This window comes from Xanthomonas sp. 4461 (genome assembly GCF_024806475.1).
Classification (GTDB): domain Bacteria; phylum Pseudomonadota; class Gammaproteobacteria; order Xanthomonadales; family Xanthomonadaceae; genus Xanthomonas; species Xanthomonas arboricola_F.
In genome coordinates this window covers 425,873-483,543 of record NZ_JANTYV010000004.1, presented here as the reverse complement: position 1 = coordinate 483,543, position 57,671 = coordinate 425,873, and the positions used below count along the sequence as shown (strand labels likewise).

44 protein-coding genes and 1 pseudogene (2 of these 45 running past the window's edge) are annotated in these 57,671 nt (G+C 64.9%); 27 read left to right on the top strand and 18 right to left on the bottom strand.

All coding sequences use genetic code 11. From position 1 onward, the window contains the following. The 4 genes in view from FHY19_RS16810 to FHY19_RS16795 are tightly spaced (at most 7 nt apart) and all read left to right on the top strand, a layout consistent with a single transcriptional unit that may run on beyond the window. Positions 1–622: the 3' portion of an STM4014 family protein gene (locus FHY19_RS16810; RefSeq protein ID WP_259167373.1), read on the top strand. The gene continues 509 nt to the left of window position 1, outside the view; the window shows 622 of its 1,131 coding nt (coding positions 510–1,131); its start codon lies beyond the left edge, outside the window; its stop codon occupies positions 620–622. After that, positions 615–1,433, top strand: coding sequence for an STM4013/SEN3800 family hydrolase (locus FHY19_RS16805; RefSeq protein WP_259159997.1), 819 nt, complete (start codon positions 615–617; stop codon positions 1,431–1,433). The genes FHY19_RS16810 and FHY19_RS16805 overlap by 8 nt, the downstream gene beginning before the upstream one ends. After that, positions 1,430–2,791 (top strand): STM4012 family radical SAM protein, encoded by a 1,362-nt coding sequence (locus tag FHY19_RS16800; RefSeq protein ID WP_259167326.1) that lies wholly within the window; start codon positions 1,430–1,432, stop codon positions 2,789–2,791. The genes FHY19_RS16805 and FHY19_RS16800 overlap by 4 nt, the downstream gene beginning before the upstream one ends. A gap of 7 nt (positions 2,792–2,798) precedes the next feature. Beyond that, a complete protein-coding gene (locus FHY19_RS16795) occupies positions 2,799–3,650 on the top strand; it encodes an STM4011 family radical SAM protein (protein ID WP_259167325.1) in 852 nt (283 codons plus the stop codon). 159 nt (positions 3,651–3,809) lie between these two features. On the opposite strand, the gene FHY19_RS16790 is transcribed toward FHY19_RS16795, so the two are convergent. After that, positions 3,810–4,466 carry a YceH family protein gene (locus tag FHY19_RS16790; RefSeq protein ID WP_259159992.1) on the bottom strand — a complete coding sequence of 219 codons (657 nt, stop codon included), beginning with the start codon at positions 4,464–4,466 and terminating at the stop codon, positions 3,810–3,812. Between the two features lie 307 nt (positions 4,467–4,773). Here FHY19_RS16790 and FHY19_RS16785 point away from each other — a divergent pair, with 307 nt between their 5' ends. Both FHY19_RS16785 and pyrF read left to right on the top strand, forming a co-directional pair. Continuing rightward, entirely contained in the window at positions 4,774–5,721 is a 948-nt protein-coding gene (locus tag FHY19_RS16785; RefSeq protein WP_259167372.1) for a 5'-nucleotidase, lipoprotein e(P4) family, read from the top strand. Beyond that, on the top strand, positions 5,718–6,449 hold the full coding sequence (gene pyrF, locus FHY19_RS16780; protein ID WP_259167321.1) for an orotidine-5'-phosphate decarboxylase: 732 nt from the start codon (positions 5,718–5,720) through the stop codon (positions 6,447–6,449). The genes FHY19_RS16785 and pyrF overlap by 4 nt, the downstream gene beginning before the upstream one ends. 245 nt (positions 6,450–6,694) lie before the next feature. Here the strand turns inward: pyrF and FHY19_RS16775 are convergent, their stop codons facing one another. The 4 genes from FHY19_RS16775 to FHY19_RS16760 form a co-directional block, all read right to left on the bottom strand. Then, the gene (locus FHY19_RS16775; protein WP_259167319.1) at positions 6,695–8,293 is read right to left on the bottom strand and encodes a tryptophan halogenase family protein; all 1,599 of its coding nucleotides are present in this window, start codon (positions 8,291–8,293) and stop codon (positions 6,695–6,697) included. Between the two features lie 27 nt (positions 8,294–8,320). Next, the gene (locus FHY19_RS16770; RefSeq protein ID WP_259167318.1) at positions 8,321–11,356 is read right to left on the bottom strand and encodes a TonB-dependent receptor; all 3,036 of its coding nucleotides are present in this window, start codon (positions 11,354–11,356) and stop codon (positions 8,321–8,323) included. 304 nt (positions 11,357–11,660) lie between these two features. After that, complete coding sequence (locus FHY19_RS16765) at positions 11,661–14,693, bottom strand: TonB-dependent receptor (protein ID WP_259159979.1); 3,033 nt, start codon at positions 14,691–14,693, stop codon at positions 11,661–11,663. 166 nt (positions 14,694–14,859) lie between these two features. Continuing rightward, complete coding sequence (locus FHY19_RS16760) at positions 14,860–15,912, bottom strand: LacI family DNA-binding transcriptional regulator (protein ID WP_259167317.1); 1,053 nt, start codon at positions 15,910–15,912, stop codon at positions 14,860–14,862. A gap of 405 nt (positions 15,913–16,317) precedes the next feature. Here FHY19_RS16760 and FHY19_RS16755 point away from each other — a divergent pair, with 405 nt between their 5' ends. The 3 genes from FHY19_RS16755 (at position 16,318) to FHY19_RS16745 (ending at position 21,384) form a co-directional block, all read left to right on the top strand. Next, positions 16,318–17,292 carry a hypothetical protein gene (locus FHY19_RS16755; protein WP_259159977.1) on the top strand — a complete coding sequence of 325 codons (975 nt, stop codon included), beginning with the start codon at positions 16,318–16,320 and terminating at the stop codon, positions 17,290–17,292. Then, the gene (plsB, locus tag FHY19_RS16750) at positions 17,292–19,961 is read left to right on the top strand and encodes a glycerol-3-phosphate 1-O-acyltransferase PlsB (RefSeq protein WP_259167316.1); all 2,670 of its coding nucleotides are present in this window, start codon (positions 17,292–17,294) and stop codon (positions 19,959–19,961) included. The genes FHY19_RS16755 and plsB overlap by 1 nt, the downstream gene beginning before the upstream one ends. Before the next feature lie 442 nt (positions 19,962–20,403). Continuing rightward, positions 20,404–21,384: a zinc-binding dehydrogenase gene (locus tag FHY19_RS16745; RefSeq protein ID WP_259167315.1), complete on the top strand. Its 981-nt coding sequence runs from the start codon at positions 20,404–20,406 to the stop codon at positions 21,382–21,384. 397 nt (positions 21,385–21,781) lie between these two features. On the opposite strand, the gene FHY19_RS16740 is transcribed toward FHY19_RS16745, so the two are convergent. Beyond that, positions 21,782–21,985, bottom strand: a complete 204-nt coding sequence (locus FHY19_RS16740) for a YdcH family protein (protein WP_167393935.1) — start codon at positions 21,983–21,985, stop codon at positions 21,782–21,784. Positions 21,986–22,139: 154 nt separating this feature from the next. Here FHY19_RS16740 and FHY19_RS16735 point away from each other — a divergent pair, with 154 nt between their 5' ends. The 5 genes from FHY19_RS16735 (at position 22,140) to FHY19_RS16715 (ending at position 26,136) form a co-directional block, all read left to right on the top strand. Next, positions 22,140–22,712: a hypothetical protein gene (locus FHY19_RS16735; protein ID WP_259167314.1), complete on the top strand. Its 573-nt coding sequence runs from the start codon at positions 22,140–22,142 to the stop codon at positions 22,710–22,712. Between the two features lie 205 nt (positions 22,713–22,917). After that, entirely contained in the window at positions 22,918–23,283 is a 366-nt protein-coding gene (locus tag FHY19_RS16730) for a hypothetical protein (RefSeq protein WP_259167313.1), read from the top strand. Between the two features lie 383 nt (positions 23,284–23,666). After that, positions 23,667–24,050: a YbjQ family protein gene (locus tag FHY19_RS16725; protein WP_259167312.1), complete on the top strand. Its 384-nt coding sequence runs from the start codon at positions 23,667–23,669 to the stop codon at positions 24,048–24,050. 28 nt (positions 24,051–24,078) lie between these two features. Next, a complete protein-coding gene (locus FHY19_RS16720; RefSeq protein WP_259167311.1) occupies positions 24,079–25,443 on the top strand; it encodes a hypothetical protein in 1,365 nt (454 codons plus the stop codon). A gap of 339 nt (positions 25,444–25,782) precedes the next feature. After that, entirely contained in the window at positions 25,783–26,136 is a 354-nt protein-coding gene (locus FHY19_RS16715) for a ribonuclease E inhibitor RraB (protein ID WP_259167310.1), read from the top strand. 64 nt (positions 26,137–26,200) lie between these two features. On the opposite strand, the gene FHY19_RS16710 is transcribed toward FHY19_RS16715, so the two are convergent. Further along, complete coding sequence (locus FHY19_RS16710; protein ID WP_259167309.1) at positions 26,201–26,734, bottom strand: lipocalin family protein; 534 nt, start codon at positions 26,732–26,734, stop codon at positions 26,201–26,203. Between the two features lie 280 nt (positions 26,735–27,014). Here FHY19_RS16710 and FHY19_RS16705 point away from each other — a divergent pair. Beyond that, positions 27,015–27,131 (top strand): annotated as a pseudogene (locus tag FHY19_RS16705) (glycoside hydrolase family 5 protein); the annotation flags it as partial. Between the two features lie 197 nt (positions 27,132–27,328). Here the strand turns inward: FHY19_RS16705 and FHY19_RS16700 are convergent. From FHY19_RS16700 to FHY19_RS16690, 3 genes are all read right to left on the bottom strand, one after another. Then, the gene (locus FHY19_RS16700) at positions 27,329–28,363 is read right to left on the bottom strand and encodes a glycoside hydrolase family 43 protein (RefSeq protein ID WP_259167308.1); all 1,035 of its coding nucleotides are present in this window, start codon (positions 28,361–28,363) and stop codon (positions 27,329–27,331) included. Between the two features lie 33 nt (positions 28,364–28,396). Continuing rightward, the gene (locus FHY19_RS16695) at positions 28,397–29,884 is read right to left on the bottom strand and encodes an MFS transporter (protein ID WP_259167307.1); all 1,488 of its coding nucleotides are present in this window, start codon (positions 29,882–29,884) and stop codon (positions 28,397–28,399) included. Between the two features lie 241 nt (positions 29,885–30,125). Then, entirely contained in the window at positions 30,126–33,059 is a 2,934-nt protein-coding gene (locus FHY19_RS16690) for a TonB-dependent receptor (RefSeq protein WP_259167306.1), read from the bottom strand. 441 nt (positions 33,060–33,500) lie between these two features. On the opposite strand from FHY19_RS16690, the gene FHY19_RS16685 reads away from it, so the two are divergent. From FHY19_RS16685 to FHY19_RS16655, 7 genes are all read left to right on the top strand, one after another. Then, positions 33,501–34,817 carry an MFS transporter gene (locus FHY19_RS16685; protein ID WP_259167305.1) on the top strand — a complete coding sequence of 439 codons (1,317 nt, stop codon included), beginning with the start codon at positions 33,501–33,503 and terminating at the stop codon, positions 34,815–34,817. A gap of 9 nt (positions 34,818–34,826) precedes the next feature. Next, complete coding sequence (locus tag FHY19_RS16680) at positions 34,827–35,819, top strand: endo-1,4-beta-xylanase (protein ID WP_259159954.1); 993 nt, start codon at positions 34,827–34,829, stop codon at positions 35,817–35,819. A gap of 47 nt (positions 35,820–35,866) precedes the next feature. Beyond that, on the top strand, positions 35,867–37,288 hold the full coding sequence (gene uxaC / locus FHY19_RS16675) for a glucuronate isomerase (RefSeq protein ID WP_259167304.1): 1,422 nt from the start codon (positions 35,867–35,869) through the stop codon (positions 37,286–37,288). 154 nt (positions 37,289–37,442) lie between these two features. Beyond that, positions 37,443–40,139, top strand: a complete 2,697-nt coding sequence (galB, locus tag FHY19_RS16670) for a beta-galactosidase GalB (RefSeq protein ID WP_259167371.1) — start codon at positions 37,443–37,445, stop codon at positions 40,137–40,139. A gap of 456 nt (positions 40,140–40,595) precedes the next feature. Then, entirely contained in the window at positions 40,596–41,642 is a 1,047-nt protein-coding gene (locus FHY19_RS16665; protein WP_259167303.1) for a hypothetical protein, read from the top strand. Between the two features lie 641 nt (positions 41,643–42,283). Then, a complete protein-coding gene (locus FHY19_RS16660) occupies positions 42,284–43,429 on the top strand; it encodes an endo-1,4-beta-xylanase (protein ID WP_326521147.1) in 1,146 nt (381 codons plus the stop codon). Between the two features lie 76 nt (positions 43,430–43,505). Continuing rightward, complete coding sequence (locus FHY19_RS16655; protein ID WP_259167301.1) at positions 43,506–44,543, top strand: SMP-30/gluconolactonase/LRE family protein; 1,038 nt, start codon at positions 43,506–43,508, stop codon at positions 44,541–44,543. A gap of 145 nt (positions 44,544–44,688) precedes the next feature. On the opposite strand, the gene FHY19_RS16650 is transcribed toward FHY19_RS16655, so the two are convergent. After that, positions 44,689–45,732, bottom strand: a complete 1,044-nt coding sequence (locus FHY19_RS16650; RefSeq protein ID WP_259167300.1) for a kelch repeat-containing protein — start codon at positions 45,730–45,732, stop codon at positions 44,689–44,691. 220 nt (positions 45,733–45,952) lie between these two features. Between FHY19_RS16650 and FHY19_RS16645 the strand changes: the two genes are divergently transcribed. From FHY19_RS16645 to FHY19_RS16630, 4 genes are all read left to right on the top strand, one after another. Next, positions 45,953–46,822, top strand: coding sequence for a DNA-binding protein (locus tag FHY19_RS16645; protein WP_259167299.1), 870 nt, complete (start codon positions 45,953–45,955; stop codon positions 46,820–46,822). A gap of 475 nt (positions 46,823–47,297) precedes the next feature. Then, entirely contained in the window at positions 47,298–47,720 is a 423-nt protein-coding gene (locus FHY19_RS16640) for a hypothetical protein (RefSeq protein WP_259167370.1), read from the top strand. Between the two features lie 88 nt (positions 47,721–47,808). Continuing rightward, positions 47,809–48,129 carry a hypothetical protein gene (locus FHY19_RS16635; protein WP_259159939.1) on the top strand — a complete coding sequence of 107 codons (321 nt, stop codon included), beginning with the start codon at positions 47,809–47,811 and terminating at the stop codon, positions 48,127–48,129. Positions 48,130–48,195: 66 nt separating this feature from the next. Then, complete coding sequence (locus FHY19_RS16630; protein WP_259159938.1) at positions 48,196–48,585, top strand: VOC family protein; 390 nt, start codon at positions 48,196–48,198, stop codon at positions 48,583–48,585. Between the two features lie 66 nt (positions 48,586–48,651). Here FHY19_RS16630 and FHY19_RS16625 read toward each other — a convergent pair whose 3' ends face one another. From FHY19_RS16625 to FHY19_RS16610, 4 genes are all read right to left on the bottom strand, one after another. After that, entirely contained in the window at positions 48,652–50,274 is a 1,623-nt protein-coding gene (locus FHY19_RS16625; RefSeq protein WP_259167298.1) for a lactate permease LctP family transporter, read from the bottom strand. A 37-nt stretch (positions 50,275–50,311) separates the two neighbouring features. Beyond that, positions 50,312–51,316, bottom strand: coding sequence for a 2-hydroxyacid dehydrogenase (locus tag FHY19_RS16620; protein WP_259167295.1), 1,005 nt, complete (start codon positions 51,314–51,316; stop codon positions 50,312–50,314). A 229-nt stretch (positions 51,317–51,545) separates the two neighbouring features. Continuing rightward, positions 51,546–51,704: a DUF2256 domain-containing protein gene (locus FHY19_RS16615; RefSeq protein ID WP_259167294.1), complete on the bottom strand. Its 159-nt coding sequence runs from the start codon at positions 51,702–51,704 to the stop codon at positions 51,546–51,548. Positions 51,705–52,029: 325 nt separating this feature from the next. Then, positions 52,030–52,320: a SymE family type I addiction module toxin gene (locus tag FHY19_RS16610; RefSeq protein ID WP_259167293.1), complete on the bottom strand. Its 291-nt coding sequence runs from the start codon at positions 52,318–52,320 to the stop codon at positions 52,030–52,032. Positions 52,321–52,793: 473 nt separating this feature from the next. Here FHY19_RS16610 and FHY19_RS16605 point away from each other — a divergent pair, with 473 nt between their 5' ends. Beyond that, the gene (locus FHY19_RS16605) at positions 52,794–53,180 is read left to right on the top strand and encodes a VOC family protein (RefSeq protein WP_259167292.1); all 387 of its coding nucleotides are present in this window, start codon (positions 52,794–52,796) and stop codon (positions 53,178–53,180) included. Positions 53,181–53,272: 92 nt separating this feature from the next. On the opposite strand, the gene FHY19_RS16600 is transcribed toward FHY19_RS16605, so the two are convergent. The 3 genes from FHY19_RS16600 to FHY19_RS16590 all read right to left on the bottom strand — a co-directional run. Further along, a complete protein-coding gene (locus FHY19_RS16600; protein ID WP_259167291.1) occupies positions 53,273–54,376 on the bottom strand; it encodes a type I restriction endonuclease in 1,104 nt (367 codons plus the stop codon). A 201-nt stretch (positions 54,377–54,577) separates the two neighbouring features. Continuing rightward, positions 54,578–56,041, bottom strand: coding sequence for a mannitol dehydrogenase family protein (locus FHY19_RS16595; RefSeq protein WP_259167290.1), 1,464 nt, complete (start codon positions 56,039–56,041; stop codon positions 54,578–54,580). 225 nt (positions 56,042–56,266) lie between these two features. Next, positions 56,267–57,671 carry the 3' portion of a glycoside hydrolase family 3 protein gene (locus tag FHY19_RS16590; protein WP_259167289.1) on the bottom strand. Its footprint extends 1,286 nt past the window's final position, so 1,405 of the gene's 2,691 nt are visible here — the last part of the coding sequence; its start codon lies off the right edge, out of view — the gene reads right to left on this strand; its stop codon occupies positions 56,267–56,269.

Here is a 57,671-nt window from a genome sequence, read left to right as displayed (position 1 = left end):
CGGATCTTCCGGCGCGGGGGTGCTGGCGTATCGCTGGCACCGCGATGGGCGCCAGATCGCCAGCGGCTCGGCCGAGCTGGTGGTGCAGGACGGCCAGGTGCGGGTGTTCAACGCATTGCGCCAGCGCAGCTACACCCGCACCGAGGAGATCGCGCCACTGGTGGATGCGATCGCCGCGCAGGGCGCTTACCTGGAGCGGTGGATTCCCAAGCCGCGCGCGCCCGGCCTGCCCGGCTATCACTACGACCTGCGCGTGGTCGCGTTCGACGGTGCGGCGCGGCAGCGTGTGGCACGTGCCAGCCGCGGTGCGCTGACCAATCTGCACCTGGGCAACCGGCGCCTGCCGGCGCAGGCCTGGCAGAGCGACGAGGTGGATGCGGCGGTGGCCAGCACCGTGGCGCAGGCGGCCAGCGCGTTCGCCGACTGTCGCATGATCGGTTTCGACCTGATCCAGCGCGCCGGGCGCTGCCATGTGCTGGAAGCCAACGGCTTTGGCGACCTGCTGCCGCAGCTGCGCTGGCAGGGGCGCACCACTTACGAGGATCAGGCAGCACTTGGCACCGTCCTCGCCACTGCTGGCATGACCGCCGACGCGCGCTGCGAGAACCGCCTGCATGGTTGAGATGCTGCCGGACATGCGCGCCATCGTCGGTGCGCACGACATCGTGCTGATCACCTTGGATACGCTGCGCTACGACGCTGCGCAGCGCTGTTTTGCGCAGGGCGAGCTGCCGGTGCTGGCGCCGTACCTGCCGGCCGATGGCTGGGAGCGGCGGCACACGCCGGGCAGCTTTACCTACGCGGCGCATATGGCGTTCTTCGCCGGGTTCTTACCGACCCCGGCGCGCCAGGGCCCGCATCCGCGCCTGTTCGCGCTGGCCTTCGACGGCAGCGAGACCATCGTCGCGCAGACCCAGGTGTTCGCCGACAGCGGCGATATCGTCGATGGCCTGGCGCGCTGCGGATACCACACGCTATGCATCGGCGGCACCGGTTTTTTCAACAAGGCCAACGCGCTCGGCGCGCAGCTGCCCGGCCTGTTCGGCGAGAGTCACTGGTCGCCGGAGTTTGGCGTCACCGCCGCCGATTCGACCGAGCGCCAGGTCGCACTGGCCTGCGCACGCCTGGGCGACCCCGCCCTGCGCGATACCCGCTGTTTTCTCTTCATCAACGTCTCGGCCCTGCATCAGCCCAATTGCCATTACGTCCCCGGCGCGGTACGCGACGACTTCGACAGCCACTGCGCCGCGCTGCGCTATGTGGATGCGGCGCTGGCGCCGTTGTTTGCCGCATTGCGCGCGCGCGGTGGTGCGTTTGCGATCGTCTGTTCCGATCACGGCACCGCCTACGGCGAGGATGGCTACCATGGCCATCGCCTGGCCCACGAAGTGGTGATGACCGTGCCTTATGCCCATTTCCTGGTGACCCCATGAGCCTGCCTTCGTTGGCCGAGTTGCTGCGCCAGCCGCCGTACCAGGCCTATTCGTACTCGTACCCGCACAAGACCAGTTACCGGCCGCTGCAGCCGGCCGTGCCGCTGTCGCAGGTCTGGGCCGACGAACCCCGGCAGGCGCTGTTCCTGTACCTGCATATCCCGTTCTGCTCGTACCGCTGCGGGTTCTGCAACCTGTTCGCGCTGGCGCGCCCGGCAGCGGCGCAGGTGGAGGCCTATTTGCTGCAGATGGAACAGCAACTGCGCGCCACCGTGCAGGCCTTGGGCACGCACCGCTTCGTGCGTTTTGCGATGGGCGGCGGTACGCCGAGCTATCTGGATCCGGCGCAATTGCAGCGCGTGTTCGACATGGTGGCGCGGCACGCGACGATTGCGCTGGACACCATTCCGGCCGGCATCGAAGTTTCCCCGGAAACGGTGGATGCCGAGCGGCTGCGGGTCTGCCGGCAGGCCGGCATCGATCGCGTCAGCATGGGCATCCAGAGTTTCAGCGCCGCCGAAGTGAGCGCACTGGTGCGGCCGCAGCAGCGCGACACGGTGGAGCGGGCGATCGCCATCATTCGCGCCCAGGACATCCCGACGCTGAACCTGGACCTGATCTACGGCATCGCCGGGCAGACCGTGGAGAGCTTCCTGGCCTCCATCGACAGCGCACTGCGGCATGCGCCCGAGGAGCTGTACCTGTATCCGCTGTACGTGCGGCCGATGACCGGCCTGGGCCGGATCGAGGCCAAGAGCGGCGGGCGACGCAGCTTCGTGCTGCAACCCGAGCCGCTGGACGAGCGCCTGGTGCTGTACCGGGCCGGACGCGATCATCTGCTGGCGGCCGGCTACACCCAGGTCTCGATGCGCATGTTCCGCGCCCCGCATGCGAGCGATAGCGACGCGCCGGTATACTGCTGCCAGAGCGATGGCATGGTGGGGATCGGCTGCGGCGCGCGCTCGTATACCGCCGGCCTGCATTACTCCAGCGAATACGGGGTCAGCCGGCGCTCGGTGGCGGAAATTCTCGATCACTACCTGGCGCGCGATCCGGCCAGCTTCGCCTGCGCCGACTACGGCATCGCGCTGGATGCCGACGATGCCATGCGGCGGCATGCGATCCAGTCGTTGCTGGTGTTCCCGGGGCTGGACCGCGACGACTTTGGTCGGCGCTTCGGCCTCGATTGCCTGGAGGCCTTGCCGCAGCTGCAGGAGTTGCTGGCGCTGGGGCTGGCGCAGCAGCACGGAACGCTGCTGGCGCTCACCGCCGCAGGCATGGAGCGGGCCGACACCATCGGCCCCTGGCTGACCTCTGCGCCGATTGTCGAGCGCATGCAGCAGTACCAGGTCGGGTAAGCGACCGATGCATCTGTCATTGCTCTATCGGGGACGGCTGAGCAGCTGCAATTACGCCTGCGATTACTGCCCGTTCGCCAAGACCTACGACAGCCCCGCCGCGCTGCGCCGCGATGCGCAGGATCTGGCGCGGTTCGTCGGCTGGGCACAGGCGCAGACGCGGCCGTTGTCGATCCTTTTCACGCCCTGGGGCGAGGGCCTGGTGCGGCGGCATTACCGTGATGCGATGGTGCAGCTGAGCCAGCTGCCGCAGCTGCGCCGGGTGGCGATCCAGACCAACCTGTGCACGGGCATGCGCTGGCTGGATGCGGCCAATCTCGACCGCCTGGCGCTGTGGTGCACCTACCATCCCAGCCAGGTGACGCGCGCAGCCTTCCTGCGGCGCTGCCAGGCGTTGCGCGAACGCGGCGTGCGCCACAGCGTGGGCATGGTGGCCTCGCACGCGCACATGGACGAGATCGAGGCGCTACGCGCTGCGCTGCCTGCCGCCACGCCGATGTGGCTCAACGCCTTCGATCCGCGCCCGCCGGACTACTACACGCCCGAGCAGGTGCAGCGCTTGAGCCGGATCGATCCGCATTTCGGCTACAACCTCGCCCCGCCGCCCAGCTTCGGCGCGCCCTGCCTGACCGGCGAGTCGGTGCTGTCGGTGGATGGCGACGGCACCGTGCGGCGCTGCCACTTCGTCGCTACGCCGCTGGGCAATCTCTACGACGGCAGTTTCGCCGCGCAGCTGCGTGCCCGCAGCTGCCCCAATACGCGGTGCGATTGCTTCATCGGCTACGTGCACCGGCCGGACCTGCCGTTCCAGGCCGACTATGCGGGCGGCGTGCTGGAACGGGTGCCGGCGACGGTGTGATCCGCCAAGGCCGACCGGTGACTTGCCCGGGGCGGCTCGCAGCGTGGCGGGCAGTTATCGGGGATGGCGCGCAGTCACCGCAGTGCGCGCGCGGTCCGTGCCCCACCAGACATCGCCGGCGTGCGCCTGGCGGCGGCGCGAGCGCTTCGCTTCCTGCGTTTACTCGCCCAGGCGGGTGCGCAGCGCGGTCACCTGCTCGCGCAATTCCTGCAGCTGCTCTTCCAGGCTCTGCACGCGCGCTTCCAGCGCAGCGCTGTCGGCGCCGCGCGGCGTGCTCTCGCGCGTGGCAGCTGCGGCCTGCAGCGCGTCCAGATCCAGCTCGCCGCCGAGCAGATGCATGTAGCGGTCCTCGCGCTGGCCGCTGGCGCGCGGCAGTTGCACCGCCAGGCTGCGCTGGATCAGCCGGTCCAGGTGATGGCGCACGTCGTCGGCATCGTTGAAGCGCGCCAGCCGCTCGCTGCGCGCGAACAACTCGCCCAGGGTTTGCGGGCCGCGCAACAGCAGCAGGCCGATCAGGGCCACCTGCTGGCGCGTCAGATCCAGCACGCTGCCCAGCCGGTGTTCGTAACGCTCGGCACGCGAGGAGAACTGCTGGCGCACCAGGCCCAGCGTTTCCAGCTGGCGTAGCGCGTGATGCACCACGCCGGTCTGCAGGTTCAGCACCGGCTCGCGCGCGGTCTTCTGATTGGCGGCCACCTGTGCGGCGTTGACGGTGAGCGGGTAGGCGTCCGGGGTGGTGGCCTCTTTTTCGATCAGGCAGCCAAGCACGCGGGCCTGGGCGGTATCGAGAACGGGCGGTGGCGAGGTCTCTGTCATCGGTGACTCCGGGGCAATCAGCGCACAAGGATATGCCGATCCTGTGTCGGTGTTCTTCGAGGCGCCTGCGATCAGCCTGTGCGTGCCGCCAAGCTGCTGCGGGCGGCAGCGCGTGCGCCGTCGCAGCCCATGCGCCATGGCAGTCGTCGGCCGCTACGCGGTTTCCAGCCACCACTGCCACGCAGGGCCATCGCTGCAGTCACCTCCCATGGGTGCGTGTCGCGTCCACGGGCCTTGCTGTCGCCAACAGCGGGCGGCCAGGCGCGAACCCGCTAAAATCGCGGGCTTAATGACCGCTCCTGTTCTGGTGGATGCCATGCGCCCCTCGCTTTACGCACCGTTGTCCCTGCTCGCCTGCACCGTGCTGGCCTTGAGCGCCTGCAAGCCCGCCGACAAGTCGCCGGCGCAGCCTGCGGCCGCCTCCGCCGATGCTGCCGGCACGGCGTCTGCCACGCCCGCCACACATGCCAGCACGCTCCCGGCCGGCGACGACAACCTCAATGCGGTGCTGTGGATGCAGCGCTCGGAGGAATACCGCGCCGTGGCCGAGCAGACCTACCGCGCTGCGGCCGACAAGCTCGATGCCGCGCTCAAGCAGCCCAACTGGGACGCGCTGGTCCCCGAAGAACGCGGCAATGCCGCCAGCGGGCTAAAGCCGGCGGTGGTGCTGGACGTGGACGAGACCGTGCTGGACAACTCGCCCTATCAGGCGCGCCTGTTGCGCGACGGCAAGGAATACGACGAGTTGAGCTGGGACCAGTGGGTGGCCGAGAAGAAGGCCAAGCCGATTCCGGGCGTGGTGGATTTCGCCAAGGCCGCCAACGCCCGCGGCATCACCCTGATCTACATCTCCAACCGCGCCGTGCACCTCAAGGACGCCACTCTGGCCAACCTGCGCAGCGCCGGGCTGCCGGTGGCCGACGACAGCGTGTTTCTGGGCCTAGGCACGGTGGTCAAGGGCTGCGAGCAGAACGGCAGCGAGAAGAACTGCCGGCGCCAGCTGGCCGGGCAGACCTACCGCGTGCTGATGCAGTTCGGCGACCAGCTGGGCGACTTCGTGCAGGTCACCGCCAACACCGGCCAGGCGCGCGGCGCATTGCTGCAGCAGTACCACGACTGGTTCGGCGAGCGCTGGTGGATGCTGCCCAATCCCAGCTATGGCGGCTGGGAGCCGGCGCAGTTTAACAACGATTATTCGCAACCCTGGCAGACCCGCCACGACGCCAAGCGCGCCGCGCTGGAGGTGGCCCGATGAGCCGCGCACCGTTGCCGCTGGCCGCGCACGAGCGGCTGATCTTCGCGCTGGACGTGCCCGGCCATGACGAGGCGATCGCCTGGGTGGACCGGTTGGGCGAGTCGGTGTCCTTCTACAAGATCGGCATGGAACTGCTGGCCTCGGGCGAGTACTTCCATGTGCTCGATGCGCTGGCCAAGCGCAACAAGCGCGTGTTCGTCGACCTGAAGTTCTTCGACATCCCTGCCACCGTGGCCGGCACCATCCGCCGCCTGTCGCAGTGGCCGGTGAGTTATTGCACCGTGCACGGCTGGCATGCCGGCATGCTGCAGGCCGCCGCCGAAGCCAACCAGGGCGACATGCGCCTGCTGGCGGTGACCGTGCTGACCTCGATGGGCCGCCCGGACCTGGCCGCGATGGGCATCGACCGCGAACCGGTGGACGTAGTGGTGGAGCGCGCGCTGGCCGCCCAGGCCGCCGGCATCGACGGGGTGATCGCCTCCGGCCAGGAAGCCGGCCCGATCCGCCGCGCCACCGGCCCGGGGTTTTCGATCGTCTGCCCCGGCATCCGCCCCGGCGGCCCGGTCGGCGACGACCAGCAACGCACCGTGGGCGTGGCGCAGGCGTTCACCGATGGCGCCAACGCGATTGTGGTCGGCCGGCCGATCCGCCTGGCTGCCGACCCGGCCGCCGCTGCCGCCGCCATCCAGGACGAGATCCGCGCGGCGGTGGCACAGCACCGAGACTGATGGGCCCTGGGCAACACATCGCTGCATCCGATTTGTGTTAAATCAATGAGTTAAACCAAAAGAATTAAAGTGTTGCTTTAACGTTAAAGTCTGGTTAGCATGCCGCGTCCGATGTCAGTCGGAAGCTGTGCCACTCATTGTCCACCGGGCTGGTCCCGGTTTTCGAAGGGATCGGGCCTTGTGCCCGATCCTTTTTTTTGCCCGCCGATCAGTGCATGTGGCGATTGCGCCGGACGTGCCGTCGCTCAGCGCGGCGCAGCCGCCTTGCAGTAGCGATCGATGAACTGCTGATGGGTCGGCATGACATCCACGCAGTGGCCGATGGTCTGTGCCACGCTGGCCAGAAAGCCTTCGGCATCGCGGTCGGGTACCTGATCCACCAAGGGGTGGTAACCCTGCGGCAGGATGCCCTGGCCCACCATCACCTGTACCCAGCTGATCTCGGCGAACATCTCTTCGGCATTGCGGTAGAAGCGCCCGCTGTCGCGGAACAGGTCCAGCGTTGCCTGCAGTTCGGGGGTGATCGGCATGGTGCGGCAGTGCCGCCAGAACGCGCTGTCGTCGCGCTCGGTGGCGTGGTAGTGCAGCAGCAGGAAATCGCGGATGCGGTCGAACTCGAACGCCAGCCGGTCGTTGTAGCGCTGCACCAGCACCGGGCTGATGCCTTCGCGCGGGAACAGCTCCAGCAACTTGGAAATGCCGGACTGGATCAGATGGATGCTGGTCGATTCCAGCGGCTCCAGAAAGCCGCTGGCGAGCCCCAGCGCAACCACGTTGCGGTTCCAGAACTGCTTGTGCCGGCCGGTGGTGAAGCGCAGCGGGCGGGGGTCGCCCAAGGGCTTGCCATCCAGGTTGGCGAGCAGGCTGGCGGCGGCTTCGTCGTCGCTGATGTGCGCGCTGGAATACACATAGCCATTGCCGGTGCGGTGCTGCAGCGGGATGCGCCACTGCCAGCCGGCCGCGCACGCAGTGGAGCGCGTGTACGGCGTGGGCGGGCCGACGTTTTCGCTAGGCACCGCCAGGGCGCGGTCGCACGGCAGCCAGTGGGTGAAGTCGTGGTAGCCGGTGTGCAGCGCGTCTTCGATCAACAGGCCGCGAAAGCCCGAGCAATCGATAAACAGATCGCCAGCGATGAGCTGGCCGGACGCCAGCTGCAGCGACACCACATGGCCCGACTCGGGATGCAGGTGCACACGGTCCACCATGCCTTCGATGCGGCGCACGCCGCGCGCTTCGGCAAAGCCGCGCAAGAAGCGCGCGTACAGCGAGGCATCGAAGTGATACGCGTAGGCGATGTTGGCCAACGGTGAATTGGCCGGCACATCGCCGGCCGAGGTCATGAACTTGCCGCGCACCGCGGCTACGGTGTTGAGCGTATAGGCGCCCAACTGCTGCGCCTTGCCGCGCAAGTGTTGCTTGATCCAGTACTGATGGAACGGCAGCAGCCCGAGCGGGTGCCCGATCTGGGTGCCGAAGCCATGGATGTAGGAGGTGCCGGGGCGCTGCCAGTCGACGAACGCGATACCGAGCTTGAAGCTGCCCTGGGTCTGGCGCACGAACTCGGCTTCGTCGATGCCGAGCAGATTATTGAAGGCCTTGATGTGCGGCACGGTGGCTTCGCCCACACCGACGGTGCCCAGCTGTTCGGACTCGATCAGCTGCACATTGAAGGTGGGGCCAAGCACGCGCGCAAAGGCGGCGGCCGCCATCCAGCCAGCGGTACCGCCGCCGACGATGACGATGTTGCGAAGTGGAGCGGGGATCATGCCTGCACGTTCCTGATCAAGGGAAGACGGACAAACGAACGGGGCCAGCTGGCCCCGTTCGAACCACCAAACGCCCATGTCGGCGCGCGTGGCGATGGAGGCCAACTAGAACTTGGCGCCGATTTCCAGCACGACGCTGCGCGGCACGTAGTTGATCTCGCCGCTGGTGTTGATGGCGATGTCCGGATCGAACTGCCCGTTGCTGCCGAAGCCGTTATAGGCGTACGCGCTGTAGTTCTTGAAGTTGAACGCGTTGAGCAGGTTCACGCGCGCGTTGAGCTTGAAGTCCCCGACCACGGTGAACTCCTTGGTGGCCTGGAAGTCCACCGTGCGATAGCCCCAGATGTCGCCTCCGACCAGGAACTTGCCGCTGCCCGGCGGGGTAACGCCGACCTGCTGGCAGGTCGCACCATCGGGATCGGTGAAGCCGAAGCAGGCGATCGTGTTGATCGGCTCGGGCGTTGCCAGCACCAGCTTGGCACCGAAGGTCACGCCCCACGGGCCGTCGATCGAACCGGATGCGACAAAGCGATGTGCGGCCACGGCGTCGGATTTGACGAACGGATAGCCGCGGATGGTGGCTTTGTCGAAGCCGTAAGGCTCGTCGATGTTGCGGTTCTGGCGCGCGCTGGTATGGGTGTAGGACAAGGTCAGGCCCCACCCGGATTCCTTGGTGTACGGCTTGTCGGCCGACAGCAGCACCTGGCTGTTGCGCTGTTCCAGGCCGTTGCTGCCCAGGATGGTGTTCTGGTAGCCCGGCACCGGCTCGCCCCACGGCACGTTGCCGTTCTGGAAGTAGGAACCATCCGGGTAACGGTTGATCAGGCCCATTGCAAACCCGTCGTAGCTCAGGATGCGCTGGAAGGTCACATCGGTCAGCCAGTCGCCCACCTGATTGGTGATGCCGATGCTGTACTGATCGCTGTAAGGCGTCTTGAGCTTGTTGTTGAACATGAAAAGCTCGGCGCTGCCGGCCACACCGGGAATGGTGTTGAGCTGATCGATGCCGTTGAGATAACGCGGGTCGAACGCCACGCACGTACGGTCAGCGCGATAGCACTGTTGGGTTGCCGGATTTTCGAAATACACCGCCACTGGCGACAACGCCGCCTTGCTGGTTTCCAGAGCCAGCTGCTCGAACAGGTTGCGGTCGTACGAACGCGCCGCACCGCCATGCACGATGGCAGCTTCGTCGCCGAAGATGTCATACGAGAAGCCGAAGCGCGGCGCCCAGGCATCCTTGAAGTTCTTGCGGTTGTTGCCGGTGCTGATGTAGTTCGCCACGTTGATGCCGCTCGGCAGCAGGCGGTTGGCCCACGGTTGGCCGGGGTTTTCCGCGTCGTTGGCGTACAGCGCGTCGACGAAGGCTTGCGAGGTCACGAAGTCGGTGTAGGCCGGTGTGTCTTCGTAATCCCAGCGCACGCCGATGTTGATCATCAGCTTGTCGGTGGCGGCCCAGTCGTCCTGCAGGTAGATGCCGTACTGCTTGGACGGCGAGACCACCGTGGCGCGCTGGCCGGGCGTGGTGTACGGCGCAATGAAGTCCACGCGATATGGCGTGGATTCGACGCTGCCGCCGTTGACGCGGTAGCTGAACTGCGGATTCAACGCCGCCGAATCCTGCGAGGTGAGTTCGATGTCCTTGTAGTTCACACCCATCTTGATGGTGTGTTCGCCATGCCACTGAAAGCTGGTGAAGGTCAGATCGTTCTGGAGGAACCAGCCCTTCTGGCTCTTGCGCTGCGCATTCGCGCCACCGGCCGAGCCGGTGGTCAAAAATGTGCGCTCATCGATATCGGTGGAGCCGGGGCGCGGCTGGAAATAGGTGTAGATGATGCCGTTTCCCAGCGTGCGCGGAGTCGGGTTGTTCTCCGAGTTTTCCGTGCCAACGATAACCTCGTTGAACCAGTTGTCTGCACTGTGCTGCCAGCGCAGGTTGGTGCGCTTGTCCTTGTTGATCTTGTCGGTGGCCTGCGCCAGCGTATTGGTGCCGCCGACGTTGGCGGTTTGCGTTTCGTCGCGGTAGATCGTGCTCAGCTCGATACGATCGCGATCGGTGGGTTCGAAATCGATCTTGCCGAAGAACAGGTCTTCCTCGAACGGCATGTTGGCCGGGCCGTACTGGCTGGCCAGATCCGCAGGCAGTTGGTTGACGAACGCGGCGGCCTCTGCGCTGGGTTGCACGCTCTTGGGCGCGACGTTCTCCTTGCCCTCGTAGGCAACGAAGAAATGCATGCGGTCCTGGATGATCGGCCCCCCCAAGGCAAAGCCATATTCCTTGGTCTGTGAATCGATCTTGCCGTTTTCTTCCTCGTCCGGCCGCTTGTCGCGCAGGTCCTGATCGGTATAACGGTAGAACGCTTCGCCGTGGAACTCGTTGGTGCCGGACTTGGTGGCCGCCGTGATCGCCGCGCCACTGATCTGGCCGTACTCGGCCTTGTAGTTGGAGGTGATCACCTTGTACTCGCCGATGGCGAGTTGCGGGAACGGATTGCCTTGCGTGTCGCTCTGGCCGGCGACCCCGCCGCTGCGCACGTAGCTCTTCTGGCCCACGCCATCGATGTACAGATTGCCGGCGCTGGCGTTGGATGCACCGCCGCGCAGCTTGGTGTTGCCGTTGCCGTCCACCTGAAACACCATGCCAGGCACGGTGTCTGCAAACTCCAGGAAGTTACGCGTGGCCTGCGGCAACTGCTGGATCTGCCGCGCGGAAATGGTGTTGCCCACCTCCGACGTCTTGACGTCGCGAATCATCGGCGCGCTGACCGTCACCGTGTCCAGCGTGGTCGCATCGCCGGCGGGCGCGGCCGCCGTCTCCGTGCCGAGATCGACGGTGGCGCTGGAGGCCACCGACAAGGTAACCGTGCGGCTGACGCCGTTGGATTCGACCTTGTAGGTGCCCGGCTGCAGACCGACGATGGTGTAGTTGCCGTTCGCATTGACCGGCGCGCGACGCACCGAGCCGGTGGCCAGATTGGTGACGACGACTTCGCTGCCGCTCTGTGCGGAGGCGACCTGGCCGCGCAACGTGGCGTTGCTGGACTGGGCCATGGCCGGAGTGGTGGCGAACAACGAGGCGGCCAGGGCGCAGCACAACAGGCTGCGCGCCGGCAGGGTGGAGACGGTACGGTGGGTCTTCATGACTTTCCCCCTCCCAGGGGTAAAGCGCGAACCAGTGGAGTGACTGGCGCGTCGAGGTTGGTACTTTGATGTGAGTGATACGGGGACAGCAGGCAACGCAACAAACGACAGCAACTGCAAACAAGAACCACAAACCAGCAAGCGTTGCAGCACGCGCAGCGCGTCATTGCTCGCGCTGCACGGCATGCACCGCAACGGACCAGTAAGCGTTACCAGTCCAGAGCGGCGCGATCTTCGTGCGGGGGAAGAAGGAAGTGTGCGAAACCTGCGGTCTGCAACAGTCGTTGCAGACCGCAGTGCCGGCTTACCAGATGATGCGGGCGCTCAAAAACAGGGTGCGCGGCGGGGTGGAGATCGCGCCGTACTGGTTGATGCTCACGCGCGGGTTGTACACGCCGGCATCGCCCCAGTCGATGGAGTACTGATCGTAGTTGCGGAAGTTCAGCGCATTGATCAGATCGCCGCGCACCTGCACGGTGAGTGCGTCGGTGACATGCATGTCCTTGGACAAGGACAGATCCAGCTGGCGCGTGCCGAAGATGTCGCCACCGGCGATGAACTTGCCGCCCGGCGCATCCACCGAGACGATGCGGATGTTGTCCGATGGCGGGCCGCCATAGAGATCGTACGACACCGCCTCGTTGCGCGGCGCCACCGTGGCCAGGGTCAGCTTGGCCGAGGCGCTGATGCCCCAGAACAGGTCGTAGATCCCGGTCAGCACCAGCCGGTGGCGCGGCACCGAGTTCAGATCCAGGAACGGGTAATTGGCGATGGTCGCGGCATCGAAGCCGTACTGATCGTCGTTGCCGCGATTGCCGCGTGCGCGCGAGAACGTGTACGCCGCGGTCAGGCCCCAGCCGCTTTCCTTGGTGTAGGCCTTGTCGGTGGACAACAGCAACTGCGCGGTCTTGGTTTCGACACCGTTGTTGCCGATGATCAGGTTGCCGAAACCCGCCGGTGACTGGGTCCACGGCTGCGCACCGGCCTGGAAGAAATCGCCGTTGGGATAGCGATTACCCAGCGTGAGGATCAAACCATCCTTGCTGTGGATGTAGGACACCGTGGCCGAATTGCTCCACTCGCCCACACGGGTACGCAGGCCAAGCGAATACTGGTCCGAATACGGCGTCTTCAGATCGTTGTTGAGCAGGTCGATCTCGCCGTTGCGCACACGTGCATCGACCAGGCCGCCCAGGCTGTCCGGATTGCTGACAAAGGACGGGTTGAAGTTGGTGCAGGTGCCGGCCGCCGGGGTGCAACCGGAGGATTCGACAAAGCGGATGGTGTACTGCGACAGCGCAGACTTGACCTGCTCCAGGCCCATGATGTCGAACAGGTTGCGGTCGTAGCTGCGCCCGGCGCCACCGAACAGCACCAGCGATTCGTCGCCACGGAAGTCGTAGGAGAAGCCCAGGCGCGGCGCGAAGTTGTTGTTGTCCTGTTTGCGATTACGGCCGTTGCTGATGTAGTCGTTGACGTTCACTCCACCCTTGGCCAGTTGCTCGGCATAGGTGGCGCTGACCGCCGGGTCGGTACCGGGGCCGTTCAGTGCGGCGACCACTTCCGGCGGGGTCACGTTGTCCAGGTAGGATGGAATCTTCTCGCCATCCCAGCGTACGCCGATGTTCAACTGCAGCTTGTCGTTGACGTCCCAATCGTCCTGGATGTACAGGCCAAGCTGCTTGCTGGTGGTGGTGACCGACGGGGCGGCGCCGGCAAACGGCAGGTTGAAGCGCACCTGGTAGGGGATGGGCGCGGTACCTGCGCCATCGCCCACCGCGTAGTAGAACGACGGGTTGGCCGCCGAATTCTCGCTCTGGGTCAGCTCCACTTCCTTGTACTTCACGCCCATCTTGATGACGTGGCTGCCATGCCACTCGATGTTGTTGAAGGTCAGATCGTTCTGGAAGCTCGGGCCTTTCTGCCCCTTGCGCTGGATCGCCAGGCCACTGGTGGCGTCGTCGTTGATCAGCACATCGTCTTCGGCAATGCCGCGCGTGTACACGGTCTGGCTGCCGATGGTGTAGGCGGTGGGGTTGAACAGCACGTCTTCGTACGACACGCGCGCTTCGTTGACGTAGTTCTCGCCGAAATGCTGCCAGCGCAGGTCGTAGCGCTCTTCGGTGTTGAGGTTGATCTTGGCGGCGATGGCGGTATTGCGATCGCCCACGCTGTCGCGGCTTTCTTCGTCGCGGTACTTGGCGGTGAGCTCCAGGCGGTCGTTGTCGCCGATGTCCCAATCGATCTTGCCGAAGTACAGGTCTTCGTTGAAGGGCCGGGTGACCGAGCCCAGGCGGCTTTGCACGCCGGCCGGCAAATCGTCGCGCAGGCTGCTGAAGTTATCGGGCACCGACACCGGATTGGCCGACACCTCGAACCCCTTGCCTTCGTAGCTGAGGAAGAAGTGCGCCTTGTCCTTGACGATCGGCCCGCTGAAGGCCATGCCGTACTCGTCCTGGTGGGTCTGGCGCTTATTGCCGTCGGCGTTGGGCGCACCGGCGCGCTCGTCGGCCTGGCGCGCACGGAAATCGGTATTGGTGGTGCGCCCGAAGATCTCGCCGTGGAATTCGTTGCCGCCGGACTTGGTGGACGCCACGATCGCCGCCGATCCCACCTGGTCGAACTCGGCCTTGTAGTTGGAGGTGATGACCTTGTACTCGCCGATCGCCAGCTGCGGGAACGGGTTGCCCGCGCTCTGCTGCTGGCCGGACACGCCACCGAACAGGTAGCTCTTCTGGCCCACACCATCGATATAGACGTTGACCGCCGAGCTGGCCTGCGCACCGCCACGGATGCGGCTATTGCCATTGGCATCGGTCTCGAACTGCATGCCCGGGACGGTGTCGGCAAACTCCAGGAAGTTGCGCGTCAGCTGCGGCACCGTGTTGATCTGCTTCAACGAAATATTGGTGCCCACCTCGGAGGTCTTGACCTCCTGCAGCGTGGTGGCGGTGACCTGCACCGCATCCAGCGTGGTGGCGTCGCCTGCCGGAGCCGTCGCCTCGCCGCCGCCGCCCAGATCCAGGCTGACCGACGAGGCCACCGACAGGGTCACGGTCTTCTCGGTGCCCGGGCCGGCTTCCACCTTGTAGGTGCCCGGCGGCAGGCCCACCAGCGCATAGGTACCGTCCGCACCGGTGGTCACCCGTCGCACTGCGCCGCTGGCGACGTTGGTCGCGGTCACGGTGGTGCCTGCCTGGGATGTGGCGACCTGTCCGCGCAAGGTGGCATTGCTGGACTGGGCCATCGCCGGGGCGGCGGACAACAACGAAGCGGCGAGGGCGCAGCACAACAGGCTGCGTGCCGGCAGGGTGGACACGGTGCGGTAGGTCTTCATGACTTTCCCCCTCCCAGGGGTCAGGCGCGTACCGGCAAAGTGGTCGGCGTGGCGCGGGTAGTGCGTTGTTTCAAGGACTGCAGGACGGCAACAGGCAAACGGCAGGCGTTATAAAAAACATAAGAAACCGCAAAGAATTCGTGAAGATGCGACGTGGCGCATATGTCTAGCCTCCCGCCGGGCCACGCGGGGCACTGGACGCACGCACGATCAGCTCGGGCACCATTTCCGAAAACGCTGGCGGTGCGGCATCGGCGGGTGGCGCGGGTGCGTCCACCAGCTGCTGGCCCAGCAGCAGGCGCAGCGCACGCGCGCCCAGCCCGGCGATGTCCACGCGCATGGTGGTCAGCGCTGGCAGCACGTAACGCGCCATCGGCACATCGTCGAAGCCGGCCAGCGCGATGTCGTGCGGCACCTTCAGCCCGGCATGGCCGAGCGCGAACAGGCAGCCCAGCGCCATCATGTCGTTGGCGGCGAACACCGCGTCCGGGCGCGCATCCTGCGCCAGCACCTGGCCGGCGCGGTAGCCGGATTCCTCGTCGAAGTTGCCAGGCAGCACCCACGGCTGCGCGTCGGCATCCAGCGCCAGCTCGTCGCGATAGCCGCGCAGGCGCTCGTGCGCGTCGAAGTTGTCGTCCGGGCCGGCGATGAAGGCGATGCGGCGGTGGCCGCTGTCGCGCAGATGGCGCGTCATCACCCGCGCCCCGCCGTAGTTGTCGACATTGAGCACCGGGCGCTGGCTGGCGCTGCCGGCGCAGTTGAGCAGCACCGCCGGCAGGCCGCCGGGCAATGCGTCTTCATGCACGCCCGAATCGCCCAGCGACGGCGACATCACCACCACGCCATCCACGCGCCCGGGCAGGCGTTCGAGTGCGCGGCGCTGCGCCTGCGGGTCGCCGTGCGAACTGGACACCAGCAAGTGGTAGCCCTGGTCGCGCGCCACCTGGTCGATGCCGCGGATCAATTCGGAAAAGAACTCGCCATGCAGGTCCGGCAACACCACGCCGATGGTGTGGGTGCGACGGCTGCTCAGGCTGCGCGCAGCGTGATGGGGGATGTAGTTCAGCGCCCGTGCCACCTGCAGCACGCGTTCGCGCACCGATTCGGCCACGTGCTGATGCCCGTTCATGGTGCGCGACACCGTGGCCACCGAGACCTGCGCCTCGCGCGCGACATCCTTGATGGTGACGCTGCCGCCTTCCGAACGTGGCCGACTCATGGCGCTTTCTCCAAGGCAAGGCGGTGGCGACCGCACGCCAGTACAGGGCGCACGGTCTGCTGGCGCAGAACGTTCGTGTCGCACAGGCTCATGAATGTCATCGGCCCCATCCGATGGCGACCTCGAAGCGAGATGGCGCGCACGCTAGCAGGAACTGCAAGCGCTTACATGATGCGCCGCACCATTGCGTCAAACAGAGCTGGGACAAGGGTTGCGACCTGATTGGTGGACAAAGTTGTCCGAATGAGACAACAGCAGCCAATGTCGGACACCGGCTGACATCGCGCGGGAACTACGAAAAAGTAACATCTTTGCACCATACCGTGACGCACGGTGGCACCACGCCTTGCCGCCGGTGCATTCAGACAGCAAGATGCGCCGATCGATCAGGGGAACATCGTGCGCATGTCGCCATTTACCGTCCGCGCAGGCCGGTGTCAGTCCATCGCATGGGTGTTGCTTGCTGCGCTGTGCGTCGGCGGCTGCCAGCGCAACGACGCTGCCGCTCCCTTGCCCGGTGCCGACGCCGAACCGGCCGCCGCGATGCAGTCGATGACCCTGCCGCTGCGGCGCAACGACCTGGTCGCCTATGCGCGGATCCGGGTGACGCCGGCGCAATACACCCAGTTGGAAGCGGCCTGGCGCAGCGGTGCCAGCCGCTGGCCGCTGACCGAGCTGCCGCTGCCCAACGAGGTCGGTGCGCTGCTGGGGTCGTTGTCGGCGCCCGATGCCGAGCGTCGTCTGCAGCAGGCCTTCGACGCGCAGCTGGCCGGGCAATCGCGCGGCATCGCCCAGGCGGCGCAGTCGCTGGGTCAGTTCGGCGTGCAGTACCTGCGCAGCCGCAACGATTACCAGCCCGAGCAGCGCGCCCATTACGTGCAGTTGGTCGACGCGCTGAGCGCCTGGGCGGCCACCGCGCCGTTGGCCGATCGCGCGCGCGCCAAGGCCAGCATCGCCGACCTGGTGGCTGCTGCCCGCGCCACCGGCATCACCTCCGACGCCGACCTGCAACGGCTGGGCATGGAAGACAGCCTGCGCCGGCTCGGGCCGTTCTGGGCGGCGTGCAAAAAGGTACTGGAGCGCTACGACCTGTCGATCGACACCAGCCTGGACGCGCTGCGCACCGGGTTGATCAAGCAGGACGGCGATAGCGCCCAGGTGCGGCTGCGCTATCCGCTGGCCGCACACGCCATCGACCTGACCGTGGCGCTGATCAAGCGCGATGGGCACTGGTACCAGCAGCAGACCCAGAACGAGATACAGGCGCTGCTCGACGCCATGCCGGCCCCGCCCCTACCCGGTGCCGCGGCAGCTCCTGATACGGCACTGGCACCGCCTGCACCGGCCACGGACGCCGGGCAGCGCCCGGCTGGGCGATAATGACCGCGATGCCAGAACAGAATCCCCTGCCGTTCCCGGACGGCCAGCCCGCCCCGCCCAGCGCTGCCGCCGCCGATCTCGGCGCCACGGCCGCCGCCTTGCCGACCGCCACACCGGTTCCGCCGGAGATTGCGCCGTCGATCGCGCCTGCCGTCGCTGCCGCCCGCAACGCCAAGCGCCCGTGGTGGGCGCGCCTGCTCGGCCGGCTGGCCGACCCCTGGCTGAGCCTGACCATCGAACCGGACCAACCGAGCCGCTACGACGACGGCACGCCGGTGGTCTATGTGCTGGAGGACTACGGCCTGTCCAGCGCGCTGATCCTGGACAAGGCCTGCCGTGAAGCGGGGCTGCCCTCGCCGCTGGTGCCACTGCCGGGCGACCCGCTGCAGCGCAAACGCGCCTACCTGGCGCTGTCGCGGCGCAGCAGCAGCAATTCGCTGATCCCCGAGCAGCGCGGCGGCAAGACCCATTCGGATTCGCTGGCCAAGTTGCTGCAGGCGCACCGCGTGCGCGCCGACCTGGACGTGCACCTGGTGCCGGTGTCGATCTTCGTAGGCCGCGCGCCGGACAAGCAGAGCGGCTGGTTCGCGGTGCTGTTCTCGGAAAACTGGGCGCTGGTCGGCCGCTTCCGTCGCCTGCTGGCGGTGCTGCTCAATGGCCGCACCACCATCGTGCGTTTCGCGCCGCCGATCTCGCTGCGCCAGACCATGGCCGAAGGCCTGCCGCCCGAGCGCACCCTGCGCAAGCTGCAGCGCGTGCTGCGCACGCATTTCCGCCGTATCCGCGAGGCGGTGATCGGGCCGGACCTGTCCACCCGCCGCTTGCTGGTGGACCAAGTGCTGGCTGCCGATTCGGTACGCGAAGCCATCGCCACCCAGGCCAAGCGCGACAACTCCAAGCCCGTCGATGCCTGGCGCAAGGCGCATGCCTATGCGTGGGAAATCGCCGCCGACTATTCCAGCCCGGTGGTGCGCTCGGCCAGCTTCCTGCTCACCCACGTCTGGAACCGCATCTACGCCGGCGTGCTGGTGCATCACCTGGACAAGCTCAAGCAGGCCGCACCCGGGCACGAAGTGGTGTACGTGCCCAGCCACCGCAGCCACATGGACTATCTGCTGCTGAGCTACCTGCTGTACGAACGCGGCATCGTGCCGCCGCACATCGTGGCCGGTATCAACCTCAATCTGCCGGTAGTTGGCACGCTGCTGCGCAAGGGCGGGGCGTTTTTCATCCGCCGCTCGATCAAGGGCAATGCGCTGTATTCGGCGGTGCTGAGCGAATATGTCGCCCAGCTGGTGGCCGGCGGCTATTCGATCGAATACTTCGTCGAAGGCGGGCGCTCGCGCACCGGGCGCCTGCTGCAGCCCAAGGGCGGCATGATCGCGATGACGCTGCGTGCCTACCTGCGCCAGCCGCGCAAGCCGGTGCTGTTCCAGCCGGTCTACATCGGCTACGAGAAGCTGATGGAAGGCAACAGCTACCTGGACGAGCTCACCGGCCGGCCGAAGGAGAAGGAATCCATCTGGGGCCTGCTGTGGTCGATCCCCAAGGTGCTCAAGCAGAACTACGGCCAGGTGGTGGTGAACTTCGGCGAGCCGATCGCGCTCAACGATGTGCTGGCCAAGCACGCCCCGGATTGGGATGGCGAGCCGCTGCCGGAAGACGCCAAGCCCAGCTGGCTGGCACCGGCGGTGGACACCTTGTCCACACAGATCCAGACCCGCATCAACTGCGCTGCCGACGTCAATCCGATCAACCTGCTGGCGCTGGCGCTGCTGTCCACGCCCAAGCACGCGATGGGCGAGGCCGATCTGATCGCGCAGATCGAGTTGTGCAAGAAGCTGCTGGCGGAAATGCCGTACTCGGATCGCGTCACGGTGACTCCGCATACCCCGGCACGCATCATCACCCACGCCGAAGAGATCAACGTGCTCACGCGCGTGTCGCACCCGCTGGGCGATGTGCTGAGCGTCAGCGGCGACACCGCGGTGTTGCTGAGCTACTTCCGCAACAACGTGCTGCACTTGTTCACCGCCTCCTCGTGGGTGGCGTGCTGTTTCCAGAACAACCGCCGCATGAGCCGTGCCGGTCTGATCCGGCTGGGTCGCACGGTGTATCCGTTCCTGCAGGCCGAGCTGTTCCTGCCATGGAGCGAAGACCGTTTTGCCGAGCGCATCGAACAGACCATCGATATGTTCGTGCGCGAAGGCCTGCTGCTCAATGTCACCGACGACGACGGCGGCATCCTGACCCGCAATACCGGGCAGACCGATGAGGTGTTCCGTCTGCGCGCCATCGGCCACTCGCTGCAGCAGGCATTCGAGCGCTATTACATCGCCATCTCGGTGCTGGTGAAGAACGGCCCCGGCGTGCTCGGTGCCGGCGAACTGGAAAGCCTGTGCCAGCAGGCGGCGCAACGCCTGAGCCTGTTGTACGCCCCGGCCGCCCCCGAGTTCTTCGACAAGACCCTGTTCCGCAGCTTCATCCAGAAACTGCGCGAGCTGCGCCTGGTGTGGCCGGACGAGAACAGCAAGCTGCTGTTCGACGAACGCCTGGACGCCTGGGCCAAGGACGCCAAGTTCATCCTCGGCCGCGAACTGCGCCACACCATCGAGCGGGTCAGCCCCGAAGCGGTCAAGCCGGGTGTTGTACTGCCACCGGCCGAGTAAGGCGGCGGTGCGATAGCGGAGCCGTAGCAGGGCAGAGCAGTGCCCCTGTGCGGACGACGCTCCCTTCCTCCCTCCGGGAGAAGACGCCCGAAGGGCGGATGAGGGCCGGCCAGCAAGCAATGTGATGCTGCCACCGGCTGAATAAAGTGGCGATGCAATGTGGAGAGAGCAGGGCAAAGCGGCGCTCCCCTATGCCGACGACGACGTTTCCTTCTCCCTCCGGGAGAAGGTGCCCGAAGGGCGGATGAGGGCCGGCCAGCACGCAGTCACCGGGCGTTGCACAAAACCAACTCACCCCTGGCGTCGTCCATTGACCCCAACGACTTCACATAACAGTTCCGTCCGTTTCATCCGCCTCTTGCAGCCCTGCCGATAGCATCGCGTCACCTTTCATCACGATCGGGGGCGTTGTACGACAGGCGTGCCCGGCAGGAGATTTCTCATGCGCGCAGCCATCCACACCCAATTCGGCGATCCCGCCAAGGTGCTCGAACTCGGCCAACGGCCCGTGCCGCAACCCGGCAAGGGACAGGTGCGCATCGCGATGCGCCGCTCGCCCATCCACAACCACGACCTGTGGACGGTGCGCGGCAACTACGGCTACAAGCCCGAGCTACCGGCGATCGGCGGCAGCGAAGCGGCTGGCGTGATCGACGCACTCGGCGAAGGCGTTGAAGGCCTGCAGACAGGCCAACGCGTAGTCGCCGCCGGCGTGCACGAAAGCTGGGCGGAGTTCTTCCTGGCCGATGCGTCCGGCGTGGTGCCGCTGCCCGACGCGCTTGATGACGACCGTGGTTGCCAGCTGATCGCCATGCCGCTGAGCGCCCTGATGCTGATCGAATTCCTGCGCGTGAAAAGGGGCGACTGGATCGTGCAGAACACCGCCAACGGCGCGGTCGGCAAGACCGTGGCCATGCTCGCTGCCGCACGCGGCATCAACGTGATCAACCTGGTGCGCCGCGATGCCGGCGTGGACGAGTTGCAGGCGCTGGGTATTGGCAACGCAGTCTCCACCGCGCAGGACGGCTGGCAGGACACCGCGCGCGCGCTGGCCGGCGACGCACCCATCGTGCGCGCGATCGATTCGGTCGCCGGCAGCGCGGCCGGCGACCTGATGGGGCTGCTGGCCGAAGGCGGCGAGCTGGTTTCGTTCGGCTCGATGACTGGCGAGCCGCTGCAGATTTCCAGCGGCGATGTGATCTTCAAGCAGGCCAGCGTGCGCGGCTTTTGGGGCAGCAAGGTCATGGCCGCCACCAAGCCAGAAGACAAGCGCCGCATGATCGGCGAACTGCTCAAGGCTGCCGTCGATGGCAGCCTGGCCTTGCCGGTGGAGGCGGTGTTCGACCTGGAAGACGCCGCCAAGGCTGCTGCCGCGAGCGACGAACCCGGGCGCCGCGGCAAGATACTGCTGCGCGCAGGCTGAGCGCTGCACGCAGGAATCTGATTGTCTCGCCTTGGCGCTTCCTTCTCCCGCTTGCGGGGGGGAGGTGCCCGAAGGGCGCATGCGGGCAACGCAGCGACAGTTGGTCAACGTCTGCGGACTGGCGGTTACGTGCGCGCAACGCCACGTCAAGGCCAAGCTTGCTCACCAGCCATGACACGCCGCGTCCCCCATCGCGAATCACATGTCGCGCATTCGCACCCCGTCAGCCGATCTGCTACAGGCACCGTAGGAGCGCGCCTGAGCGCGACGGGCCTTCTGGGGTAGCGCCTCATCGCGCCCAGGTGCGCTCCTACACAGGGGAATTGGCCTCAAGAGCGGGCAGACGCAGCGATCAGCGCGCGGGTGTCGACAGGCGAACCCAACTGCAGGCATGGCCTCACGCCGGCTCGTCAGGCACCAGCTCCATCTCCAGCCGCGTGATGCAGTCCTTGAGATGCAACTTGCGCTTCTTCAAGCGCTTCATCTGCAGTTCGTCCTCCACGTTTGCGGGCACGCGCTGGATCTCCTCGTCCAACGCGCGATGGGCGCGTCGCAACTCGGCGATCTGCTCGGCGATCTCGGCGGGTGAGAGGGTTTCCACGCCCCGAGCATACACAACCCCGGGCAACACGCGTCACCTGCGCTTGCCAAGTGGCCGCCGGCTGCGACAATGTCCGGGCGCCGACGGGGACACGGCGGCGCACCCGATCCCATCATTGCCGCGCGGCTCCGGCCGTCGAGACAGGAGTCTTACGATGCGTCTGCGTTCTTCCCTGCTGGCCCTGAGCCTGCTCACCTCCGTCAACCTGGCCTCAGCCGCCGATGTGGCCAAGTACGACGGCTTTCTGTGCTGCAACCTGCGCACCGACGGCAGCTGGATCAGCGACAGCAACTACGCCGAAGACGGCAAGCGCGTGCTCCCGGTGGGCACCCCGGTCAGCGTCACCGGCTTCGGCCGCAACCGCGTCAACCTCAAGATCGCCGGCGAAAAGCAGTCCATCGGCAACGACTACAGCCGCGATCTGGACAACACCGCCTTCGCCGCCCGCTACGTGGTGACCGCCGACCCCAAGCTCAAGCTGGCCACCTTCCCGCCCAAGATTCGCCAGGCGATCAACGATGGCAAGCTCACCGGCGGCATGACCCGCGAGCAGGTGCTGATGGCAGTCGGCTACCCGATCAGCAGCGAGAACCCCAACCTGGAAGCGTCGCTGTGGCGCTACTGGCGCGACAGCTTTTCCGAGTACCAGGTGCAGTTCGGCCCCAGCGGCAAGCTGGTCAAGGTCACCGCCGATCCGCAGGTGCTGAATCTGGTCTGGGCGCCTTGAGATTGCTTGAAGTGGTCTCGGTCAGCGCGACCACTTCAGAACACACAGACAAATGTCACTCGCGTAGCGTCAATCACTTTAGAGTGACCAATACTGTCGACGATACAGACCCCTGTGGGTCCTCCGAGCGCGACGACCAGTCTTGTCGTTCATACATCTACGTTGCTGTGCTATTGGTCTGACCTTGCAGGAATCAGTTAGCGCTATGGAATCTTTTATCCCCATCGCCTTCGTAATCGCACTTCTTTGGGTGCATTTCTACTTCGAGTCCAGACGCCACAAAAAGCCGGACAGGCTGGAACGATTTTTTGCAGGGCTCTGGCTTTTAATAAGGCGTGTGCTCTGTTTCGGGATGGCGCTGGCCTTCTGGGGCGGCAGCGGTTATGTGGTCTATCACGTCGCGTCCAGGTCTGTCCCGGTTTCATCGCTATTTTGGCTGGGGTTGTTGTTGCCTATCGGATATCTTTTTGTCCATTGGGGAATTTATGGAAGAGGATATCGTCAGTACGATTTTCTTGACGATAAACCTGTCCACGAAGAGCGAAAGAAACGGTACGGATGGCGTTGGTAGTAATGCAGCGTGTCGGATTCAGGTGGGATAACTCCATGGATGACCTTGTAATCAGCGTGTGCCGGATAAGGAGCCTGGTGTTTCCCGGCATGCCGTTCGCCGTGGTAGGTCGTTTCATGGAAAGCCCAGCAACTGCTGCGGTCGCGCTCTTGGCCACTGGCATCGGTTGGACGGTCATGGCCATTTACCCAGTTGTCGCACAGTCGCTGGCTCGGAGAGCCGGAAGACGTCAATGGTGCCGCCTGGGCATTCGCTGCAACGTCTAGGTGGCTGTTGCCAGTAACCGTGGTCACTTGCGCTTGGGCGATTGGCCGATATGGGCTTGCAAGCGTCGTTTCTGGTTTTCCCAAGCCCTCACCTTCGATCGTAAATCAGGCGCTCAAATGACAAATCCATACAACTCTTCGCCAATCCATTCGTCGATGACGTCCTTGAACGACTCGATGGTGACAACGGCGCTGGAACTTCCCGGCCATCGGATCATCCGCAACCTGGGGTTGGTGCGTGGCATCACGGTGAGATCTCGCTCGATCGTGGGCAACTTCTTCGGCAGTCTGCAGAGCTTGTTCGGCGGCAACATCACCATCTACACCGAACTCTGCGAACAGGCGCGTTCGGAGACCTATCGCGACATGGTGCAGCATGCCAGGCAACTTGGCGCCAACGCCATCATTGCGGTTCGTTACGATGCGACCGAGTTGATGGCCGGCCTGACCGAAGTCCTTTGCTATGGCACCGCAGTCGTCGTCGAGGTGCAGCATGTATAGCGGGTCAAGCATTCACGGAGGGTACTCCGTGAAACTGTGGTGCGTGGCGGTCGTCGTCTTGGTCATGGCGACTTGGCTGCCGGCGGCACAGGCAGCGAGCTCGTCCTTCATGTCCGAAGTCGGACAGGTGTCGTCTGCATACGAGCGTCTGACCAACTCTGCCGAGTCAGAGCGCCTCATCGATGAAGGAAAAAAGAGCGAGGTCAATGCAAGGTTGAAGGCACTGGTGCCGGAGACGCGCAAAAGCGCGTACGACGCCTTTGTTCTGTCCAATATCCTCTATCGGGCTGATGTCGCTGCCAGCGACGCCTACATGAAGCTCGCCGACGAGAAATTGCCCGGCAATCCATTCGTCATGTTTGAGCGCGGCATGCGCGAACACCGCGCAGGGCGCTGTGACGTCGCGTTGCCTCTGTACGAAAAGGCCGCCAAATTGCTGCCAAGGTCGCAAGCGCCGGATCGCGTGTGGGCCTACATCACGCACTGCCGCCTAGTGCTTGAGGACGCACGCGGAGCGGTCGCCGCCTGGAAACATGTCGATTTCAAGCAGAAACACACGGCGATCGAGAAATCGATGTATGACATCTTCTCGACGACGGATCCGGACGTGGAAAGAGAGCGCTTGATCACGTCCATCCATGCAGGGGCAGCAGGCGACGTTTGCCCGCTGATCAAACTCGACAAGAACTGGGAAATCGACTGGTGGAATGCGAAGGAGCAGCCTAAGTACCTTGCACATGACATCCCACTTGTCAGGTCACTGGCCAGGAACGACAGGAAGATCCAGCAAGTTGCGGAGCTATGTGTCGACGCAGTGGACTTCGATGACGATCAATTCAAACGCTTTATCGCGTCGGCGGGTTACTGGGGAGAGGGTGGCCGCCTGCCTGAAGATGCGGTAGCGAGCTATACGTTGATCAGTCAGCTGCAGAAAAGAAAGATCGCGACGGCGGACGAGATCTTCCATCGCTACGGCGCGGAGCTGGAGCAGCGATACAAGCAGATGCCTGGCAATCGTTCGACGCTGGATCTATTGGCGTTCCTCTACAGCGCGACCGGGCGAAGTGAGCAACTCAGGCCGATCGACCTGTATGGCTGGAAGACACTGAAGATCGAGGCATACGCGCTAAGCTATCTGAAAGGCCTGGCCGAGACAGACGCCGGATACTCCGCTGCGGTTGCGCAGGCTGCACGCGACTTCCCCAATAGCGCCGAAATTCAGCGGATCAACCTCGTGCTACATGCCGAGTCCGACGATAAGGTGGCGTATCTGATGCGCTATGTGGCTGCTCAGTTCCCGAGTGTGCGAGAGCATCTGAGCGGGCGCTATCGGCTCGATGATTTCATGGCTGCATTGAAGAACGAGCTGGATGCCCCGGTTCCAAAACAGTAGCGCCCCCGGGCGCCTCATCGCCCGGGTCGGTGAGCACTCGGGCACCACCGGCGCCAGGTATGAGCCGCCTCGGATGGTTATTGGTGATCCCTGGTGGCATGGCTGGGACGTGTACGCGTTGCAGCAAAGCGAAGGTGATCGCTCCTGTTCAGAAAGCGACGCTGTGCGTGTTCCAGCTGCAGGCACTATCAGACGAAGACTGCCTTCCGCTCGACTCTCTCAGGGCATGCTTGATCGCACGACGTGGCGGGGACGGCACGTCAGAAGACACAGAGATAGCCCACGGCCAAGGCGTTAAGCTTCTTCATCTGCCAACAGGCGTTACAGAGCGAATCAACCATGCAGCGACATCCGGACCTGTATCCTAAAGACGATAACGGCGACACCCTCTGGCACATTGCGCAACAGGGCGTGGATCTTTCCAGGCCACGCGAGATTGCGTTTTCGGTAGTGTTCCCAAGCAAGGAGTCGGCACTGGAGTTCTCGGTGACGCTGCTGCGCTTCGAGCAGAAGGTGCGTTGCTGCCATTACCCGGACAACACGGCGTTTCCGATGGATGTGACGGTGTATCCGACCATGATCCCAACCTACAAGGCGATTTCGGCGTTCGAGGAAGAGCTGGCAACGGAAGCCAAGCCCTTGGGTGGTTTGAATGATGGTTGGGAATTTTCCGTGGATGACAAGGACGTTTGACGCGCAAGGCAGACACGCGCTTGCGATGCGGCCACTGCGCCGCTGAGCGCGGGGCTTTACCGCATCAGCGCTGCGACTGCGGGACGCGGCGCAGCTGCGACACGTCGTAGCCCATGGCGGCGATACGTTGGACGGCCTGCTGATAGTCCGCATCGGAGACCTGCGGGGTCCGTGCCATATACCAGACGTAATCGCGCTTGCTGCGCGCCACGATGGTCTGCGTGTACTCCGCATCTCGCCAGGCGACGACATATTCGGCTTTGAACGGCCAGATGAATTGCATGCTCCACAGCGCGCCGTTGCCATTCTCTGCGACCTGGCCGATCGGGTGCATGGACTTGAGCGGCGCCTGGAAGCTGCCTTTGCGGAAGGTAAAAGTGGTCTGGATACGGCCATCGGGCCGCAACGCATAACGTTCCACCGCGTCGTAGGCCTTGCGTTCCGGGCGGGTCGGAATATGCGCGATGACATACCAGTCGCCCATGAAACGCGGCACATCCACGCTGTCTGCGCGAGGCAGTGCGGAGCGCGCTTCGCTGCCGCGTGCACTGCCGTAGACCGCAAGTGTGAGTAACAACAGCATCGACGCCTGGCGCATGGCAACCTCTTTCAAGAGACTCAGTGCATGGGCATACGTTGCGACGATGCGTGTGGATGCAGCGTGCAATGCGCGATCTGTCGAAAAGTACGATGGCGTCTCGGTCGTTGACGGGCGCTACCGTCGCGACTCTTCCCGGATGCCTTGGAGAATGCGATTGCTGCGGTGGTCACGGGCCGGAGCAGGCGCGTTCGCACTATCCCACCTATCGGCGCGACAGCCGGCGTGCCAAGGTGACGGCCACGCGTGCCGACGCGGGATCGGGAGCAGTCTTGAAGCGACCTGGTGGGCTGTGGGCGCCTGGTGGAGGCCGGATTACTTCTTCACCGTACAACCTGGCAAGAACGGCAGCGACAAGCCGCAGATCAGGATTCTGAGCAAGTACACACGCCGCGCTGAGAACACATGGCGAGCGCTGATCCGATCGGCGTGGATGGCCGACTCAGCGCCGGGGTGCACAGGTGTCCATGCCACGCCGAGCGTCGGCCGCGTTCGATTGGCGGCGAGCATAGTCGCTGTCAGCCGCTCCCATGCACCTGCGGCCGGAGACCCCATCAGGGGAAAACAGCAGCGGACGTGTGCGTCGCCGTCATGTCACCACGGCGAGACGGCATCCTCCCCATACGGATGGATCGTCGCAATCGTCCCGTCGGCCAGATGCTCCAGCGGTGCCATCTTGATGTTGCGCAGATGGGTCTGGCCGCCCGACACCACCGCGTCGTGATAGAACAGGTACCACTGGCCGTCGAAGGCGCAGATGGAATGGTGGGTGGTCCAGCCGATCACCGGCTGCATCAACACGCCCTGGTAGCGGAATGGGCCATATGGCGAGTCGCTGGTGGCGTAGCAGATCAGGTGCGTATCGCCGGTGGAATACGACAGGTAGTAACGACCGGCGTAGCGGTGCAGCCAGGGGCCTTCGAAGAAGCGACGGTCGACGTCGTCGGCGCGTAGCGGGCTGCCGTGTTCGTCGAGGATGACGATCTCGCGTGTGGGTTCGGCCAGTGCGGTCATGCTCTCGTGCAGGCGCGCCACACGCGGACCCAGTGCGGGCGCATTGCCCACCGGTTCCTGATGCGTCTGCGCGTAGGCATTGTCGCGGTAATGCTGCAGCTGGCCGCCCCAGATGCCGCCGAAATACAGGTAGTGCGTGCCATCGTCGTCGGCGAAGGCGGCCGGGTCGATCGAGTAGGTGCCCGCAATCGGCTCGGCTTCGGCCACGAACGGGCCTTCGGGGCGCTCGCCCACCGCCACGCCGATCTGGAAGATGCCGTCGGCGCGCTTTGCCGGGAAATACAGGTAGGTCTTGCCATTGCGTTGCGCAGCATCCGGTGCCCACATCTGGCGCTGCGCCCATTGCACGTCGCGCACGTGCAGCACCTCGCCCAGGTCGTCGACCGGTGCGTTGGGGTGTGCCATACGAAAGACGTGATAATCCTCCATGCCGAAATGCGAGCCATCGTCGCTGAAGGCGACGCCGGCATCGATGTCGTGCGAGGGATAGATGTACAACGCTCCATCGAACACATGCGCGGACGGGTCGGCCGTGTAGATGTGAGTCACCAGCGGCGCGGAAATGGCGGTGCGCGCCAGGGCCTGCAGTGTGGCGGCGTGCAGTTCATCGGACATGCGCGTACCTGTGCATGAAGTGGGAGGGGGGAATCAGGGCGAAGCGAGCGGTGCAGCCTGACGGCGCACGCCCAGATCGCGTTCGATGCGGGTTTCCAGCGGTTTATCGATCTCGTACAGCACCAGCAATGCGGTGCCGAGCAGAAACGGGATGGAGGCATACACGCTGATGGCCAACCGAATGCCGTCGGTGACTGCGTCGCTTTGCTGCGGCAGCGCGGCGTCGTAGCCATAGACGGCGAGGATGCCGGCGACCAGTGCGCCACCGACGCTCAGGCCGATCTTCAGGCCGCACAACATCGCCGAAAAGATGATGGCGGTAGCGCGGCGGTGATTCTTCCACTCCGAGTAATCGGCCACGTCGGCAATCATCGCCCACAGCAGCGGGATGGTGATGCCGTAGAAAAAGCCGTGCAGCACATACGAGGCGAATACCCAGCCGATGGCGGTTGCCGGATACACGTAGAACGCCAGCAGGAACAGCGTGGAGATCAGCAGCGCGCCGCCAAACACATTGCGCTTGCCGTAGCGGTCGGCCAGGCGTTTGGAAAACCCGATGCCCACGATCATGGCCAGGATGCCGCCGGCACTAAAGACACTGAACGCCGAAGTCGGCGCGTCCTGCGGCCATTGCAAGGCGCTCATGCCGGCACCGGTCAGCACGCTGTTGATCGCCGCGATGAAGCGGTTGAATCCGGCCGCGTCGAGAAAGTGGGCCAACGCGCCAGCGTCGAGGTAGTACTTGAAGTAGTAGATGTACATCCCGCCCTTCATGGCGAGATTGATGAAGACCAGGATCGTCAGCGCCAGCATCACCAGCCACGGCTTGTTACGCACCAGGTCGGTGAGGTCCTGTCGCACGCTGCTGCGCTGTTCGGTGATCGGCAGCACGCGCTCGCGGGTGGTGAAAAAGGTGATCAGAAAGCACAGCGTGCCGACCGCAGCGAACAACGCCATGGTGTTGCGAAAGCCCTGCGCCTTGTCGCCATTGCCCAGGATCAGCACCAAGGGCAACAGCAGTACCTGGATGATGAACTGCGCAAAGGTCACCGCCAGGAAGCGATACGCCGACAGGCTGTTGCGCTGCTCCATGCTGCCGGTGAGCACGCCGCTGAGCGCCGAATACGGCAGGTTGTTGGCCACGTACACCAGCATCAGCAAGGTGTAGGTGGCAAAGGCGTAGGTGATCTTGCCGTGCTCGCCCAGCGTGGGGGTATTGAAGGCCGCCAGCGACAGTGCGCCGAACGGCAGCGCGGTCCACAGGATCCACGGGCGAAACTTGCCCCAGCGCGTGCGGGTGCGATCGGCCAGGATGCCGATGATGGGCGTAAACACGAACGCGCCGAGCAAGCCGACTACAAAGATCAACGTGGCCGCCGCGCTGGCGGGAATCCGGAACACGTCGGTGTAAAAGAACGCCAGAAAAGTGACCAACGTCTGGAAGATCAGGTTGGCAGCCAGGTCGCCCAGGCTGTAGCCGATCTTTTCGCGCACGGAGAGCTGCTGTGACCGATCGTTCATGAGGTGAGGCGGGCTCGAAAAGTGCTGCGGAAAACGCCGCGGCGCGCGCTACGCGGCTGGCCGCGACCCCTCTGGATCGCGACCACAGGCACAGCAGTTGCAGTGTCCGGCAAAACGTCGCGCGCCGTCGCCCACGGGCGGAGTACGGCACGCGGGAGACGGGATGCACGCGCTGTGTGCGTACATCCCGGACACCGGCCGCGCCCGGCTGCCAACGGCGAGATCATGGCGATGGCCACAATCAGAAAGTGCCGCGAATGCCGAGCATGACCGTGCGCCCGGGCTCGTACAGGTCGTAGGTGGCGTTGGGCCACGCATAGGTGGTGCGCAGCGGCTCGTCGGTGATGTTGGTGACGTTGAGGGTGAGTTGCGGCTTGGACGGCAGCCAGTCCAGTGCGTAGCTGGCCGACAGATCCAGCTGGCCACGCGCATCGGCGTTGAGGCGTGCATACGGGATGCCGTTCTGGTTGGCGCCGGAGATCACCATGTCGTCGTTCCAGGTGTAGGACAGGCGCACCGATGCAGCGTTCTTTTCCCAGTACACGGTGCCGTTCCACAGGTTGGGTGCGACGCCGACGGCCACCGCCGGCACGCCTTCGCCTTCGGACGACTGATTGACATGCGTGTAGTTGACGCTGAAGCCCATGCCGTCGATGAGCTTGTCCAGCGGCTGCACCCAGATCGCCTCGGTGCCGCGGATGTTGAGCACGCCATCGGCGTTGACCTGGGTCTGCACGTCCACGGTGGCCGCATTCGGGCCGCCGCGCTGATCCAGGCCGGCCTGCTGGATCGGCAGCAGGCTTTCGTACGGCACGCCCAGGTCGTTGAAGGGAATGCGCCGCACGCCATTGACGGTGAAGCCGCTGATGCGCTTGTTGAACAGCGTCAGGCCCACATAGCCTTCGCCGCCGGTGTACCACTCGCCGCCGAAATCCACGTTGGTGGACAGATACGGCGCCAGGTTCGGATTGCCCTGGGTTGCGGTCTGCGCCGAGGGGTCGCTGAAGTTGGTGTTGGGCAGCATTGCGCTGGGATCGGGGCGGGTGAGCGTGCGCGAACTGGACAGGCGCAGCACCACGTTGTCGGCCACGTCCCAGGCGGCGTTGAAGGAGGGCAGGGTTTCCTTGTAGTCCGAATCCAGCACCTGGATGCGGCGGATGCCGTTGATGGTGACCGGGCCGGTGATGGTCTGGTCGGTGGTCACGTAGCGCACGCCTGCGTTGAAGCGCAGCGTACGGTTCCACACTTCGGTCTCTGCGTTGGTTTCGATGTAGAAACCCAGGTTCTTTTCGCGGATGCCGCCGGCCGAGGCGCCGGTATTGGCGGAGTTGGTTTCCGGGGCGGAATCGCGTAAGGCGTAGTAGTTGGTATCGCCCAGGAAGCGGTTGAAATCGGCGGTGATGAAGCCATCCGGGCCGGGGCGCAGATAGCCGGCCAGGGCTGCATTGGGAATTGCCGAGCCGGGGCCGCCGTTGCAGATGGTGCCGCCGCCGCCGCGGCAGACCACCTGCTCCCAGGCGATGCTGTTGTCGAAACCGCGAATGGTGCGCTCGGCTTGGTCGTAGGCGGCGCCGATCTTGATGTTGCGCTTGTCCTCGCCAAACTGCAGGTCGGCGCGTCCGCCACGCGTTTCGGTCACGCGCTTTTCGTTCTGGATATTGACCCGGCCGCCGCTCCAGCCCCAGCCCAGATTGGGGTCGTTGAGATCCAGCGGGCTGGTGATGCTGGGGCGGTCGCCGCCTTGGTTGCGATAGTCCACGGTGGTGAACGGCGAGGTCACCAGGATGCTGGGCGACTCGCGATCCAGCCAGCTGCGCGTGGCATTGGCCTGCACGTTGAGCTTGATGTCCTGGTCCGCGCCGAACAACAGCTCGGCACCCGGGTTGACGCTCCAGAACTTGACCTCCTCCCGGTACGGGCGCGCTTCCAGAAAATACTGCGCATTGGCGAAGGTGGCGCTGGTGACCACGTTGTTCTGGTCCAGCTGCATGCCCAGCGGGATCATGTTGCCGTTGCGGCCGATCAGATTCATGCTGATCCGCTCGGTGGTGCGCTTGGCTTCCGAATACAGCGTATCCAAGTAGAAATGCATGCTGTCGGACGGGCGCCATTCCAGCGACATCACCGAGGCATCGCGGTCGCGATCGCCATTCATGTAGACGCTACGGCCCAGCCGCGGAATCAACGCGTCGCTGATCTGGTCGATGCTCAGCCCCGGGTTGCGCGCCAGCAGCCAGGCGGCATCGATGGTCTCGCCGGTGGTCAGGCCGCTGCCGGCGGTGGCCGGCACGCGGTCGGGAATGCGCCAGTTGCCGCCGCCGTTGACGTTGCACGCGGCCGGTTGATTGGTGGCCGGCGTGCCCGCAGGCGGGGTGAGGCCGCACTGCGTATACGTCAGGCCCGGGTTGGTCCAGCCCACGCTTTCGAAGCCGCGCACGCCCAGCTTGCTGCGCACCGAGGCCACGCCGAACAGTGCGCCGAAGGTGCCTTCCTCGTTGGTCCAGCTACCCATGAAGGCGCCACGCGGAGTGGTCTTTTCGCTGGTGCTGTTCCAGTCGGCCTGCGCCTGATAGGTGAAGTGCACGCCGGGGCGGTCGAACGGCCGCGCGCTGCGCATGTCCACCACACCGGAGACGCCGCCTTCGAGCATGCTGGCGGTAGGCGTCTTGCTCACGGTGAGCTGGGTGAAGAACTCGGTGGGAAACAGGTTCAGGTCGACTTCGCGGTTCTGGTTCTGCGCGTTCAGGCCGATCGAGGCGGTGGCGATGCTGGCGCCGTTGAGCGTGGTCTTGGTGAAGCTGGTGCCCAGGCCGCGAATGGCGATGTTGAGGCCCTCGCCATTGACGTCGCGCGACAGCTGCACGCCGGGGATGCGGTTGAGCGACTCGGCGATGTTCATGTCCGGAAACTTGCCGATGTCTTCGGCAAACACGGTGTCGGCAAAGCCGACCGAGTCGCGCTTGGCGTCGGTGGAAAACTGGATGCTGCGTCGGTAGCCGGAGACGGTGACGGTATCGAGCTGGGTCACGGCATCGTTGTTGCCGGCCGTAGCAGGCGGCGTTTGCGTGGCGCTGTCGGCGTCGGTGGACTGTGCCCAGGCGGCAGTACTGGCCATGCCCAGCAGGATGGACCCCAACGCGCAGGACAACGCGGTTTGTGCGTAGCTGTTCTTCACCGTATTCCCTTCCCTAACAGGTGAGCAGATGTCCCACGCATCGCCCCTGCGCAGGGAGTGCCGCTGCCCGGAATCGGCGCGACGATGATGCGGTGGGGAGACGGGCGATCAGTGGCGCTGGATGTTAGCGCTACCAAATTCGGAACAGCACGCTGCAGGGCAGCATAGTTGCCGGGGCGTGGCGCGTTGGCGTTGTCGTGCGGTCTGACATGCTGACGAACGGTTGCGGCGTGCTGCAGTGCGCGATGGATTTATGCCGACGGCATGGTAATGGTAGCGCTATCACCCGTGGCGCAAGGCCACCTTCGTGCAGGTGCAGTGGTCGATGATCCGAACCGGACAATGCGCAAGCGAGATGCTGCATGCGCTCGCCGATGTTGCGAGCTGCAGCACGTGCAAGCGCGCATGCGTGGCGGTTGCGCGCTTGCAGGAGCTGCGCCCATGAGCGATGTGCCTGCGGCCGACGCTGCCGGCCCGCGCGCGCGCCTGGGGCGGGTGCGTTGGCGTGTCTGCGCGCTGCTGCTGGCTGCGACCACCATCAACTATGTGGACCGCCAGGTGCTCGGCGTGCTGGCGCCGTTCCTGCAGACGCAGATCGGCTGGAACGAGATCCAGTACGGTTACATCGTCACCGCCTTCCAGGCCGCCTACGCGTTGGGCCTGTTGTGCAGCGGTGCGGTGATCGACCGCTTCGGCACGCGCGTCGGCTACGCGTTGGCGATCGGCATCTGGAGCCTGGCGGCGATGGGTCATGCGCTGGCGACCAGCGTGGTGGGCTTTGCGATCGCGCGGTTCTTCCTGGGGCTGGGCGAGTCCGGCAACTTTCCCGCCGCGCTCAAGACCGTGGCCGAATGGTTCCCGCGCCGCGAGCGCGCGCTGGCCACCGGCATCTTCAATTCCGGCTCCAACATCGGTGCCATCGTCGCGCCGCTGCTGGTGCCGGTGATCGCCACCGCCTGGGGCTGGCAGGCGGCGTTTCTGTTCACCGGTGTGCTCAGCGCCACCTGGCTGCTGGTGTGGTGGCTCAGCTATCACACGCCGGAGCAGCAGCCTGGCCTGTCGGCGGCAGAACTGGCGCATATCCGCAGCGATGCGCACGAGCCGGTGCAGCGGCGGCTGTCGTGGTTGCAGGTGCTGCGGCATCGGCAGGCCTGGGCCTTCGTGCTGGGCAAGTTCATCACCGACCCGATCTGGTGGTTCTTCCTGTTCTGGCTGCCCAAGTTCCTGCACGCCGAGTACGGCTTGAGCCTGCTGCAGCTGGGTGCGCCACTGATCGTGATCTTCGTGCTGGCCGATATCGGCAGCATCGCCGGTGGCTGGATGGCGGGGCGGTTCATCGCGCGCGGCTGGAGCGTCAACCGCGCGCGCAAGACCGCGATGCTGCTCTGCGCCGTGTCGGTGGTACCGATCGTGTTCGCCGCACGCGCCGATAATCTTTGGCTGGCGGTGGGCCTGATCGGCTTGGCCACCGCCGCGCACCAGGGCTGGTCGGCCAATCTGTTTACGCTGCCGTCGGACATGTTTCCACGCCATGCGGTGGCCACCGTGGTGGGTATCGGCGGATTTGCCGGCGCGGTGGGCGGCATGTTGATTGCCACCTTCATCGGGTTTTTACTGCAGGCGACCGGCAGCTACGTGCCGGTGTTTCTGATGGCCGGCTCGGCCTATCTGCTGGCATTGGCCGTCGTGCATGCGCTGGTGCCGCAGCTGCAGCCGGCGCAGCTGCCTGCGGCCACCGTAACGCCTCCATCTTCCTGAGGAATCACCATGTACCTGCACATCGCGAGAATCGGACTGTTGCTGGCGGCAAGCATGGCATCGGTTGCGCAGGCCGCGCCCTTGGCCGCGGGCGCGGCCAAGTTTCTGGGCAGCGCCTACAGCCCGCAACAGGCGCAGGGTTTTGCGCAGTACTGGAACAAGCTCACCCCGGAAAATGGCGGCAAGTGGGGCACGGTGGAAGCGGTGCGGGACCAGATGGACTGGCGCACGCTGGATACCGCCTACCGGTTCGCCAAGGCCAACGGCATGCCGTTCCAGATGCATGTGATGGTGTGGGGCAACCAGCAGCCGGAATGGATCAAGTCGCTGCGGCCGGCCGAGCAGCGCCGCGAGATCGAGCAGTGGTTTGCTGCGGTGGCGCAGCGTTACCCGGACATCGACCTGCTGGAGGTGGTCAACGAACCGCTCAACGATCCGCCCAGCAAGGACGACACCGGTGGCGGCAATTATCTGCAGGCGCTCGGCGGCGACGGCGCCAGCGGCTGGGAGTGGGTACTGCAGTCGTTTCGGCTGGCGCGCCAGCACTTTCCGCATACCAGGCTGATGATCAACGACTACAGCATCACCAACAACGCGCAGGCCACGCAGAAGTATCTGCAGATCGTGCGGTTGCTGCAGCGCGAGCGGCTGATCGATGCGATCGGGATCCAGGAGCATGCGTTCGAGACCACATCGAATGTGGCGATGTCGGTGCATCGCACCAATCTGGATGCGCTGGCCGCCACCGGCTTGCCGATCTACATCACCGAATTCGACCTCGATGGTCCAAGCGATGCGCAGCAGCTGGCCGATTACCAGCGCGTGTTCCCGATTTTCTGGGAGCACCCGGCAGTGCGCGGCATCACGCTGTGGGGATTCCGCCCCGGCCTGTGGCGCGACAAGGAAGCGGCCTATCTGGTGCGTGGCGACGGTAGCGAGCGCCCGGCGCTGACCTGGTTGCGCGATTACGTTGCCGCCCATCCCGGCACGCCTGCGCCCTGACGCAGGCGCTGCACGACCCACCCCGTTTTGTCTGGTACCCCGACCCCATGTCTACCTCCTTGCCGTTGACCTTGCACGACGACCGCCTGTTGCCGGCCGACCCCGGCACGCGGGCGATCGCGCGCCGGGTGTATGCGCAGATCGCCACGCTGCCCATCATCAGCCCGCACGGCCACACCGACCCGGCCTGGTTTGCGACCGATGCCGCGTTCGCCAATGCCACCGAGCTGTTGCTGGTGCCCGATCACTACGTGTTCCGCATGCTTTACAGCCAGGGGATCGACCTGGATGCGCTGGGCATTCCGCGTGCCGACGGCACGCGCGCACCGGTGGACCCGCGCGCGGCGTGGCGCGTGTTTGCCGCGCACTTCACCTCGCTACGGGGCACGCCTTCGGCGGTGTGGCTCAATCATGTCTTCCACACCGTCTTCGATCTACGCATCCGCCTGGATGCCGGCACCGCCGATCACTACTACGACCACATCACGGCAGCGCTGCAGACGCCTGGCTTTCGCCCGCGCGCGCTGTTCGAGCGTTTCAATATCGAGGTGATCGCCACCACCGAATCGCCGCTGGACACGCTGCAGCATCACGCGGCCATTCGCGACAGCGGCTGGAAGGGACGCGTGCTCACCGCGTATCGTCCGGACCCGGTGGTCGACCCCGAGCACGAGCAGTTTGCCGGCGCGCTGCAGCAGTTCGGCGCCCTCACCGGCGAAGATGTGTTGACCTGGCAGGGCTACCTGCGTGCGCATCGGCAGCGCCGCGCGTTCTTTGCCGCGCACGGTGCGACGTCGACCGACCACGGGCATCCCAGCGCCGCTACCGCCGATCTGTCGGCGAATGAGGCGCAACGCCTGTTCGAGACTGTTGTGCGTGGTGCGGCGACACCCGCGCAGGCCGAGCTGTTCCGCGCGCAGGTGCTGACCGAAATGGCGGCGATGAGCCTGGACGATGGCCTGGTGATGCAGCTGCATCCGGGTTGCTTTCGCAACCACAACCGGTCGCTGTTCGCACGCTACGGGCGCGACAAGGGAGCCGATATTCCGATGCGCACCGACTACGTGCATGCGCTCAAACCCTTGCTGGATCGCCACGGCAACGACCCGCGCCTGCGCCTGATCGTCTTCACCCTGGACGAAACCAGCTACAGCCGCGAACTGGCGCCATTGGCCGGCCATTACCCGTCGCTGCTGCTGGGCCCGGCGTGGTGGTTCCATGACGCACCCGAGGGCATGTGGCGGTTCCGCGAGCAGACCCTGGCCAGTGCCGGCTTCTACAACACGGTGGGCTTCAACGACGATACGCGTGCCTTCCTGTCGATCCCGGCCCGCCACGATGTGGCGCGGCGCGTGGACAGCGCGTTCCTGGCCAAGCTGGTCGCCGAGCACCGGCTGGAGGAAGACGAAGCGGTGGAGGTGGCGATGGACCTTGCGTATCGGCTGCCCAAGCAGGCCTACAAGCTGTGATGCAGTGGTTGCGCTGCGTGTGCGATGCCGGTACGACGCCGCATCGGCGTGCAAGGTCACCCCGTACGCAAGCGCAGAGGCCCAGCGTATGACCCAGGCACGCTTCCCACGCGCTGAGGTGTGGCGCAACGCCTTACGCCTGATCTGCGCCGTCATGACCTGCGCCGGCGTTGCACTGGCTCCGCTGCACGCCACCGCACAAACCGATGCGCCACGCGAGCGTGTGTCGCTCGACGCGCAGTGGCGCTTTCAGCGTGGCGACCCACCGGGAAATACGGTGGTGCTCGATTACGATGCGCGTCCGCAGGTGCTGCGCAGCGAAGACGGCAAGGTGGCCGATGCACGCCCGGATCAGGCGCAGCAGCTGCATCCATCGGCCAAGGACGTGCTCAAGCCGTGGATTCTGCCAACCGCCAATGCGTTCATTGCCGACCCCGCGCAACGGCATCGACGCCCGCCCGGCAATCCGGCTCATACCGTGGCATATGTGCAGCCGCACTTCGACGACAGCCGCTGGCAACCGGTGGACCTGCCGCACGACTGGGCCATCGCCGGGCCGTTCCTGGCCGATGGTCCTTACGGCGGCATGGGGCGCCTGCCCAGCTGGGGCATCGGCTGGTATCGCAAGACGCTGGACATTCCGGCCAGCGATCGCGGCCGCTCGCTGTTTCTCGATCTCGATGGCGCCATGTCCTATGCCACGGTCTGGCTCAACGGCCAGCTGGTCGGCGGCTGGCCTTACGGCTACAGCTCCTGGCGTGTGGATCTGACGCCGTATGCGATTGTCGGTGCACGCAACCAGCTGGCGATCCGTCTGGACAATCCACCCGACTCGGCACGCTGGTATCCCGGTGGCGGGCTGTATCGCCATGTGTGGCTCACCAAGACCGCGCCGCTGCATGTCGCGCAGTGGGGCACGCAGCTCACTACGCCCCAGGTATCGGCGGCATCTGCACAGATCCACCTGGCTGTCACGTTGGACAACGCCGCGCGCACTGCCGCGCAGGCGCAGGTCAGCACTGCCATCTACGTGCTCGACGCGGCAAGCGGCAACCCCAGCGGCGCGGCGGTCGCGCAGATTCCCGCAACGCAGATTGCCGTACCTGCCGGTGGCAGCGCCCGCGTGCAGGGGCGCGTGCAGATCGACGCACCACGCCTGTGGGGCCCACCGCCCACCCAGCAGCCGCATCGCTATGTCGCGGTGACCGAGGTGCGCCAGCAGGGGCAGGTGGTGGATCGCTATCGGACCCCGTTCGGTATCCGCAGCATCGTGTTCGATGCCGGCAAGGGTCTGCTGGTCAACGGCGAGCATGTGCCGATTCGTGGGGTGAACAACCATCACGACCTCGGCGCGCTCGGTGCTGCGTTCAATGTGCGCGCCGCCGAGCGCCAGCTGCAGTTGCTGCAGCAGATGGGCGCCAATGCCATCCGCATGAGCCATAACCCGCCCGCGCCGGAGCTGCTGGAACTCACCGACCGCATGGGCCTGCTGGTGGTGGACGAGGTGTTCGACAGTTGGGAGATGAAGAAGACCCCGCTGGATTTCCATCTGGTGTTTGGGCAATGGCACGAGCCGGACCTGCGCGCCATGTTGCGGCGCGACCGCAACCATCCCTCGGTGATGCTGTGGAGTGTCGGCAACGAAGTCGGCGAGCAATACACCGGCGAGCAGGGCGCGGCGATCGCACGCACCCTGCATGCGATCGTGCATGACGAAGATCCATCGCGCCCGGCCACGGTGGCGATGAACTACGCCTCGCCCGAAATGCCGCTGCCCGCTGCGCTGGATGTCATCAGCCTCAACTACCAGGGCGAAGGCATCCGCGATACGCCGGAGTTCGAAGGCACCGAGCGCATCCGCAAGCAACCGCAATACCCGGCATTCCATGCGAAGTTTCCGCACAAGGCCATCCTCAGCAGCGAGACCGCTTCGGCGTTGAGCAGCCGCGGCGTGTACCTGTTTCCGGTGACGCCGGACACCAGCGCGCCGGTGCGCGATGGGCGTGGCGGCGACTCGGTTGCGCATCAGGTCAGCGCCTACGAACTGCATGCGGTGGACTTCGGCTCCAGCCCCGACAAGGTGTTCGCCGCGCTGGACCGGCATCGGTATGTTGCCGGCGAATTCGTCTGGACCGGCTTCGATTATCTGGGCGAGCCCACGCCGTACTACAGCTCGCGCAGTTCGTATTCGGGCATCTTGGATCTGGCCGGTTTTCCCAAGGACCGCTACTGGCTGTACCAGTCGCGTTGGCGCCCTGATCTGCCGATGGCGCATCTGCTGCCGCACTGGAGCTGGCCCGGTCGCGAGGGCCAGGTGACACCGGTGCATGTGTTCACCTCCGGCGACGAGGCCGAGCTGTTCGTCAATGGCGTCTCGCAGGGGCGCAAGCGCAAGGGCCCGCTGCAATACCGGTTGCGCTGGGACGAGGTGGTCTACCAGCCCGGCGAGCTGCGCGTGCAGGCGTACAAGGACGGCAAGCCATGGGCCAGCGACCAGGTGCAGACCGCCGGCACCGCCGCGCGCATGCAGGTCACGCCCGACCGCAGCAGCATCCGTGGCGACGGCCGTGATCTGAGCTTCGTCACCGTGCGGCTGTTGGATCGCGATGGACGTCCTGCGCCCACTGCCGGCGACCGCCTGCGGTTCCGGATCGACGGCCCGGGCGAGCTGGTCGCAACCGACAACGGCGACCCCACCAACCTGGAGTCGTTCGGCTCGCCGCAACACAATGCCTTCAACGGGCTGTGCCTGGCGATCGTGAGGGCGAAGGCGGGCGCACGCGGCACCATCACGCTGCATGTCGAATCGGACAGCCTGGATGCCGCGCAGGCGCAGATCGTGGCGCAGTGATGGATTGCGCATGACCTGTCGCTGCAGTCACTTACCCGGCAGCCAGCGTTAGAGACAACGCCTGCTCAGACAGCAGGCGTGCTCGGGTGCGGCCAAACTGGTCGGCCATGCCATGACAAACCTCTCAGGAAAGCCGCCTGCCACGACGCTTGCGTGATGGAGGCGGCTTGAGCACGTGCGCCGCATGGCGCCGTCGAGGCACGCAGTTCGGTCCGGCCATGTCAAGGCAATGGTTGGGGGGGCGCGCGCGCGCAACGAAGGCCCGCATTGCGAAATGCCGTAACGCAGCATCGACGTCACGGCTATGCCCGGTTAACACAAGAGCGTGACAGAGCCCAAAGTTGGCGCATTTACCGAATTGTTGACTTCGCTTTCCAGGACATCGCTTCCTGGCGCCGCATGGGGGGCTCGGCGGTGCGAGGAAGATCGGTTGCTCCACGTCCATAAGGAACGGAAATGAAGAAGATCGGTTCAAGGTCAGTGCTTGTTGCCTGCATCATCGGAAGTGTGGCCAGCGCAGGGGCCGCGACCCAGAGCGCGGCCATCAACGCCGCCGGTCGCGCCGAGGCCCTGTCGTCCTGGGAAGCGACGATCCATCAGCAAGCGCCGTCGATGGAAGGTTGCTTCCGCTCGGCGTTCCCGAACAATGGCTGGCAGGCGACACGTTGTGCGGCGCCACCCAAGCTCGTGTCGGTGCCGCCGGCCGTCACCAATGGCAATGGCCGCACCACTACCGCGCGCAACGGTGGTTCCTTCACGGTCGGTAACGGCACCGACTACGCTGCACGCACCGGCAGGTCCACACGCTCTGCCGTGGGCTCGTTCCCGAGCGTGAGCGGCGTGACCACCGGCGTGGCCGATTATTCGTTGCAGATCAATACCGACATCGCCAGTAATCCCAGCACCTGCTCGCAGTTCGGTTACTCCACGTGCCAGACCTGGGAGCAGTTCATCTACTCCACCGATGGTGACGGCGACGCCGGCAATGGCCGCACTCCGATCGCCTTCATCCAGGACTGGTTCTTTGCCGGTAGCGCCTCGCAGTACAACGCGGTCGGCTGCCCGTCCGGCTGGTATGCCTATCCCGACCAGAACGCCTGTTATCGCAATAGCGACGCAGTGGACGCACCGCTGGTGGCGGTGAAGAACATCGGTAGCATCAAGCTGACCGGCTCGGCGACCGCTGGTGGTGTGGACACCGTCTCGTTCTCGGTCAACGGCCAGGCCTATAGCGTGAACCAGCCCGCCTCGACGTTGAACATCAACAAGATCTGGCGGCAGTCCGAGTTCAATATCTTCGGCAATGGCAGCGTCAATCCGGTGGTGTCCTTCAATCGCGGCTCGAGCGTTACCGTGAACGTGGCCGTCAACGACGGCACGACCAATGCCCCGACGTGTCTGGGCAACGCCGGCACCACGTTCGAGCAGAACAACCTGACCCTCGGCAGCTGCACTGCCTCGGGCGGTTCGTCGCCGCGCATCAGCTTCACCCAAAGCAACTAACGCGTGCTCAACGCCCGGGAAGGTCCTGGCCTTCCCGGGCGTTTGTCGTTGTAGAACTTGCCAGCGGCCGCGTGGATCCCGCTCCGGCGCGCGACATCTATCATCTTCTGGCAACGCAGCCTGTCGCGGCCAGTGCCGCTGTTCATTGCGCAGTGCCGTGCCTGCATCTGTCATCGCGCGCGGGCGCAGGCTGTGGCAGTAGGCTCCGCACAACGGAGGCGCGTTGATCGATGCTACTGCCAACGGTGCATCGATCTTCGCGCAATGATCGACGCGACTGCTGAGGCTTCGTGTCGCAGAGTCGCCGACGCGCCATGTCGCTCCGCAGCCGTTGGACTTGGAAGCAACGCCAACAGTGGTGCGCCAACTGGTCCTCGCAACTGCCCGACGCCGTTGGGCACGGCTGTTGGCCGGCATGCATGTACCGATGCAGGTCGGCGCTGCCCGCGGAGACGCAAGCGGCTATGCTGCATCACCGCCGTCGTGGGCCTAGGCAGACTGTGCCATGGCCTTGCGCATCCCTTGCGACACACGCTGCACTGCAGTGTCGTCCCTGCGCCCCGGTCAGTCGCCCGCGCCTTCCTCAACGAGCTGCCGCCATGTTTGCACGTCACCGGTTTTCCTTCTTGTTGCTGGCCGGCATGCTGGCTGGCAGCGCAACCGCCAGCGCTGCGCCGTCGGCGGTTGCCGCCTCTCCCTGTCCGGCACAGACGCTCAAGCAGGTCTATGCCGATGCCTTCCTGATCGGCACCGCCGTCAATGCCGAGATCGTGTCAGGCCACGACGCCGCGTCGGCGGCCTTGGTCGCCTGCCATTTCAATGCGCTCACGCCCGAGAACGTGATGAAGGCCGAAGTGGTGTCGCCGCGTCGCGGCGTCAACGATTTCACCGCCGCCGATGCCTTCGTCGATGAAGCGCGTGCGCAGCATATGTTCGTGGTCGGCCACACCCTGGTGTGGCACAACCAGACGCCGGACTGGTTCTTCACCACCGCCGATGGCCGGCCCAATACGCCAGCGCAGCAACTGGAGCGCATGCGCGAGCATATCGCGCTGGTGGCGGGCCGCTACGCCGGCAAGGTGCAGGGCTGGGACGTGGTCAATGAAATCATCGACGAAGATGGGCGCTACCGCGATACCAACTGGGTGCAGCGGGTCGGCGACGGCGACACCGTGGTGCGGAATGCCTTCACCTTTGCGCAGCGGTATGCACCGGATGCAGAGCTCTACTACAACGACTTCAATGCATGGCGGCCGAGCAAGCGCGACGGCATCGTGCGGATGGTCAAGATGCTGCAGCAGTCCGGCATCCGTATCGACGGCGTCGGCATGCAAGGGCACTGGGGCCTGGACTACCCCAGCCTGCGCGATATCGAGGACGCCATCGACGCATACGCCGCACTTGGCATCAAGGTCATGATCACCGAGCTCGACGTGGATGTGCTGCCGCTCACCAAGCAAGGCCAGGTCATCGGCACCGGGCTTGCGCACAAGCAGTTCCAGCTGCCGGAATTCAAGCGCTTTCTCGATCCTTACCGCGATGGATTGCCGCCTGCCGTACAGGCGCAACTGAGCGATCGCTATGCGGAGCTGTTCGCGCTGTTCTGGCGCAAGCGCGACAAGCTTGCGCGCGTGAGCGTCTGGGGCGTCAGCGACGGCATGTCGTGGAAGAACGATTACCCGGTGCCCGGCCGCACCAATTACCCGCTGCTGTTCGATCGCAATCACCGGCCCAAACCGGCCTTGGATGCGGTGCTGGCGGTGCCTGCGGCGGCTGGCGGGCGCTAGCGCGGTCGCCAGCGTGCGCAGCAGACCTGCACACGCATGATGGCATCATGGCTCGACTTCGTTACTGGACTGACCGATGCGCTTGCCGCCCTATCTGTTGTTGGCCGTTCCGCTGCTGGCGATCCTCGCCGCCTGCGCCAGGAAGGAGGTGCCCCCGCCGCGCTTTTCTGCGATCGGGCATCTGACAACTTTCGATCGCAGCTTCAGCGACGTGGTCGCCAGCGACGCGCGCATCGAGAAGCTCACCGAAGGCTTCACCTGGTCCGAAGGCCCGGCATGGGTGCGCAACGGTGGCTACCTGCTGTTTACCGATGTGCCGGAAAACAAGCTGTATCGCTGGTCCGAAGAGGCAGGGTTGTCGGTCTTGCTGTCGCCGTCCGGCTATACCGGTCCGGAACAGGCCACGCTGCGCGAGGCCGGTGCCAACGGGCTGTATGCCGAGCCCGATGGCACCGTATTGCTGGCCGATTCCGGTACCCGCATCGTTGCCAGGCTCGATCCGGCCACCCGCAAGAAGACGCCGCTGGCCACCAGCTTCGGCGGCAAGCGCTTCAATAGCCCCAACGACGTGGTGCGTCGTCGCGACGGCGTGGTGTTCTTCACCGACCCACCGTACGGCTTGAAGGATCTCAACGACTCGCCGGTCAAGCAATTGCGCTTCAATGGTGTGTACCGGCTGGATGTCGACGGCAGCGTGCATCTGCTGGACGACAGCCTGAGCTTCCCCAACGGTATCGCGCTGTCGCCCGATGAGCGCACCTTGTACGTGTCCAATTCCGATCCGGAACGACCGATCTGGATAGCCTACGCGCTGGATGCGCAAGGCGCCGTCACCGGCAAGCGCGTGTTCGCCGATGCCTCGGATCTGGTGGCAAAGGATGCGCCCGGCCTGCCCGACGGCATGGCGGTGTCCGCCGACGGCTACCTGTTCGCCACCGGCCCCGGTGGCGTCATCGTCTTCGATCCGGCCGGGCAGCGCCTGGGCCGTATCGAAACCGGTGAAGCCGTCTCCAACTGCGCGTTCGGCAACGACGGTCATACCCTCTACATGACCTCGCACGCGATGCTGACACGCGTGCGTGTCAAGTCGCTGGGATTGCAGTTTGCCCAGTAGCGTCTGTCGGGACCTCAGCTGATCCAGTCGCCGCTCCTGCAGGAGCGGCCCTGGCCGCGATGGAGCGTTACCGAGAGACCCGCATGACACGTCGCTTTCCCTTCGGGCCAGGACTGCGATCGGGCTTGGATGCAGCCCACCTTGCCTAGCGTGTGGCTTCCGCCTCATCCAACATCAACACATCGTCCAGCTCAGGCCCGCCGCCGCGGTTACCGCTGCCCGCCGCGATGTACAGAGTGTCGCCGACGGCGGCAACTTGGGTGCCATGCCGCCCTTGCGGTAGTGCGGCCAGCGTTGCCCAGCTGGAACTGGTCGGATCGTAGGCTTCCACTTCGTCGTGCGCCTTGACCTGCCGCATGCTCTCGCCACCGATGATCAGCAGGCGGCCATTGTGTGCGATGGCGGCAGTGCCTGCGCGCTGCGTCGGCAGCGCGGCCGGTGCCACCGACCAGGTGCCGTGCGTGATGTCATACACATCGACTTCGGAAATCGTTTGCGCCAGGGTGTTGCCGCTTTCGTGTGCCGACCTGCGGCCACCGGCGGCATAGAGTTTTCCGTCGATCACCGCCGCATGGAAATGGTCGCGCGCATGCGGCGCATCGGCCAGCTGCGTCCATTGCTGCGTTCTGGTGTCGAACGCATCCAGCCATGGCACATAACCGCTCATGTGGCCGCGCGTGTTGCCGCCGACCAGGTACAGCACGCCGTCGTGTTCCACCGCTCCGGCCGCGCCGCGGCGGCGATGCTTGGGAATCTCCGGCCCGACCTGCCAGTGGTCGGTGCGGGGATCGTAGATCAGCAGATTGCTCAGCGACGCTTCCTCGGGATAGTCGCCGGTGAAGCCGCCCACGAAATACAGCTTGCCGGACGACACCACCGCCTGTGCGTGGCTCACCATCAGCGGCGGCGCACTGCCTTGCGACCAGCGGCGCGTGCGGGTGTCGAAGATCTCCAGCGGGCGCTGATCGCGTCCGCCGATCAGATACAGGCGGTCGCCGATGGCCACCAGGCTGTTTTCATGGCGCGCATGCGGTTGGTTGCGCGTGCTCAGGGCCTGCCACCGGGCAGACTGTTTCGACGGCGCCGATTTGGACAACGGCGCCTTGTCGGCGGCCTGCGCAAGCGCGGGGACAATGCCGATCGCGGCAGCGAGCAGGCCCGCGTGGAACGAGGTCTTCAACAGGCGCATGCAGCACTCTTGCGATAGCCGTGGCAGGCCAGTGTAGCGACACATGCACGGCGATTCAGCGTCCCAAGCAGGCTGATCTGCAGCTGCGTCCGGTGCGGTGGACGTCGCCGCCGACGCGCCCTTTGCGACAGCGCCGCCGCGCGCCGCGTGGCGTGCTTGCGTGTCGCCGAGTCACATTCATCGCCGTGTGGTGTGCACGGCCAGTTGCCAGCCTCTTCACATGCAGCAGTACGGCGCCTGCGAACACTATGGCAACTCGATGCAACCGGAGAAATTCGTGGCACGCACACCAGCAAAGCGGGCGATATCTACAGTGCCACCCAGGAATGTTGCCAACGCAGCGGCGCGCGGTCTGCGCTTGCGTGAGCTGCACGGGCGCGGCGGTACCGCGATCGGCGTCGCGCGTGCACGCGATCTGTCGGCGCAGAAAACGCTTTCCACCCAGACCATTCGACGCATGCACGCCTATTTCGCGCGTCACAGCGTGGACAAGAACGGCAAGGGCTGGGCCGATCGTAGCGCGCCATCGGCTGGCTATATCGCCTGGCTGCTCTGGGGCGGCGATGCAGGTCAGCGCTGGGCGGCGCGGCTGTATCAGCGGCTGGAGGATGCAGCCAACGCGAAGACCGCGACAGGGAAGAGCAGCAGGGCCAGCAGCACGGCCGCTGCCGACGCCAGTGGTGCGAAGACACGCACCGCCGGGAAGACCGCAGCAAGACGCACCGCAAAGAAGACCGCCGCAAAGAAGGCCGCAGTCAGGAAAGCGACGGCGAAGAAAAGGGCGGTAAAAAAGACCGCGACAAAAAAGACAGCCGCTCGCCGGCCTTCGGCCAACAAGAGCGCCTCTGCACGCAGCACTGCGAAGAAGCGCGAGGCCAAGGCCTCGGCGCCATGGAAAAAACCGAACCCGAAGCGTGCCTCGCGCTCAAGTTCGCTTTCCCCAGCGCAGAAGACACAGGCCAGACAGCGTGCCAAGGCAGCAGGCCGGCCCTATCCCAACCTGGTCGACAACATGGCCGTGGCACGTAAGGGCAGCGCTGCCAAGCAGGCAAGCGGAGCGGGCGCTACGAAAAAAGCCGGCAAACGTTAGCCGCAACCGGGTGTGGGGAAGGCCGCCCCCCGGGTTGGCACAGGCGCTACGAGGCATGCCAACCCGGGCGGGCGTGACAGCAGACGACTGGGCCGGGCGATGCCGCCCGCCGTCACCGCGGCAGCGATCCGGACGATACGTCACCGCGTTCCCCACCATTTTCCGCTCCGTGGGCCGGTGCAGCGCTCGCCCGCAGCGGACGCTGCACCGGCGCCGACACGCGCTGCTCCCGTGGGCCGTCATGGTGGCGCCGGGTCCCGGAGTCATGCGCTGGTGCTTCAAGCATGTCATGGCGACGCTTGAAGCAACGTCCCTGCTGCGTCGCCCGTCCACGCCAACGCGCCGGCAGGCTGCGCAAGGCGTCGGTGAAAGCTGTGCACGCATTGTCTATAGTAAGCAAGCTCGCCCGTGCAGCTGCGATCCGGAGTTCCGCAAGCGAACACGCGCACTCGCCTCATCCTGGACAAGGACGCCCGTGAAGCTTTTTCTACTCGTGTTATCGGCCCTGCTGTACGGGGTTGCGCTGTGCCTTCCTGCATTGCACGGCGGCAATGATCACCTGGGTGGGTTCGTCATCCTGCTGCTTGGCTGGATGCAGGTGGTCGATGGCCAGTGCGTGGCATGGATGAGCAATCCGTTGTTCTTCCTGGCGTGGCTGTGTTATTTCGTCAAGGTGGACAAGTTGGCGGCGGCGCTGTTGGTAGCGGCGTGCCTGATCGGGCTGGATACCTTCCGCGCAACCCGGTTCGACAAAAACGAGGCCGGCCATCAGGTCATGATCGACCACGTGGGTGCCGCGTTCTATGTGTGGGAGCTGAGCTTTGTGGTGCTGCTGGTGCTGGTGCTGATGCGCATTTTCAGCACATCCGGTGCCAGGCAGGGCGTCCGGGCATCGTGATCGAGCAGCAGGCCAGGGTCGGCTGGACGGTGCTGCTATCTTTGACATCGAGACGGTATGCGGGTTCATCCCTATGTGGCGAATCATCGTGAATCGCAGGGCAGCCGTTGCAGTCACCGCGTTGGTGATCGCCTGCATCGCATCGAATCCGGAACTTGCAGCGGCTGTGCCATTGCTGGATATGCTGGGCATCGACGTGTTCGCCTACCTGCTGGTCAGCCAGCTGGGCACCGCGCTGCTGCAGGGCCTGGCCCCGGCACTACGAGACGCCTATACGCGATGGGGCCACAAGCTGGTGCGGCCATTGGGGTATGCAGTCAGCTCCTGCATCGGTGGATACTTGCGCCAGCTGAGCTGGTACACCCGGCAGCTGGGGCTAGCTGTGGTTACTGGTTGCGCGCGCATCTGAGCGCTTCGTGTGGCCAGCAATGGCCGTCCCGGTTTGAATCCCATTACCACTTCAAACGAGTTGACGATGAACGCCAAGGCCAACACCGCTGACCAGACCATCCCGATCCTGCCCAGCCGCGCCATTGCGCAGACGCTGGCTTTTTACCGCCGGCTTGGCTTCGAGGGCGATGCGCATCCGCATGATGCCGGGTATGCGATTGTGCGGCGCGGCGATGTAGAGCTGCACTTCTTCGCGCACCCGGATCTGGATCCGGCGAGCTGCTACGCGGGTTGCTATCTGCGGGTGGGCGATGTCGATGCCATCCATGCAGCGATGCAGGCAGCGGCGCTCCCGGCCCGGGGAATTCCAAGGATCGACCCGGTGGGCGACAAGCCCTGGGGCATGCGCGAATTTGCGATCGTGGACGAGAGCGGCAATCTGCTGCGGATCGGGCAGGTCATCGCCAATCGCTGACACAGCCTGGAGCATGCCAGTGCAAGCAACCTGCTACGGCAGCCAGTTGACACGCCGCCACCGGCATCATTGCAGCAGCATCGACAACAGCCACGTGCAAAGACAGACATAAACCAGCAATCCAAGACTTGCCGCCAGCGTGGTCCGCATGATCGCCGACTCCTGCCCCACCAACTTGACCGCAGCGGCGGCGATGGCAATCGATTGCGGCGAGACCAGCTTGGCCATCACGCCACCGGCGGTATTGGCCGCCACCAGCAACGGCGCAGACACGCCGATCTGTGCCGCCGTCACCGCCTGCAGATGGGCAAACAAGGTGTTGCTGTTGACCACCGAGCCGGTGATGAACACCCCCATCCAGCCGATCACCGGCGACAGCAGCGGAAACACGCCACCGGCCTGCGCCAGCGCCAGACCGATGCTCGACGACGCGCCGGAATAGTTGGTGACATAGGCCACCGCCATTACCAGCGACACGGTGGCCAGCGGTCTCCACATCTCGCGCGCGGACTGGACCAACTCGCCAGTTGCCGAGCGCAGGTTCAAGCGCGGCGACAGCAGCACCGTGAGCACCGCAGCGATCAGGATTGCGGTTCCGGAAGCGTTGAGCCAACCGACATTCCACACCGCAGGCAGCGTACGCACGCTGGCCACCAATGGCGGCACTTCCTGCACGCGTTGATCGAGCAGGCCGATGGGCAGATGCAGCACCGTGGCGGCCAACGCGCCGTCTGCGGCAAACAGCGCCTTGAACGCAGGCAGGCTCCATACCAGGATCGTGCCGGTGAGGATGTAGAACGGCGACCACGCACGCAGCACCTGGGCAAGCGCCCAGCGCTGGGCGGAGCACGGCGGTGCCTGCGCTTCGCGGTAGATGCGCCTGGGCCGCCAGAACCGCATGAACAGGGCCAGCCCGCCCATGCCGGCCAGCGGCCCGAGGATGTCCACCAGTTCCGGCCCAAGGAAGTACAAGGTCAGCGTCTGCACGCCACTGAACACCACGCCGACAAACAGCAGCACCGGCCAGGTCTCGCGCACGCCCCGCCAGCCATCGAGCATCACCACCAGCCCCGCCGGCACCAGCAGTGCGCAGACCTGCACCAGCGCGATCAGCATCAGCGACATCTCGTCCAGGCGGACGCCGCCCTGCTGCGCGCCCACCAGCACCGGGATGCCGATCGCCCCGTAAGCGCCCGCCGCGCCGTTGGCCAGCAGGCACAACATCGCCGCCTTGAGCGGACGGAAGCCCAGCTCCACCAGCAACGCCGCGCAGATCGCGATCGGCACGCCAAAACCGGCAGCGCCTTCCAGAAATCCGCCGAAGCAGAACGCGATCAGCAACACCTGGATGCGCTGGTCTTCGGACACCGTGGCGATGCTGCCGCGGATCACCTCGAACTTGCCGCTGCGGATCGCCAGCTTGTACAGCCATACCGCCATCAGCACGATGAAGCCGATCGGGAAGAGGCCGTTGGCAATGCCCAGCAGCGCAGCGCCCACGATGCTGGCCAGCGGCATGCCGAACACCAGCGACGACACCGCCACCGAGACCAGCACCGCCAGCGACGCGGCGGTGAGCCCCTTGAGCCGCAGCAGCGTCAGCGCCAGCAGGAAGAACAGCACCGGCAGCGCGGCGAGCAATGCCGAGAGGTTGGCGTTACCGAGCGGGTCGTAGAGTTGTTGCCACATGGTCGGACCTGCGCGGGAGTGAAAGGGAAACGCGGAGTCAGGCGCTCGGAACCAGGTTCGGGCAGGCCGTGCCTGCGGCGAAATGCGCCAGATTCAGCAGGGTGATCCCGGAGATCTCCTCAAGTGCTTCGGCAGTGAAAAAGCCCTGGTGCCCGGTGACCAGCACATTGGGGAAGGTCATCAGGCGCTGGAACACGTCGTCGTCGATGATCTCGCCGGAGCGGTCCTGAAAGAACAAGGCGCTTTCCTGCTCGTAGACATCGATGGCCAGATGACCGAGCTGGCGGGACTTGAGTGCACGGATCACCGCATCGGTATCCACCAGCCCACCGCGTGAGGTGTTGACCAGCATCGCGCCGGGCTTCATCGCCGCCAGCGCGGCATCGTCGATGAGGTGCTGGGTGACCGGCGTCAGCGGGCAGTGCAGCGAGACGATATCGGCCTGTGCGAACAGCGCATCCAGTGCGACCCGCTCACCGAGCCCATCGAATCCCGGCGAGGGATAGGGATCGTAGCCGAGCATGCGGCAGCCCATGCCACGAAAGATCCGTGCGGTCGCCAGGCCGATCTTGCCCAGGCCCACAAGGCCGACCGTCTTGCCGTGCAAGGTGCGCCCAAGCAGGCCGTTGAGCATGAAGTTGCCCTCACGCACGCGGTTGTAAGCGCGGTGTGTCTGGCGGTTGAGCGTCATCACCAGTGCCAGGGTGTGCTCGGCCACCGCCTCGGGTGAGTAGGCCGGTACGCGTGCCACGAACAACTCCAGGGCCTTGGCTGCGGCGAGGTCGATGTTGTTGAAGCCGGCGCAGCGCAGCAGCACTGCGCGCACACCGATCGCGTGCAATGCCTGCAACACGGCCGCATCGAGCCGGTCGTTGACGAACACGCACACCACCTCGCAACCCTGTGCCAATGCTACGGTCTGCAGATCCAGCGATGCTTCGAAGTAAACGAACTCGGCTATGGAGTGCTCCCTCAAGCGCAGTTTCGCTTCGTCGAGAAATCGCTTGTCGTAAGGGCGCGTGCTGAAGACAGCCATTTTCATGCAGAGAACTCCATCGATACGGAAGTACAGTGACCCATCAGATGCCGTGTGTCTGCCACTGACATTCGCCAATCAGTGCGGGTGTGGCTAGCTCAAGCGGCGGCATGGACGTCAGCCTGACGGATAGAGTCTAAGCATGTCGCGCAACACTACGCGCATGCGCCGGTGTGCGCCGGTTTGGCAATGGAGTTGCATGTGTTGTCGATCGGCGATCAACACACCGCGCAGGTCACGGAGTCGGACGCGTCCGCTTGCTTTCGCCACGGCAACGGTCGGAGCAGTATTTCACCTCGTCCCACACGCGCTCCCATTTCTTGCGCCAACGGAACGGCCGCCCGCACTGCATGCAGGGTTTCTCAGGCAAGTCGTGTTTCTTGCGCATGGCCATGCGGCGCGGGAGCCTAACCGGAGGTGGGTGAGGGCGTAGATGAGGCCAAGCATGTCATGTCGCGCGGCGCAGTGCAGATGCCAGTGCAGGCAACAAGCTCTGTGCCGCTGACGGCACGCGCGCCACACGGCTTTGCTTCACAGCTCCGCTTCGAAACGGACACTGTCCTCTCGCGTGCAGACGGCACAGGCAGCCTCCCTTCTTCAATGCAAACAGGATCAAGGCAGCCTCCCTTCTCCAATCCGGACAAGCGCAAAGAGCGTTCCCTCTCCCGTGCAGGGAGAAGCAACGCAAGCGCCGTATCAGCGCACTCGACCCACGCGCGTCACTTTCGGCGCGATCTCACCGTAGGTACCGCAGGCGCCACGCGGCTGATCAACACCACGCCGCGTCCCACCGTGACCCGCAACGCATCGCCAACCGCGAAACCGCAGTGTTCCAGCCAACGGCCTGAGAGCCGCAGCTTGGGCACTGCGCAGCCGACGACATCCTCGGCCCGCCGCACGTCGTAGTGCTGGCAGCTCATGGTGACCCGCTCGGGAATACGGAAGCCGGGCTTGCGCAAGGGCGGGGTGGGCGCTGGCGATGGATCTGCCGCCGACTCCGTGTCGGTCACGGCGCACACCGAGCTCTGCCTTGATCCGGTACGCGCGACAACAGAGCGCTTGGATCGCGATGCAGAGCGTGCATGGGCAGTCGCTTTGGGGCGGGTCATATCGAACTCCTTGTGCGATAGGAAGTCCGCCACCTCGCTGCTAAACAAGGGTGGCGAACGATGCGCGGTTAGCAGACCGGTCACAAGGAACCGGCAGACCTTGCGGTCTCCGCGCACCGCCCGCCGTAAAGCGGGCACGCCTGCCCATGCGACACGTCGGGCAAAAGAAAAGCGCCGACATCGTGCAATGGGCGCTGGTGCGCCTTGTGATTACGGGCTGCTAAACCCGGCTGCGGAATATGCCGCAGCAACGAGATCTTGCTACTCGCCAATGAAGCGAGTCAAGACAGGACGGCACAACGCTCAACCGATCTGTCGGATGTGGCGTATCGTTGCGCCCAGCGACGACTTCGTTCTCCCACTGCGAGAAAGCGATGACTTCCAGTGCCCAAGTGCCAGACCGTACGATTCCGCTGCTACCGGCCCGCTCCATCGAGCGCACGCTCGCCTTCTACCGGCGGCTGGGCTTTGTCGGCGACGCGCATCCGCACGACGCCGGCTACGCGATCCTGACACGTGGCGAGGTGGAGCTGCATTTCTTCGTGCATCCGGACCTGGATCCTGCTGCCTGCTATGCGGGGTGCTACATCCGGGTTGGCGATGTCGATGCGGTCTACGCCGCCATGCATGCGGCGGACCTTCCGGTGCACGGCATCCCCCGGCTCGATCCTGTCGGCGACAAGCCCTGGGGAATGCGGGAATTTGCGCTTGTCGACGAGAACGGCAACCTGCTCAGGATTGGGCAGTTGATTGGAGGCTGAACCTTCCGTCTACCGACCAGTCCGATTATCTCGGGTAAGCAGGAGTGAAGCTGGTTGATTGACTGCATCAGCCAGCCTTCACTAACCCCCGATCAAGCCTCTTGAGGCAGGTAAGATGCGACAGTGGCCTTGATCTTGTCTGCAAAGCTGTAGATGTCGTCGATCGAGCCGAGGTCGAGTTGCTCTTCTTCCTTTTCCTGATTGAAGACACCAAGTCGAAGCCTTTGAAGATTGTTGAAGCGCAGCCTGCAGATCGGTTTTCTGTTGTTGTCGTCGAGTAGCACTGCGCAGTAGCTTTGGGCATCCCGCATGAAGACCCGCTTGCCAGGAATCACTTCGCGCACAATGGCCCGAACGATGTGGAAACCTTCGATTTCTTCCGGAGTGGTGACGATCAAAGGGTCAGCCAGCAACGGCGGTGTCGCGACGGCCGGTTGCTCTGCAATGACAGGCGCAGCGTGATCGCTGATGGAGATTGCCTCGGGTGCCATGGCGCCTTTAAGCCGTTCATTGATCCGCTCGCTAACCAGCTGATCGAAGGCGCGACGCGTGATCGATGTGAACTGATCGCGGATCGCCGGCGTAAAGCGCCGAGCTCCGACGAGGTCGGCTGAAACCAGTTTGACGAACTCTTCGGTCGGTTGATGCATCCATTCCGTCAGTCTGGTTTGGATGGCGCGCGTGTACTTCAACTCATTGGCAGTCGTCAGGATCTTATCCAGATCGAACGCCGTCTTGGCAAACTTCTTCAATTCCTCGACGTCGCGTTCCTTGAAGTCCAAGACGTTGAACTCGAAGAAGGGTTTCTCATCCATCTTGTTGGGTTGCTCAAGATCGGTAAAGAACCGATAGACCAAGCCGTTGGTGAGAACCCCGAAGCGGGCAGCAGTGACGTGGAAGTAGCGAAAAAGTTGACTGGCATGGTTGATGCTCAGCTCAGCGCCCGCCTTCTTGCACTCGAAAAGAATGATCGGTTTGCCATCGCGAAGTATCGCGTAGTCGACCTTCTCGCCTTTCTTGGTTCCTACATCGGCCACAATTTCGGGTGTGACCTCGAGTGGGTCGAAGACGTTGTAGCCAAGAATCTGGATCAGCGGCATCACCATCGCATTCTTGGTGGCTTCCTCCGTCTGAATCAGTGCACGCGTTGTACTAATGCGCGTCGCAAGTACGCGCAGTTGATCAATGAAATCCATCCCCGTTGCTCCTTTCCCCAATTGGCAATTTCTACCACAGCAAAGGCAACTGGTGAGGCAGTTACAGCGAATTTTGTTTGGCGTATGGATCAGCTCGTTTTATCGATATGGAGTAGAAATTTCATGCGCAGGACACAGTCAGGGCTGCCAAAAATCCTGTTCCCCGGGCCGGATTGGCTTCTGAGATAAGGGAATTCAGCCCTATTCCATCAGGGCATTTTGCACCTGTGCCGGATTACCGGGAGACAGCGCCGCGTATGAATGTTCTAGCGCCTGCACAAAACGCGCATTGCCAGAGAGCGACGCGAACACTGCATCCACGGCGAAAAATGCCGCGATGTCATGGCCGGCATCGCCGGTGGTCGAGCGGCCGATGTCGCTGAGGACATCGCTCAACGGATCGATCAAGGCGATGCCATTACGTGACTGCCTGCGCACGAACTGCAACCAGGCCGCTACCGGGATGCACAGCCGGTCGATCCGTCGCCCGGCATCCAATGCGTCGCCGATGACGCTGAGCAGGCGCACCGGAATCTTCTGCGAGCCATCCCAGGCGATCTGCGCAAGCAGGTGGCGGATGGCGGGGTTGTGGAAGCGGGCCAGGATGGCGTCGATGTACTGCTGCGGGTCGAAGCCTTGCATCGGTTGCAGGGTGGGGGCGATGTCCTCGCGCATCAGGGTTTCGACAAAGCTGGCCAGTGGCGGGTGACGCATGGCGTCGGCGACCGTTTCCAGACCGAGCAGGCTGCCGATATAGGCGAGTGCGGAGTGCGGGCCGTTGAGCAGGCGCAGCTTGGTGCGTGCATAGCCGGCGATGTCGTCGCTGAGGATCACGCCGGCACGCTCGAAGGCGGGACGGCCGTTGCAGAAGCGGTCTTCGATGACCCATTGGCTGTAGCGCTCGCGCTGGATCGGCCAGGCGTCGCGCAGGCCGGTTTGTGCTTGCACGTTTGCGCGTAGCGCGTCGTCGGTGGCGGGGGTGATGCTGTCGACCATCGAGCGCGGGAAGGTGGCGTGCCGGTCGATCCAATCCGCAAGCGCGGGATCGTTCTGCTGTGTGAGCAGCAATACTGCGCGGCGCAGCAGGCTGCCGTTGTCGGGCAGGTTGTCGCAGCTGAGCACGGTGAACGGCGCAAGACCTTGCTGCCTGCGCTGGTGCAGGCCGGCGACGAGATAGCCGATGGCGCTGCGCGGTGTGCCGGGGTGGGCGATGTCGTGCGCGATGTCCGGATGAGTGAGGTCGAGCGTGTCGCCAGCCAGGCAGTAGCCTTTTTCGGTGACGGTGAGGGTGACCAGGCGCACGGCGGGATCGGCCAGGCGCGCGAGCACGGCGGCTTGTTCGGCGGCGGCGCACAGCACTTCGCGGATGGCGCCGATGATGCGCAGCTGCGGGTGCTCGTCGAGCAGGGCGAGGGTGTAGAGGCCGTCTTGCGGGCGCAGCGCGTCGCGCACGCTCGGGCTGTGCAGGGAGACGGCACAGATGGCCCAGCTGGGATCGTCTGCGAGCAGGTCATCGATGTAGACGGCCTGGTGGGCGCGATGAAAGGCGCCTGCGCCTAGATGGACGATGCCGAGGGTGGTTGTCGCTGGATCGTAAGCGGGCGTTAAAAAAACCGCTGGCGTCAGGGTGGCAAGGGTATCGAGCGAAAGACGTGGGGCTTGCATCGTGGTGTCCGCGGACTAGGGATTTGGTGGAGTCGCCTGCGCCGTACCCTCACCCCAACCCCCGCTCCGCGCCCCGGCCCACGTCTTGCGACGCGGGCGCTCCAGGGCACGCGCGCCAGCGGCGCGCAAGCGGTGCCTCTTCGTCCCGGCGGGAGAGGGGCTTGGGGCAATCGCGGCCGGAGGATCTGTTGGCAACGTCCGCAGAGCGAGGGGCCTTGAAGGGCGCTAGTTGCCGGTGACGGTGAAGCGTTGCCTGCTGCGGATATCAGCGCTGGAAGCGCCGATCTGCACCTCGTAGGCGCCTGGATCTACCGCGTATGCCTTGCGCTGCTCGTCGTAGATGCGCAGTGCGTCCTGCGCCTTGATGGTGAAGCGCACCTGGCGTTGTTCGCCAGGTTGCAGCGCGATGCGTTGGAAGCCGCGTAGCTCCTTGCCGGCGCGTTCGCGTTGCGGCTTGAGCGGATGCAGATACAGCTGCACCACTTCATCGCCGGCGCGTTGGCCGGTGTTCTTCAGCATGACCGTGGCCGTGAGCGTGCCGTCGGCGGCCACGGTGTTGCGGTCCAGCTGCAGATCCGAATAGGCGAACTGCGTGTACGACAGCCCATGGCCGAACGGATACAGCGGCTTGCCGGTGAAGTAGCGATAGGTGCGCCCGCGCATGGCGTAGTCGTCGAAGGCGGGCAGGCGCTCGTCTTCCTTGTAGAACGTGATCGGCAAACGGCCGCCGGGACTGGCCTGGCCGAACAGCACATCGCCCACCGCGCTGCCGCCGCGTTGGCCTGGATACCAGGCCAGCAGGATGGCGGGCACGTGTTGCTGCGCCCAGTCGACAGCCAGCGCCGAGCCGGTGGTCAGCACCGCCACCACCGGCGTGCCGGTGGCCTGCAGCGCCTGCAGCAATTCGCGTTGCGGTTTGGGCAGGCGGGTGTCGGTGCGATCGCCACCGGCAAAGCCGGGATAGTTGACGTCCATCTCCTCGCCTTCGACATCGCCGGTGAGGCCGCCGACGAACACCACCACTTCGGCGTTGCGTGCGGCGTCCACGGCCTCCTGCAGCGGTGGTTTGGCGCCGGGCATGCGCCAGGCCAGACGCACGCCGGCATCGCGCGTGGCCTCGAAGTACTCCACGCGCAGGTCGTAGGCCTTGCCGGCTTCCAGCGCGACGCTGGCATTGCCGCCGCGCATGCGTGGGGCCTCGCTCCAGTGATCGATCAGCAGCTTGCCATCCAGATACAGACGCACGCCATCGTCGGCGGCCATCTGCAGCTCGTAGCTGCCCGACACCGGCGGCAACAACTGGCCATGCCAGCGCACGCTGAAGTCGTCCTTGGCCAGCGCACGGTCTGCCTGCAGTTCACCGCGGCCCACCGCATCGTCGGTGGGTGCGTTGCGATCCCAGCGGAAGGCGATGCGCGGGTCGATGCGGGTCAGCACCGGCGTGCCGGCCAATGCGCGGCCTTTGAAGTATTCACCAGTAAGGCCGTTCTGCTTGGCATCTGCCGCGGGGCGCAGATAGCGCGTGTCGATCGGTGCGGCGGCGTTGGGGTCTTCGCGTCCTTCCACCAGGTCGCTGCCGCGCGCGTAGACCACCTGCGCCTGCGGTGCGGCATCGCGAATGCCTTGCAGG

Coding starts and splice junctions, on each gene's coding strand:
- FHY19_RS16725 (WP_259167312.1), top strand. CDS start 23,667: ATGACAAATCCATACAACTCTTCGCCAATCCATTCGTCGATGACGTCC.
- FHY19_RS16800 (WP_259167326.1), top strand. CDS start 1,430: ATGAGCCTGCCTTCGTTGGCCGAGTTGCTGCGCCAGCCGCCGTACCAG.
- FHY19_RS16700 (WP_259167308.1), bottom strand. CDS start 28,363: ATGTCCGATGAACTGCACGCCGCCACACTGCAGGCCCTGGCGCGCACC.
- FHY19_RS16615 (WP_259167294.1), bottom strand. CDS start 51,704: ATGGCCATGCGCAAGAAACACGACTTGCCTGAGAAACCCTGCATGCAG.
- FHY19_RS16660 (WP_326521147.1), top strand. CDS start 42,284: ATGCTGGCTGGCAGCGCAACCGCCAGCGCTGCGCCGTCGGCGGTTGCC.
- FHY19_RS16730 (WP_259167313.1), top strand. CDS start 22,918: ATGGAATCTTTTATCCCCATCGCCTTCGTAATCGCACTTCTTTGGGTG.
- FHY19_RS16760 (WP_259167317.1), bottom strand. CDS start 15,912: ATGAGTCGGCCACGTTCGGAAGGCGGCAGCGTCACCATCAAGGATGTC.
- FHY19_RS16625 (WP_259167298.1), bottom strand. CDS start 50,274: ATGTGGCAACAACTCTACGACCCGCTCGGTAACGCCAACCTCTCGGCA.
- FHY19_RS16765 (WP_259159979.1), bottom strand. CDS start 14,693: ATGAAGACCTACCGCACCGTGTCCACCCTGCCGGCACGCAGCCTGTTG.
- FHY19_RS16805 (WP_259159997.1), top strand. CDS start 615: ATGGTTGAGATGCTGCCGGACATGCGCGCCATCGTCGGTGCGCACGAC.
- FHY19_RS16790 (WP_259159992.1), bottom strand. CDS start 4,466: ATGACAGAGACCTCGCCACCGCCCGTTCTCGATACCGCCCAGGCCCGC.
- FHY19_RS16595 (WP_259167290.1), bottom strand. CDS start 56,041: ATGCAAGCCCCACGTCTTTCGCTCGATACCCTTGCCACCCTGACGCCA.
- FHY19_RS16775 (WP_259167319.1), bottom strand. CDS start 8,293: ATGGGCGTTTGGTGGTTCGAACGGGGCCAGCTGGCCCCGTTCGTTTGT.
- FHY19_RS16650 (WP_259167300.1), bottom strand. CDS start 45,732: ATGCGCCTGTTGAAGACCTCGTTCCACGCGGGCCTGCTCGCTGCCGCG.
- pyrF (WP_259167321.1), top strand. CDS start 5,718: ATGAGCCGCGCACCGTTGCCGCTGGCCGCGCACGAGCGGCTGATCTTC.
- FHY19_RS16605 (WP_259167292.1), top strand. CDS start 52,794: ATGACTTCCAGTGCCCAAGTGCCAGACCGTACGATTCCGCTGCTACCG.
- FHY19_RS16680 (WP_259159954.1), top strand. CDS start 34,827: ATGTACCTGCACATCGCGAGAATCGGACTGTTGCTGGCGGCAAGCATG.
- FHY19_RS16745 (WP_259167315.1), top strand. CDS start 20,404: ATGCGCGCAGCCATCCACACCCAATTCGGCGATCCCGCCAAGGTGCTC.
- FHY19_RS16795 (WP_259167325.1), top strand. CDS start 2,799: ATGCATCTGTCATTGCTCTATCGGGGACGGCTGAGCAGCTGCAATTAC.
- galB (WP_259167371.1), top strand. CDS start 37,443: ATGACCTGCGCCGGCGTTGCACTGGCTCCGCTGCACGCCACCGCACAA.
- FHY19_RS16735 (WP_259167314.1), top strand. CDS start 22,140: ATGCGTCTGCGTTCTTCCCTGCTGGCCCTGAGCCTGCTCACCTCCGTC.
- FHY19_RS16600 (WP_259167291.1), bottom strand. CDS start 54,376: ATGGATTTCATTGATCAACTGCGCGTACTTGCGACGCGCATTAGTACA.
- FHY19_RS16770 (WP_259167318.1), bottom strand. CDS start 11,356: ATGAAGACCCACCGTACCGTCTCCACCCTGCCGGCGCGCAGCCTGTTG.
- FHY19_RS16620 (WP_259167295.1), bottom strand. CDS start 51,316: ATGAAAATGGCTGTCTTCAGCACGCGCCCTTACGACAAGCGATTTCTC.
- FHY19_RS16695 (WP_259167307.1), bottom strand. CDS start 29,884: ATGAACGATCGGTCACAGCAGCTCTCCGTGCGCGAAAAGATCGGCTAC.
- uxaC (WP_259167304.1), top strand. CDS start 35,867: ATGTCTACCTCCTTGCCGTTGACCTTGCACGACGACCGCCTGTTGCCG.
- FHY19_RS16645 (WP_259167299.1), top strand. CDS start 45,953: ATGCAGCAGTACGGCGCCTGCGAACACTATGGCAACTCGATGCAACCG.
- plsB (WP_259167316.1), top strand. CDS start 17,292: ATGACCGCGATGCCAGAACAGAATCCCCTGCCGTTCCCGGACGGCCAG.
- FHY19_RS16755 (WP_259159977.1), top strand. CDS start 16,318: ATGTCGCCATTTACCGTCCGCGCAGGCCGGTGTCAGTCCATCGCATGG.
- FHY19_RS16655 (WP_259167301.1), top strand. CDS start 43,506: ATGCGCTTGCCGCCCTATCTGTTGTTGGCCGTTCCGCTGCTGGCGATC.
- FHY19_RS16715 (WP_259167310.1), top strand. CDS start 25,783: ATGCAGCGACATCCGGACCTGTATCCTAAAGACGATAACGGCGACACC.
- FHY19_RS16665 (WP_259167303.1), top strand. CDS start 40,596: ATGAAGAAGATCGGTTCAAGGTCAGTGCTTGTTGCCTGCATCATCGGA.
- FHY19_RS16630 (WP_259159938.1), top strand. CDS start 48,196: ATGAACGCCAAGGCCAACACCGCTGACCAGACCATCCCGATCCTGCCC.
- FHY19_RS16685 (WP_259167305.1), top strand. CDS start 33,501: ATGAGCGATGTGCCTGCGGCCGACGCTGCCGGCCCGCGCGCGCGCCTG.
- FHY19_RS16710 (WP_259167309.1), bottom strand. CDS start 26,734: ATGCGCCAGGCGTCGATGCTGTTGTTACTCACACTTGCGGTCTACGGC.